At 71.5% G+C, this 57,671-nt stretch carries 48 protein-coding genes (1 of these 48 only partly in view); 25 read left to right on the top strand and 23 right to left on the bottom strand.

Going from position 1 to position 57,671, the window contains the following annotated elements; all coding sequences use genetic code 11:
- The coding region (locus tag AB0E98_RS23580; RefSeq protein WP_361705796.1) for a M23 family metallopeptidase at positions 1-831 on the bottom strand (831 nt) is incomplete at its 3' end.
- A gap of 218 nt (positions 832-1,049) precedes the next feature.
- Between AB0E98_RS23580 and AB0E98_RS23585 the strand changes: the two genes are divergently transcribed.
- The 3 genes from AB0E98_RS23585 (at position 1,050) to AB0E98_RS23595 (ending at position 3,023) form a co-directional block, all read left to right on the top strand.
- Positions 1,050-1,250 (top strand): hypothetical protein, encoded by a 201-nt coding sequence (locus AB0E98_RS23585; RefSeq protein ID WP_361705798.1) that lies wholly within the window; start codon positions 1,050-1,052, stop codon positions 1,248-1,250.
- Positions 1,251-1,290: 40 nt separating this feature from the next.
- Positions 1,291-1,545: a hypothetical protein gene (locus AB0E98_RS23590; RefSeq protein ID WP_361705800.1), complete on the top strand. Its 255-nt coding sequence runs from the start codon at positions 1,291-1,293 to the stop codon at positions 1,543-1,545.
- A gap of 740 nt (positions 1,546-2,285) precedes the next feature.
- On the top strand, positions 2,286-3,023 hold the full coding sequence (locus AB0E98_RS23595; RefSeq protein WP_361705988.1) for an alpha/beta hydrolase: 738 nt from the start codon (positions 2,286-2,288) through the stop codon (positions 3,021-3,023).
- 478 nt (positions 3,024-3,501) lie between these two features.
- On the opposite strand, the gene AB0E98_RS23600 is transcribed toward AB0E98_RS23595, so the two are convergent.
- Together AB0E98_RS23600 and AB0E98_RS23605 are read right to left on the bottom strand one after the other, a co-directional pair.
- Positions 3,502-4,392, bottom strand: coding sequence for a TIGR03620 family F420-dependent LLM class oxidoreductase (locus AB0E98_RS23600; protein WP_361705803.1), 891 nt, complete (start codon positions 4,390-4,392; stop codon positions 3,502-3,504).
- A gap of 237 nt (positions 4,393-4,629) precedes the next feature.
- A complete protein-coding gene (locus tag AB0E98_RS23605; RefSeq protein WP_361705806.1) occupies positions 4,630-6,576 on the bottom strand; it encodes an amino acid transporter in 1,947 nt (648 codons plus the stop codon).
- 313 nt (positions 6,577-6,889) lie between these two features.
- Between AB0E98_RS23605 and AB0E98_RS23610 the strand changes: the two genes are divergently transcribed.
- The 7 genes from AB0E98_RS23610 to AB0E98_RS23640 all read left to right on the top strand — a co-directional run bounded on the left by AB0E98_RS23610 (position 6,890) and on the right by AB0E98_RS23640 (position 13,700).
- Positions 6,890-7,768, top strand: a complete 879-nt coding sequence (locus AB0E98_RS23610; RefSeq protein WP_361705808.1) for a methylenetetrahydrofolate reductase — start codon at positions 6,890-6,892, stop codon at positions 7,766-7,768.
- Between the two features lie 544 nt (positions 7,769-8,312).
- The gene (locus AB0E98_RS23615) at positions 8,313-8,774 is read left to right on the top strand and encodes a hypothetical protein (RefSeq protein ID WP_361706008.1); all 462 of its coding nucleotides are present in this window, start codon (positions 8,313-8,315) and stop codon (positions 8,772-8,774) included.
- Positions 8,698-9,078: a glycosyltransferase gene (locus AB0E98_RS23620; protein WP_361705991.1), complete on the top strand. Its 381-nt coding sequence runs from the start codon at positions 8,698-8,700 to the stop codon at positions 9,076-9,078. Before AB0E98_RS23615 ends, AB0E98_RS23620 begins: the two co-directional genes overlap by 77 nt.
- 888 nt (positions 9,079-9,966) lie before the next feature.
- On the top strand, positions 9,967-10,524 hold the full coding sequence (locus AB0E98_RS23625; protein ID WP_361705811.1) for a hypothetical protein: 558 nt from the start codon (positions 9,967-9,969) through the stop codon (positions 10,522-10,524).
- The gene (locus AB0E98_RS23630) at positions 10,521-11,318 is read left to right on the top strand and encodes a hypothetical protein (RefSeq protein ID WP_361705812.1); all 798 of its coding nucleotides are present in this window, start codon (positions 10,521-10,523) and stop codon (positions 11,316-11,318) included. The genes AB0E98_RS23625 and AB0E98_RS23630 overlap by 4 nt, the downstream gene beginning before the upstream one ends.
- Before the next feature lie 96 nt (positions 11,319-11,414).
- On the top strand, positions 11,415-12,641 hold the full coding sequence (locus AB0E98_RS23635) for a phosphatidylserine decarboxylase (RefSeq protein WP_361705814.1): 1,227 nt from the start codon (positions 11,415-11,417) through the stop codon (positions 12,639-12,641).
- Between the two features lie 501 nt (positions 12,642-13,142).
- Positions 13,143-13,700: a LysM peptidoglycan-binding domain-containing protein gene (locus tag AB0E98_RS23640; RefSeq protein WP_361705816.1), complete on the top strand. Its 558-nt coding sequence runs from the start codon at positions 13,143-13,145 to the stop codon at positions 13,698-13,700.
- An 87-nt stretch (positions 13,701-13,787) separates the two neighbouring features.
- Here AB0E98_RS23640 and AB0E98_RS23645 read toward each other — a convergent pair whose 3' ends face one another.
- Genes AB0E98_RS23645 through AB0E98_RS23660 form a run of 4 tightly spaced genes read right to left on the bottom strand, consistent with a single transcriptional unit; the run spans position 13,788 to position 20,846 of the window.
- Complete coding sequence (locus AB0E98_RS23645; protein ID WP_361705819.1) at positions 13,788-16,034, bottom strand: MMPL family transporter; 2,247 nt, start codon at positions 16,032-16,034, stop codon at positions 13,788-13,790.
- 16 nt (positions 16,035-16,050) lie between these two features.
- The gene (locus tag AB0E98_RS23650; RefSeq protein ID WP_361705820.1) at positions 16,051-17,337 is read right to left on the bottom strand and encodes an FAD-dependent oxidoreductase; all 1,287 of its coding nucleotides are present in this window, start codon (positions 17,335-17,337) and stop codon (positions 16,051-16,053) included.
- A gap of 6 nt (positions 17,338-17,343) precedes the next feature.
- Positions 17,344-18,711: a cytochrome P450 gene (locus AB0E98_RS23655; protein ID WP_361705823.1), complete on the bottom strand. Its 1,368-nt coding sequence runs from the start codon at positions 18,709-18,711 to the stop codon at positions 17,344-17,346.
- On the bottom strand, positions 18,708-20,846 hold the full coding sequence (locus AB0E98_RS23660; protein ID WP_361705824.1) for a prenyltransferase/squalene oxidase repeat-containing protein: 2,139 nt from the start codon (positions 20,844-20,846) through the stop codon (positions 18,708-18,710). The genes AB0E98_RS23655 and AB0E98_RS23660 overlap by 4 nt, the downstream gene beginning before the upstream one ends.
- Positions 20,847-21,163: 317 nt before the next feature.
- Here AB0E98_RS23660 and AB0E98_RS23665 point away from each other — a divergent pair, with 317 nt between their 5' ends.
- From AB0E98_RS23665 to AB0E98_RS23685, 5 genes are all read left to right on the top strand, one after another.
- Complete coding sequence (locus AB0E98_RS23665; RefSeq protein ID WP_361705827.1) at positions 21,164-22,210, top strand: NAD-dependent epimerase/dehydratase family protein; 1,047 nt, start codon at positions 21,164-21,166, stop codon at positions 22,208-22,210.
- On the top strand, positions 22,207-23,379 hold the full coding sequence (locus AB0E98_RS23670; RefSeq protein WP_361705830.1) for an aromatic ring-hydroxylating dioxygenase subunit alpha: 1,173 nt from the start codon (positions 22,207-22,209) through the stop codon (positions 23,377-23,379). Before AB0E98_RS23665 ends, AB0E98_RS23670 begins: the two co-directional genes overlap by 4 nt.
- 81 nt (positions 23,380-23,460) lie before the next feature.
- Positions 23,461-24,984, top strand: coding sequence for an FAD-binding oxidoreductase (locus AB0E98_RS23675; protein ID WP_361705832.1), 1,524 nt, complete (start codon positions 23,461-23,463; stop codon positions 24,982-24,984).
- A gap of 67 nt (positions 24,985-25,051) precedes the next feature.
- Positions 25,052-25,960: a methyltransferase domain-containing protein gene (locus AB0E98_RS23680; RefSeq protein WP_361705835.1), complete on the top strand. Its 909-nt coding sequence runs from the start codon at positions 25,052-25,054 to the stop codon at positions 25,958-25,960.
- Between the two features lie 309 nt (positions 25,961-26,269).
- Entirely contained in the window at positions 26,270-26,689 is a 420-nt protein-coding gene (locus tag AB0E98_RS23685) for a hypothetical protein (RefSeq protein ID WP_361705837.1), read from the top strand.
- A gap of 12 nt (positions 26,690-26,701) precedes the next feature.
- On the opposite strand, the gene AB0E98_RS23690 is transcribed toward AB0E98_RS23685, so the two are convergent.
- From AB0E98_RS23690 to AB0E98_RS23700, 3 genes are read right to left on the bottom strand one after another with little or no spacing between them, the layout of a single operon-like run.
- On the bottom strand, positions 26,702-29,491 hold the full coding sequence (locus tag AB0E98_RS23690) for a pyridoxal-dependent decarboxylase (RefSeq protein ID WP_361705840.1): 2,790 nt from the start codon (positions 29,489-29,491) through the stop codon (positions 26,702-26,704).
- 4 nt (positions 29,492-29,495) lie between these two features.
- The gene (locus AB0E98_RS23695) at positions 29,496-30,323 is read right to left on the bottom strand and encodes a hypothetical protein (RefSeq protein ID WP_361705842.1); all 828 of its coding nucleotides are present in this window, start codon (positions 30,321-30,323) and stop codon (positions 29,496-29,498) included.
- Positions 30,320-31,741 (bottom strand): aminotransferase class I/II-fold pyridoxal phosphate-dependent enzyme, encoded by a 1,422-nt coding sequence (locus AB0E98_RS23700; RefSeq protein ID WP_361705844.1) that lies wholly within the window; start codon positions 31,739-31,741, stop codon positions 30,320-30,322. The genes AB0E98_RS23695 and AB0E98_RS23700 overlap by 4 nt, the downstream gene beginning before the upstream one ends.
- Before the next feature lie 210 nt (positions 31,742-31,951).
- Here AB0E98_RS23700 and AB0E98_RS23705 point away from each other — a divergent pair, with 210 nt between their 5' ends.
- The 5 genes from AB0E98_RS23705 (at position 31,952) to AB0E98_RS23725 (ending at position 36,954) form a co-directional block, all read left to right on the top strand.
- Positions 31,952-33,004: a hypothetical protein gene (locus AB0E98_RS23705; protein WP_361705847.1), complete on the top strand. Its 1,053-nt coding sequence runs from the start codon at positions 31,952-31,954 to the stop codon at positions 33,002-33,004.
- 297 nt (positions 33,005-33,301) lie between these two features.
- Positions 33,302-35,608, top strand: a complete 2,307-nt coding sequence (locus tag AB0E98_RS23710; RefSeq protein ID WP_361705850.1) for a nitrate- and nitrite sensing domain-containing protein — start codon at positions 33,302-33,304, stop codon at positions 35,606-35,608.
- Positions 35,605-36,009, top strand: a complete 405-nt coding sequence (locus AB0E98_RS23715; RefSeq protein WP_361705853.1) for a roadblock/LC7 domain-containing protein — start codon at positions 35,605-35,607, stop codon at positions 36,007-36,009. The genes AB0E98_RS23710 and AB0E98_RS23715 overlap by 4 nt, the downstream gene beginning before the upstream one ends.
- Positions 36,009-36,377, top strand: coding sequence for a DUF742 domain-containing protein (locus AB0E98_RS23720; protein ID WP_361705856.1), 369 nt, complete (start codon positions 36,009-36,011; stop codon positions 36,375-36,377). Before AB0E98_RS23715 ends, AB0E98_RS23720 begins: the two co-directional genes overlap by 1 nt.
- The gene (locus AB0E98_RS23725; RefSeq protein ID WP_361705858.1) at positions 36,364-36,954 is read left to right on the top strand and encodes an ATP/GTP-binding protein; all 591 of its coding nucleotides are present in this window, start codon (positions 36,364-36,366) and stop codon (positions 36,952-36,954) included. The genes AB0E98_RS23720 and AB0E98_RS23725 overlap by 14 nt, the downstream gene beginning before the upstream one ends.
- 34 nt (positions 36,955-36,988) lie before the next feature.
- Here AB0E98_RS23725 and AB0E98_RS23730 read toward each other — a convergent pair whose 3' ends face one another.
- Both AB0E98_RS23730 and AB0E98_RS23735 read right to left on the bottom strand, forming a co-directional pair.
- Complete coding sequence (locus tag AB0E98_RS23730; RefSeq protein WP_361705994.1) at positions 36,989-38,200, bottom strand: cytochrome P450; 1,212 nt, start codon at positions 38,198-38,200, stop codon at positions 36,989-36,991.
- Between the two features lie 137 nt (positions 38,201-38,337).
- Entirely contained in the window at positions 38,338-39,507 is a 1,170-nt protein-coding gene (locus AB0E98_RS23735; protein ID WP_361705861.1) for an aldehyde dehydrogenase family protein, read from the bottom strand.
- Here AB0E98_RS23735 and AB0E98_RS23740 point away from each other — a divergent pair.
- On the top strand, positions 39,498-40,418 hold the full coding sequence (locus AB0E98_RS23740; protein WP_361705864.1) for a hypothetical protein: 921 nt from the start codon (positions 39,498-39,500) through the stop codon (positions 40,416-40,418). The genes AB0E98_RS23735 and AB0E98_RS23740 overlap by 10 nt on opposite strands.
- Before the next feature lie 304 nt (positions 40,419-40,722).
- Here the strand turns inward: AB0E98_RS23740 and AB0E98_RS23745 are convergent, their stop codons facing one another.
- Positions 40,723-41,610 carry a universal stress protein gene (locus AB0E98_RS23745; RefSeq protein ID WP_361705996.1) on the bottom strand — a complete coding sequence of 296 codons (888 nt, stop codon included), beginning with the start codon at positions 41,608-41,610 and terminating at the stop codon, positions 40,723-40,725.
- Between the two features lie 277 nt (positions 41,611-41,887).
- On the opposite strand from AB0E98_RS23745, the gene ftsH reads away from it, so the two are divergent.
- Positions 41,888-43,693, top strand: a complete 1,806-nt coding sequence (ftsH, locus tag AB0E98_RS23750) for an ATP-dependent zinc metalloprotease FtsH (RefSeq protein ID WP_361705867.1) — start codon at positions 41,888-41,890, stop codon at positions 43,691-43,693.
- 74 nt (positions 43,694-43,767) lie between these two features.
- Here ftsH and AB0E98_RS23755 read toward each other — a convergent pair whose 3' ends face one another.
- Together AB0E98_RS23755 and AB0E98_RS23760 are read right to left on the bottom strand one after the other, a co-directional pair.
- The gene (locus AB0E98_RS23755) at positions 43,768-43,893 is read right to left on the bottom strand and encodes a hypothetical protein (RefSeq protein WP_361705870.1); all 126 of its coding nucleotides are present in this window, start codon (positions 43,891-43,893) and stop codon (positions 43,768-43,770) included.
- A gap of 4 nt (positions 43,894-43,897) precedes the next feature.
- Positions 43,898-44,767, bottom strand: coding sequence for a universal stress protein (locus AB0E98_RS23760; protein ID WP_361705998.1), 870 nt, complete (start codon positions 44,765-44,767; stop codon positions 43,898-43,900).
- 199 nt (positions 44,768-44,966) lie between these two features.
- Between AB0E98_RS23760 and AB0E98_RS23765 the strand changes: the two genes are divergently transcribed.
- A complete protein-coding gene (locus AB0E98_RS23765) occupies positions 44,967-47,915 on the top strand; it encodes a BTAD domain-containing putative transcriptional regulator (RefSeq protein WP_361705873.1) in 2,949 nt (982 codons plus the stop codon).
- 23 nt (positions 47,916-47,938) lie between these two features.
- Here AB0E98_RS23765 and AB0E98_RS23770 read toward each other — a convergent pair whose 3' ends face one another.
- The 6 genes from AB0E98_RS23770 to AB0E98_RS23795 all read right to left on the bottom strand — a co-directional run bounded on the left by AB0E98_RS23770 (position 47,939) and on the right by AB0E98_RS23795 (position 54,310).
- Positions 47,939-48,166: a hypothetical protein gene (locus AB0E98_RS23770; protein ID WP_361705875.1), complete on the bottom strand. Its 228-nt coding sequence runs from the start codon at positions 48,164-48,166 to the stop codon at positions 47,939-47,941.
- 119 nt (positions 48,167-48,285) lie between these two features.
- The gene (locus AB0E98_RS23775; protein WP_361705878.1) at positions 48,286-48,513 is read right to left on the bottom strand and encodes a hypothetical protein; all 228 of its coding nucleotides are present in this window, start codon (positions 48,511-48,513) and stop codon (positions 48,286-48,288) included.
- A complete protein-coding gene (locus AB0E98_RS23780) occupies positions 48,510-49,487 on the bottom strand; it encodes a cupin domain-containing protein (RefSeq protein ID WP_361705881.1) in 978 nt (325 codons plus the stop codon). Before AB0E98_RS23780 ends, AB0E98_RS23775 begins: the two co-directional genes overlap by 4 nt.
- Positions 49,488-49,549: 62 nt before the next feature.
- A complete protein-coding gene (locus AB0E98_RS23785; RefSeq protein WP_361705883.1) occupies positions 49,550-50,851 on the bottom strand; it encodes a lanthionine synthetase C family protein in 1,302 nt (433 codons plus the stop codon).
- A gap of 20 nt (positions 50,852-50,871) precedes the next feature.
- On the bottom strand, positions 50,872-54,084 hold the full coding sequence (locus AB0E98_RS23790) for a lantibiotic dehydratase (RefSeq protein ID WP_361705884.1): 3,213 nt from the start codon (positions 54,082-54,084) through the stop codon (positions 50,872-50,874).
- A gap of 97 nt (positions 54,085-54,181) precedes the next feature.
- Positions 54,182-54,310: a hypothetical protein gene (locus tag AB0E98_RS23795; protein ID WP_361705887.1), complete on the bottom strand. Its 129-nt coding sequence runs from the start codon at positions 54,308-54,310 to the stop codon at positions 54,182-54,184.
- Positions 54,311-54,576: 266 nt separating this feature from the next.
- Between AB0E98_RS23795 and AB0E98_RS23800 the strand changes: the two genes are divergently transcribed.
- Together AB0E98_RS23800 and AB0E98_RS23805 are read left to right on the top strand one after the other, a co-directional pair.
- Positions 54,577-55,488: a nuclease gene (locus tag AB0E98_RS23800; protein WP_361705889.1), complete on the top strand. Its 912-nt coding sequence runs from the start codon at positions 54,577-54,579 to the stop codon at positions 55,486-55,488.
- Positions 55,489-55,620: 132 nt separating this feature from the next.
- On the top strand, positions 55,621-56,172 hold the full coding sequence (locus AB0E98_RS23805; RefSeq protein ID WP_361705891.1) for a hypothetical protein: 552 nt from the start codon (positions 55,621-55,623) through the stop codon (positions 56,170-56,172).
- Between the two features lie 17 nt (positions 56,173-56,189).
- Here the strand turns inward: AB0E98_RS23805 and AB0E98_RS23810 are convergent, their stop codons facing one another.
- On the bottom strand, positions 56,190-57,413 hold the full coding sequence (locus AB0E98_RS23810) for a hypothetical protein (protein ID WP_361705893.1): 1,224 nt from the start codon (positions 57,411-57,413) through the stop codon (positions 56,190-56,192).
- Positions 57,401-57,671, bottom strand: partial view of an alpha/beta fold hydrolase gene (locus AB0E98_RS23815; protein WP_361705896.1) — the end only. The gene runs 602 nt beyond the window's last position; the window shows 271 of its 873 coding nt (coding positions 603-873); the start codon falls outside the window, past its right edge; the stop codon is at positions 57,401-57,403. The genes AB0E98_RS23810 and AB0E98_RS23815 overlap by 13 nt, the downstream gene beginning before the upstream one ends.

Here is a 57,671-nt window from a genome sequence, read left to right on the forward strand (position 1 = left end):
GTTGCCGTCGGGTGAGAGTCCGAAGAGGCTGTTGCCGGTGACGGCGAAGGTCTTGGCGGGTCCGCCGACTTTGCTCCAGTTGTTGGGCCCGTTCATCTTGAACAGGTCCCCGTTGTCGGGGTTGGTGGCGAACAGGCCCGCTCCGCCCGCGTACAGTGTCCCGGCCGCCCCGCCGACTTTGTTCCACGCGGTGCCGTTGCCGGACCACTGGAACACACCGGAACGGTCCGGAGACTGGGCGAACAGGCTGCTGCCAGTGGACACACCGCAGTTCGTGCTGGTCATAGTGATCGGGTTGTCAGGGTCCATGACCAACGGCCCCCGCCCCTGAAGGACGGGGTTGACGATGTGCTGGTTGTCGGCGTCCTGGTCGCTGTCGGGGTTGTACAGCTGCTCGTAGTGCAGGTGCGGCTTGCCTTCCGATCCGACATCCCCCATGTAGCCGACCACGTCGCCGCGCTTGACCCATGTGCCGGCCTTCGCGACGCCGGTCATGTGCATGTACGTGGTGAACCATCCGCCGCCGTGCCGGATCTCCAGCCCGCCCGGCGAGAAGTTCTCGTGCACGTAGCCGTCGGCTGAGGCCAGGACGGGGCTTCCTTCCCGCATGCCCTGCCGGTACATGTCGATCTTTTTGTCGTCCGGGTTGTGACCCCGGTAGGTCTTCAGCTCGATGACGCTGTCGCAGGGGAAGGGAAGCTGGAAGTCCGGCCGTTCGGCCGCCGCATTAGCTTGTGGAGCCGGGGCGGAGGCCGAGGCGGGCGTGGGCGCGATCGGCGCGAGCAGCAGCGCCGCCGCCGCTGCCAGGAGGCCGACCCGTGTGATTCTCATGCATCTCCTTGGAATGAGATGGATCCTAAAAGGCCGTGACGAACCGACCGAAAAGGGATGGAGGTTTGACTTGGATCGCAGAATGGCGTCAGTCGTGTGGTGATTCCTGGCCTCTGCGTTCTGGGTGAACTCGTCGGCCGGCGTGGCCGCTTTCGTATGGGTGCGCGTTGCGGGTTGTCTCTGACGCGTGCGGTTCGGAGCGGTTCACGATGGTGGTCATGAGCGTCGTTCCCGACGCCACCGGCGCCCCGGGGCCCGGTGCTTCGGCCGATTTCCCGGAGGAGTCGGTGGCCTTGCGCCGGTACCGGGTACCGGCTCCGTTGCACTGGATGGTGACCGGGCCGGTGCAGGCGTCGACGGACAGCGTGGGCGGCGAGGTGGAGAAGCTGAAGTTCCTGCCGGGAACGGCGCCTGCGTGAACTCGCCCGTCCCGACATCCTCATCCTGGACGACTCCGCCATGCGCGGGCTCATCCCACCCCAGGCCTACGACCTCTACGAGCTGATCACCGAACGCGCCGGGCGCTCGCTGATCCTGCCCCCCGACCGGGCCCCGCAAGACCGGTGTCCGCTCTTCCCCACCTCCGTGGTCGCCGAGTCCCTCCTCGACCGCCTCATCAGCAACAGCCACCAGCTCTTCATGAACGGAGCCGGCTATCGGCCGAACCAGCGCCCCAGAGCAGCCGCCGGGAACACCGGGAAGAAGGCCGGGTAGTCATCAGCACCATCAACACATGCCCACGCCCGGAGAATTACTTGCTCACAGGACTGGGGAACCGACTGACGATCGACAGTCTCGATGTTCAGCGTCTCGATGATCCTGGTGACCTCCAGATCACGCAGACGGACAGAGCATCTTCAACAGGCACGGGACGCTCACCCTTGTAGGTCACTGAAAACGTTCCCAAGGGCCGACCAACGCAGCACGGGGCCATCCCATATTGCCGTCCTGGTGCCGACCGTCACTCTGGCAGCGCGGACTGAAATTCCAGTGAAGTCGGGGCCCGGCCAGTACGGCCCGCGCTGCCGCACGACGAGTGCGCCTGGACCCGAGAATCGACAGCACCGGTACACGAGATCGAGAGGCGTCGACGGCGCGTCGTGTTCGACGTTCATGAGGAACGACATCGCCCCGGCGTGCCCCGCCGTCGCAGGGCCTCGCCACGAGAAGCCGTGATGAGGCCCCACAGTGATGAGGCCCCACCGTGATGAGGCCCCAAGGAGTTCTGCGTGGTGTTCCGACTCCTTGGCATCCAGCCACGGACCTTGCGCAAAAACCTGTTTGGCGGTGCATCGCGACCACTGCTACGTTCTTCGGAGGCCGTGCGAGAGAACGAGGAGGTGGTACCCGTGAACGCAGTATCGACATGGGTGCTCCCCTCCGGGGTCACGGTCGGGCGATAGGTCGTCCGGGAGCGCCGTTCCGGTGCACTCCCGAAAGGCACGACCATGACCATGCACTTCACTTCCGAACGGCGTCTCGACGACGGTGTCCTCGAGCGCGGGTTCACACTCGGCGAGATCCCCGGCATCCTGTGGACGCCCGCACCCGCACCCGCATCCGCACCGGCGCCGCTGATCCTGCTCGGCCACCCCGGCGGACTGCACAAGATGTACCCCCGGCTGGCGGGGCGAGCCCGTCACTCTGCGGCGGAGGGCTTCGCCGCAGCCACCATCGAGCTCCCCGGGAGCGGTGAACGGCCTCGTTGGGCCGCCGCCGAGCGGGCCCGCGCCGACCTGCGCCGGGCGCTGGAGGCCGGCGAGCCGGTCGGCGACGAGATCATCGACGCGCTCATTCTCCCGCTCGCCGAGAAGGCGGTCCCGGAATGGCAGGCCGCCCTGGACGCCCTCCTTTCGCTGCCCGGGATCGACGGCCCGGTCGGGTACTCGGGGGGAGTGATCTCCATCGGGACCCGGCTGGCGGTGGTCGAGCCGCGCATCTCGGCGGCCGTTCTGTTCGCCGGGAGTTTCGTACCTCGCGCCATGTTCGAGGAGGCCCGTCAGGTCACCATTCCGCTGCACGTCCTGTTGCAGTGGGACGACGAAGGGAACGACCGGCAGGCGGCCCTGGACTTGTTCGACGCCTTCGGCTCCAGGGAGAAAACCCTGCACGCCAATCTCGGCGGGCACACCGGCGTCCCGCAGTTCGCGGGGGACGCCGCGGCCCAGTTCCTCACCCGGCACCTGAAGTGAAGCCGGGCCGTCAGGCCACCAGCGGACAGTAAGCCGCGCTGACCAGGATGCCGCTCGTCGAGGGAAGGTCCCGGCACTCCTCTGCTGCTCGTGCCGTGGGCCCCTGCCAACTCTGCGGGGGCCCACGCTGTCGTCGTCCAGGACGAGCCGGCCGCAGTCGCAGCGGCCCAGGCGCTTGGCCAGGGCGAGGGCCTCCTCCTGCGGCAGGGCGTCGGCGATCGCGGCCACAGCCACGAAGCCGAAGTCGACAGCGACCTGGAACGCCTGACGGCACGTAGCCGGGTGGGCGGCGAACGCGCCGGTCAGCGGTGCGTGAGGACGGGTGACAACTGGCGGCCGCGGTGCCCGACCGGCGATGGCGCGAGGACGCCATACAGCGTTCCACAGGCCGCCGCACGACCGGTCACCGCTGTGTCCCCCCCCACTTGGCGCAGCCCGGGCGCGAGCCGAACGAGCCGGTCTTGCCGGGCCGACGGCGTCAGGAAGAGTTCGTCTGCTTGAGGGGCTGGGCCAGGGTTCGCCACTCGGTGAGCGGAAATCCGTATGTCGCGTCGGTGACGACCTGGACTGCTACGTGGTCGGCGCCCGTGTTCAGGTGTTCGGCGATCCGGGCGGTGATCCTGTCGAGGGTGCCCCAGGCGAAGAGGGCGTCGATGAGGCGGTCGCTGCCATGCTCCACGAGGTCGTCGGCGGTGAAGCCGGAGCGCAGCCAGTTGCCGGCGTAGTTGGGCTGGGCAAGGTAAGGGGCGAGCGCCGCACGGGCCGTCGCCCGGGCCGTGCTGGGGCTCGTCTCCAGCACCACCGACACCGAGGGGGCCAGCAGTGGGCCGTCGCCGAGCAGTTCACGGGTGCGCGCGGTGTGGTCGGTGGTGGTGAGGTGCGGCTGGACACCTGCGGCGCGGGTGGCGGCCAGCCGCGCCATCCTCGGGCCGTGGGCGCCCAGAATCCGCGCCGGCCGGGGAATCGGCGCGGGAGAGCCGTCAAGGCTGTCCAGCTCGTCGAGGTAGGCGCAAAGAGATGTGTACGGGCGGTGATAGTCCTGATCGGTCTTCGGGTGGCCCACGCCGAGGCCGAGGAGCAGGCGGTTGCGTATCCGCGCCGGTAGCGCCTGGTACGTGGTGGCGAGGGCGGGAGCGGACTGATGCCAGATGGACACGCAGGCGGGGGCGACCACGGTGCGGCTCGTCGCCGAGAGCAGCTCAGCCGTCGTGATGAGATCACCGCGGGGGTTGCCGCCCGGGTTGCCGCCGAGCCAGAGCGTGCCGTAGCCCAGCTCCTCCAGCTCGGCGGCCGCCTCGTACGCCGCGCCGCGGTCCCCGTGGGTGAAGGCCAGGCTCCAGATGCCGATGCGTCCCGGGTCCAGGTTCATGACGCCTGTCTACCCGCCAGGCACTGCGGCCAAGGAGGCGGGCGAGTTCCGGTGGCCGGAACAGCGGGACAATCGCCCGAGAGGCCGCTCTTGACCAGGTGCTTCCGTGGCCATTCGATCAGCACCGAGGATGAGGAACACGTACTGACGATCACCTGGGTGCGGGCCCCGACCTCATGCGTGATAGACGCGAACCAGCGCAGGGCGGCGATTCCGGCTCGCGCGGTGGACGGTTGATCAGCCGACGTGGACGCGGGGGCGGCGGTCGCGGTCCGGTTCGGCCTCGCGCAGGATCTCGCGGGTGACCGGAGCGACCTCGCCCTGGCCGAAGAGGAAGAAGCGGACGAAGTTGGTGAAGGGGTTGCCCTCGGTCCACTCGAAGAAGACGTGGGGGCGGGTGCCGGTGAGGTCGCGGGCGTGGAGGAGGAAGGCCGCGAGGGCGTTGGGGACGGAGGAGCTCTCCATCGTGAGGACGCGGTAGCGGCCGTGCATGATCTCGCCGCGTACCGTCAGGCCGGCCTCGAACTCGGAGGGGTCGGTGACCGTGACCTCGACGAAGACGAAGTCCTCGGTGGTGGGGATGTCGTTGTCGGCCCGGATCTGTTCGATCTTCTCGCGGTATTCGGTGGTGTCGCGCTCGTCGGGTTCGTTGGCTATGAAGCGCGGCGTGCGCTGGGAGATGTCGCGAATGAACCGTTCTGCCGTCTTGTCGAGTTCCACATGCGTGACACGGAGTTCGAAGGCGCGGCCGAGGCGGGAGAGGAGGGAGACGAGGAGGATGCCGGCGGTGAAGCAGGCACCGATCTTCACACCGTCCGGGCGCTCGATCACGTTGAGGACGGTGGTGTAGAGGAAGACGGCGGATATGACGCCGAAGGCGATGGTCCAGCCGCGCTGGCCGGCCTTGCGGGCGGCGATCGTGACGGCGATGGCGGCGGAGCAGATGAGGACCAGGACACCGGTGGCGTAGGCGCCGCCCTGGGCATCGACGTCGGCGTCGAAGATCCAGGTGACGACGAAGGCGACGAGCGTGAAGACGATCACCATGGGGCGCACGGCGCGGGCCCAGTGCGGGGCCATGCCGTACTTGGGCAGGTAGCGCGGCATCAGGTTGAGCAGACCGGCCATGGCGGAGGCACCCGCGAACCACAGGATGAGGATGGTCGAGACGTCGTAGACCGTGCCGAAGGCGTTGCCCAGGTACTCGTGCGCCAGGTAGGCGAGCGCGCGGCCGCTGGCAGCGCCGCCGGACTCGAACTCCTTGTGCGGGATGAGCACGGTGGTGATGAAGCTGGTCATGATCAGGAAGACGCTCATGATGACCGCGGCGGTCGTGAGCAGCTTCTTGGTGCCGCGAATCCGCCCGGCGGGCCTGTCCTCGGTGTCGTCCGGGGCGCCCTTGACGTGCGGCATCACGGCCACGCCGGTCTCGAAGCCGGACAGGCCGAGCGCCAGCTTCGGGAAGACGATCAGCGCGACGCCGATCATGACGAAGACGTTGCCGTGCTCGGTGGTGAGGGCGGCGGTCCAGTCCGTGACGACGTGGCCTTCTGTGAGGACGTGCCACAGGCCGGTGACCACGACCACCGCGTTGAGCGCGAGGTAGACCGTGACCAGGACGACGGCGACGCCGATCGCCTCCATGAAGCCCTTGAGGAACACCGCGCCGAGCAACGCGATGAGGATCATGGTGATCAGCACCTGCTTGTTGTGCAGGGCCCCTGCCAGATTGGGGTTCTCCACCAGGTGGGTGGAGGCGTCCGCGGCCGACAGCGTGATCGTGATCAGGAAGTCGGTCGCGGCGAAGCCCAGCAGCGTGAGGACGAACAGCTTGCCCTTCCAGAAGGACAGCAACCGCGACAGCATCGCGATCGAACCCTCGCCGTGCGGGCTCTCCTCGGCCACGCGCCGGTAGACGGGCAGCGCGCCGGCCAGGGTCACGATCACGAGCACGATCGTCGCGACGGGGGAGAGGAGACCGGCGGCCAGGGCGGCGATGCCCGGCTGGTAGCCGAGGGTCGAGAAATAGTCGACACCGGTCAGGCACATCACCCGGTACCAGGGCTGGCCCTTGTGCTCGGGCGCCGGCACGGCCTGCGAAGGACGGCCCTTGCCCATGTCGGAGAGCCCCTCCAGCATCCACCCCCGCAGACGACTCGGGTGCGTGTCGGTCGGGGTGGCCATGTGTGGTGCTCCTGGTGCTCTGCTGGGGTCTGAATTCGGCCATCGTGTGGACAGCCGAGCCAGCGTAAGCAATGGATTCCTGGCCCTGCCCGGGAGTGGCGTCAGGAAAACGTCAAGATCTGGCGTGCCGGGCGTGGCCGGGTTGGGCGCGGGCACAGGGCGCTCGGCGGCTGGACCCACTGGGGGGCGCCGGAGTGTCCGGCGATGTGTCCGGTGGGGCCCCGGAGCGCCGGGGAACCGGTCGGAGGCGGGCACGGCCGGGGGCTCCTTTACCCTCTTGCAGTCGGGGTCGTCCCACGCCTTACGGAGCACGATGCATTCTCGTACCACCTCGCCCGGTGGGGCTGCCGGCCTGCTGCTCGAGGACTTCTCCCTCGAAATGACCGGCAAGGACGTACCGGCCCTCGAAGAGGCCGGGCGGCTCCTCCCCGGGGGCACGCGTGTCAACGTGACCTACCTGGGCAGCGAAGGGCTGGCGATGCGGCTCACCGCTGCCCGTGCCGTGAAGGCCCTCGGCTTCGAGCCCGTTCCGCATGTGTCGGCCCGCCGGATGCCCTCTCGCGCGGCGTTCGAGGAGTTCCTCTCCCGGCTCCGGGCGGACGGGACGTCCGGGCAGGTCTTCGCGGTGGGCGGGGACCCGGCCGTGCCGGAGGGGCCGTACGAGGACGCCCTGGCGCTGATCCGGTCGGGGCTGCTGGAGCAGTACGGTGTCCGGCGGGTCGGTGTCTGCGGCTACCCGGAGGGGCACCCGGTCATCACCGGCCCGCGGCTGTGGTCGGCGCTGGAGCAGAAGGCTGCCGCGCTCGCCGAGCGTGGCATACCCGGTCACATCATCACGCAGTTCGGTTTCGATCCCGACCCGGTCCTCGGATGGATCGAGGAAGCGCGTGAGCGCGGTATCCACCTGCCCGTCAGGGTCGGTGTGCCCGGGCCCGCAGGGGTGCGCAAGCTTCTGGGATACGCGGGCCGGTTCGGTGTCGGGACCAGCGCGGCCATCGCCCGGAAGTACGGCCTTTCCCTCACCCACCTCATGGGGACGGCCGGCCCCGACCGGTTCCTCCGCGCCCTCGCCGATGGCTACGACCCGCAGCGGCACGGCACCGTCAAGCTGCACTTCTACACCTTCGGTGGCCTGCGGGCCACCGCGGAGTGGGTGGCGGGCTTCCGCGAGGCGAGCACGCCGGCTTCGTAGCGCGCGCAGCCTCGTGGCGTGTCGGAAGGCGGCCGATGCCACCCGCACGCCGGATCGCACGCGTGGGTACCCGCCGTGTCCCCGCCGCCGAGCCGCATGGCCTGGCGGACGCGGGCCGTGGACACCTTCCTGAGCGGAGGGTGGCACGGCCGAACGGAGAATCACGAGGCTCTGCTGTCCGCGCGGCGTTTCATCCGCCTGCCGCGCAGGCAGTCTCAGGCTGATGAGCCGTTGCGTTTCTCTCTCATCGGCGGACGAGTTCGTGGCCCGGCACACCTGGGGTCATCTGATCCGGTGCGTAAGCCTCCTGCTCCGCGGCAGCCCACCCGCTGCGGATGACCTGCGCAATCGAGTGGCGGCGAGGTGGGTCTGTCTGCCGTCGCCGCAGCTCGTGGCGGCTTTCGCCCGCGAAGTCGCCCGTCTCGCCGAGAGCGTCGCGGCGTGATGGCGGCAGGAGGCGCCGGCCGGAGCGGGGCTCCGCGGGTGCTGGTGATCTCGGGCAGCATGGGAGCGGGGCACGACGGCGCCGCGCGGGAGCTCGTCCGTGGGTTCGGTCTTTCCTCCGGCCACGCAGACGCTGGGCATGCTGCGGGGGGACGGTGGGCTGGGCATCCCTGTGGTGTGCTGCCTGACCGATCCGGCTCCGAACCGACTGTGGGTGCATCCGGGCGTCGATCTGTACCTGACGGCCTTCGAAGCGACGGCGGTGGAGGCCGCGGAACGCTACGGAGTGACGATGTCGGTGGGCGGGCCGTTGGTCGCTTCCGTGTTCCGCCGGCCAGTGGACGAGACTCCGCGCCGAGCGGTGCGCGATAGGTCGGGAGTGCCACCGGGGCGGCTGATGGTGGCGGGGGCCTTGGGCTCGGGTGATGTGATGGCGAGCGTCGCCGCGGTGCGGGAGGTGCCCGGCATCGTGGCTGTGGTGCTTGGTGCTGTGCGGCCGCAACGCCCGGCTAAGGCGGAAGGCGGCGGGTCTGCCGGGCGTGGTGGCGCTGGGCTGGCGTGACGACATGCCGCAGTTGATGGCCGCGGCAGAGGTCCTGGTACACAATGCCGGAGGCCTGTCACCGACCGAGGCGCTGGTCGCCGGGTTGCCTGCGGTCAGTTACCAGGTGCTGGCGGGTCACGGCAGGCAGAACGCGGCCACTCTCGCCCGCGCGGGACTCGTGCCTTGGCCCCGCACGCCCGGGGAGCTGGCCGAGACACTGCGTCAACAGGCGTCCCGCGGCCGGACGCCCCCTCTGCCCGCGGCGTCGCCCGGGACGGCGGAGGTCATCGAAACGTTGGCTCTGCGCGGTCGCACGGGGTGACCGGGCCGCACCGCATCGGCGTCGGTCGGCGCGGGACGGTCTGATGTGGCGACCGACGTGGACCCGGCGTCCCCGCCGCCCGCCCCGACCACTTCGATCGTCAGGACCGTCGCACCCCTGGGGACGGCGTAGCCATACGTGCCGGCCCGGACGATCGTCGGCCCAGCGTGCGCGGAAGTGTCAAGGCCCGCATGCGACCAGGCACATATGGGCCGGGGAGATTCAGAAGGGATGCCCCCGGCGGCTACGGCAAAGGGGCCGGTGGCAGGCCGTACGGCCCCGGTACCGGGTGGATCGCCCTCTTCCCGTCACCCTGATGTCCGATTTGATGGCCAAGGGTTGGACCAGCCGCATCCTGCCACACAGGGGCCATGGGGACACGGAGATCATTGGCCTGATGACTTCCGTCGGCAGTATCAGGTGTCACACTCGCGCGCCCCAGAGCCACTGAAGCACTCGTTGGCATCGGCACACATTTACATTCTTCAACTGCATGCCGAAATTCGCAGGCACCGCGTCACATGTGCCACCGGCCTGCATGCTCGGAGAGGAGAAGATCAACCAGCCCTGATCGTTCAGGGCCATTTCGAATGACAGTCCACAAGGTCAAGTTCCTGTGGTGGCCTTCCCGGAGGTCACAGAATGTTGCCGGACAAACCCTCTGGCCGATTCTGTGCCGCCTTCTGAGACGGCAGGTTCCCCGCTGACGCGTCGAAACATCCACGGGTAGCTTGGCGGGATCCGGAAATCGCGCAACGACCAACGGGAAAACTTCACCCTCAGGGCGACCACAGCCTCGCTCGTGGCAAGAAGCCCGGCGTCGGTTCGGCGGCGCCGCCAGAGGACCGAGCGGTAGGGGACTACCCGGATCGAGCCGAGGAGAAGCCGATGGGAAATCCGTCCAGGTGGCGCTACGTCGTGATGGAAGGTGAGGCGAAAGCGCGCGGCGTGGCACACGGCGAGGCGCTGGCCGACCGGACCGTGGAGTCGTTGGAGCGCGCCGATTTCATGTCCAGGCAGGACACCGGCCTGCCGTTCGAGTTCTTCGTCTCGAAGGTGCATGAGGCGTTCGACCTCAAGGATGTCCACGAAGAGGTCCGGCGTGAGCTGGAGGGCATCGTCGAGGGCTGTCACAACAAGGGGCGGACCGACGTCACGTTCGACCAACTGGTGGCGCTCAACGGCGCGGAGGAGTTGATCGACTCCTGGTGGCCGTGGTACCTGGAGAAGCACCACGGTCGTGGGGCGCGGAAGCGTCGGGAGGCCCGGCCGCGGTGCTCGGCGTTCATGGCGATCGGTTCGGCGACAACCGACGGCCGGATCGTGGCCGCGCACAACTCGTGGGACCGGTTCGCCAGCGGCGACGCCTACAACGTGGTCCTGGGCATCAGGCCACCCGTGGGCAAGGGGCACCGGGTGCTGAGCAGGCCGCGCCGGGCTGGGTGACCTCGAACACGGACTGGCTGCTCACCGACGCCGGCCTGATCGTGACGGAGAGCACGATCGGGTCGTTCGACGGCGACTACAACCCCCACGGCAAGCCCGAGTTCGTGCGGTCCCGCGTCGCCACCCAGTTCGCCGACTCCATCATGGACTGGACATCCCGGTTCGCCGAGAACAACAACGCGGGCTACGTGAACACCTGGTTGTTGGGCGGCCCGTCCGGGCGATCCGACGGCGAGATCGCGATCGCCTGCTACGAGCTGGGCAGCGACCCGAAGCTGGCGCACCTGGAGTTCAAGACCGACGGGTACTTCGCCGGCTGCAACGTCGCGCAGTCCCAGGAGATCCGGCTGCGTGAGTGCAAGGACCCGATGCAGCACTACGACATCCGGGGCAACGGAGCGCGGCGTATCACCCTCGACCGGCTCATCAAGCAGGAGAAGGTGGACCTGGACCGCGCCAAACAAATCATCTCCGACCACACCGATGTCTACACCGGTGACAAGGACACCGGCAGCTCCCGATCGGTGTGCGGGCACCTCGACCGCGACGACGGCAAGTACGGCAACCACGGCCAGCCGCCGTTCTTCCCGTGGGGCGCCAACGACGGCAAGGTCCACCATGCCGGTGCCGACCCCATGAACCTGACGTTCCAGGGGATCTGGGGCAACTCCTGCAGCCAGGAGTTCAACCCGGACGCCTTCTGTGACCAATACCCGCAGTACGAGGAATTCCGCAGCCGCATGAATCCCCGCCCGCCCGGCGCGACCTGGGAGACCTTCCCGCCCGGAACGTAGTCGGCACCATCGGACGAGGTACTGCGACGGACTCCGCGGGCGCGGCCACTGCGGCCGACGGAGGGCGGGAACCCCATCGACGACAGGAGCTTGACCATGACCATCACGTACGCCTCGATCAAGGTGATCGACGAACTCAGGAAAAAACTGGACGAGGACAAGGTCTTGCGCGACCTGCTGACGGATTCGCTCACGCAGGGGTACGAGAATGCAAAGGTGAACCTCAAAGGCGCGTTGTTCGACGCGCTGGAATGGCCGCGGAATGTCCCCGACTATCTCGGCTACCTGGGCAAATTCTCCAGGTGGGCGCCGAGGCAGGACCCCGGTGAGGCCTGGTCCTCCGGTGGGAACGGGCAGCAGGAAGTCTACGACCGGCTGTGTCACTTCTACTACCTCGTCGACCAGGAGGTCGGCGGCAAGATCGTGCAGAACGATACGTGGTTCAAGGACTGGCTGGTTCGATACGCCGACGCGTGGGGGAGCTTCCTCGACACGACGGCGTCGTTCAGCGAAGAGCAACTCGTGTCGTTCAAACTCGCGCCGCGCTACCGCGTTGAGGACTCGATGGTCGGCGACAAGCCCAACGAGCCGAGCGGCTGGCTCACCTTCAACCAGTTCTTCGCCCGCGAGCTCAACCCCGGCCTGCGGCCGATCACCGACCCGACGGACAACCGCACGGTGGCCATGCCCGCCGACTGCGTCTACAAGATGCGGTACCCCATCAAGGAAGACTCCAGCATCGACCCGACCGCCGGTCCGTTACGACTCAAGCTCACTCACGAAGTCACCTCGATCCCGCAACTCCTCAGTGATCGAAGCGCGTACGGCGAAAGCTTCGCGGGCGGCACGTTCGTGCACTACTTCCTCACTCCGTACTCGTACCACCGCTTCCACACCCCCGTGGCCGGGGAAGTGAAGGAGTGCTTCCCCATCCAGGGAAAGGTGTACCTGGACGTCACCATCGACGGCAACGGGCAGTTCGACGCCCCGGACAGCAGCGCCGACGGCTACGAATTCACCCAGGCACGTGGAGTCATCGTGATCGACACCGCCGACTCCCCGTACGGTGACGTCGGGCTGGTCGCGGTCGTCCCGGTGGGCATGGCACAGGTCTCTTCGGTCCACATGACGATGACCAAGCCTTCCCAGGCACCGAAGGATGCCCAGGTGCCGAAGGGCGAAGAGTTCGGCTACTTCCTCTTCGGCGGCTCCGACATCATCCTCCTGTTCCAGAAGGACAAGGCGCCGAACATCAACACGGACGACGGGTACCGCCACTACGGCACTTCGGTCGACGGACCCCCGTCCCTGACGGAGCTCTGACCCCGATCATCCATGAGGGTCCGTCAGCTTGTTGGCGGACCCTTCGTGGTGGGTGCTGACGGGGATTTCCCGATTCCGGGCAGATGGGCGCCCGGCTGACGCGTCGGGTATGTGCCGGGTTCCACGGTTCCGGTGGGCTGGTGCTGCTCGCCCCGGTCTCCGCTCCCGGCCAGAACATGACACCGCATGTCCAAGTCGGACTCGCAGGTCGGAGGCTTCCCCCGCGCGGAGCCCTCTCTGGGCAGCCCAGGGCCGTGCCCTTCGGCCAGTGCGTCGCAGACGCGGACCATCCGTAGGCCGTCACTCATTTGGAGCACATGCGCATCCCTGCCGCATGTCCGCTGCCCGCCATGTGAAGAGTTAGGGCATCCGCAGAAGGAGGCCTGCGGGGCACCTCGGACGAGCAGTAGCGTTCGCGGTCGGTAGCGAATGCGGTCGGCCGTCGATGCGTGAACCGAAGATGTACGACGAAGCGAATCCCCTTTTCCGGAAGGAGCATCCATGGGTGACACGCTGCACGTGGGCGATGAACTCGGTCTCGGTCAATCCCTGCAAGGCGGTGCCTACACCCTGACGCTGCAGAACGACGGCAATCTGGTGCTCTCCGAGCCGGGCGGCGTGGTGTGGGCGACCGACACCCACGAGAAGGGGGTCCAGCGGGCCGTACTCCAGGAGGACGGCAACTTCGTGCTCTACACCGGCGACGGCGCGGTGTGGGCCACCGACACCAACGGCATGGACGCCGACCGGCTGGTCGTGCAGGCCGACCGCAACGTGGTGCTGTACGGCAAGGACGACAGCCCGCTGTGGGCGTCGGACACCAACACCGACGACCCGCTCGCCGTCGAGGAACCGTTCGCGGCGGCCGCGGTTGACGACGAGGTCCCCTCGCCGCCACCACCCACCGTCCAGACCTACACTGTCGAAGCCGGCGACACCCTGTGGGCCATTGCCGAACGCTTCTACGGCGACGGCAACCGCTACGCCGAGATCGCCGCCGCCAGCGGCATCGACAACCCGGACGTGGTGGACGTCGGCCAGGTGCTGACGATTCCGTGATCTCGGCCGCAACGGCGAGAAGGGCTCCGATGCCGAGCGTCGGCGGATGGGCGGCGACGCGGTTTTCGGTCACCTCCTCCGCCGCCGTCAGGCCGTGGCATCGCCTCGGGCCCCGCCGCGCGCCTGACGTCGCCGTCCCCAGGCCCCCGGCAACCACCAGTTCGCCTTGCCCGCCAGCGTCATCAGGCCGGGAACCAGAGCCCCTCGCACCACCACGGCGTCCACCAGGACAGCCAGAGCCAGTCCCGACCCGGTCAGTTTGAGCGAGGTGACCTGAGAGGTCGCCGGTCCGGCCATGGCGGTCGCGAAGACGAGCGACGCCGCCGTGACGAGCCGGCCTGTCTTCCGCATCCCCGCGACGACGGCCGAGGTGTTGTCACCTGACGCGAGGTACTCCTCCTTGACGCGGGCGACGATGAAGACCTCGTAGTCCACCGACAGCGCGTAAGCGGTCGCCAGCAGGAAGACCGTCGTCGTGTCGGAGAGGTGCCCGGCGACGTGGAAGTCACCTACGACACCCCGCAGATGACCGTCCTGGAATACGTACACCAGAAAGCCGAGCGTTGCCGCCAGGCTCGCCACCGCCACGGCCACGGCCTTGAACGGCACCAGCAGGCTGCGTGTGAAGAGCGCCATGAGCACGAACGTCGCGGCCGCGACGAGCCCGCAGCACCACGGCAGAGCCCGCCGGATGGCGGACCGGGCGTCCACCGCCTCCGCCGCCTCCCCGGCGACAAGGACACGACCGTGGGCGGGAAGAGTACGCAGCCGCCGTACCAAGGCCGCCGATTCCGCCGTACCGGAAGGAGAACGTGACGTGACGATCAGCACCGGGCCGCCCGGTGAATCCGGGGGTGCGTCCGACGGTCCCGGCGCCTCGGTCTTCGTGCCGTCGCGGTACTGACCGGTGAAGGTGCGGACGGCGGCCGTCTGCGGCAGCGCCGACACGGCGCGGGCGTATCCCTCGACGTCCTCGCGCGGTGTGCCCTTCCGAAGTCCGACGATCAGTTCCCGTTCCGGTGCCGAGGCGAAACCCTGACGGATCATCACCGCTGTCGTACGGCCCCTGGCATGCGGCGGGAGATTGTCCACGTCGGTCGGCCCCAGGGCGACGTGCCATGCGGGCAGGGACATCGCGGCCAGTACGCAGGTGGCGGCGAGTACCGCCACGGCGGGCCGCCGGGTGACGGCCAGGGTCACCCGGCGCAGGGCCGGGCTTCCCTCGGGGCCGGAAGCGCTGGGCCCGCGGAGGCGGGCGAACAGGTCCAGCCGGTCGACGTTCCCTCCGAGCAGCGCCAGCAGAGCCGGTACCACGATCACGGAAGCCGCCGCCGAGAACACCACCACGGCGATGGCGGCCCAGGCGGCCGAGCGCAGGAACACGAAAGGAAAGAGCAGCAAGGCGGAGAGCGAGGACAGCACGATGCTCGCCGAGACGACGACCGCACGGCCCGCGGTGCGGACGCTGCGCCCGATGGCCTCCTGCGGGGTCGCGCCGGTCGCGGCTTCCTCACGGAAGCGAGCGACCACCAGGATGCCGTAGTCCACCGCCAGGCCGAGCCCCAGGGCGGTGGCGATGTTCGAGGAGTACACCGAGACCGCCATGGCGGAGCTCAGCAGCCGCATGAAGGCCAGGGTTCCCGCCGTGGCGACCAGGGCGCTGACGACCGGCAGCAGCGCCGCGACGAGGGAACGGAAGACGAACAGGAGAATGAGGGCGCAGGCCGGCGCGGAGATCAGCTCCGCCCTCAGCAGGTCGGCACGGTTGTCCTCAAGGGACTCGGCACGGATCCATGCCGGTCCGGTCGGCCTGATCGTCACCGGCCCGCGGTGTTCGCCGAGGGTGGCGACCAGTCGTTGGGCGGTCTTCGAGCCGAGCACTTCGTCACCGGTCAGGTCGGCGGTGACCAGCGCCGATCGCCCGTCGCGGGAGATCAGACCGGGACCGTGCGTGCTCCAGTACGAGGACACGGCCCCGACACCCGGTGTCCGCCGGACGTCCTCCTCCACCGCGCGGCCCGCCGCCGCGACCTCCGGGGAGCGTACGTCCGAGGTGGCGCTCAGCAGCAGTACCAGGTCGGGGGCGGAGACGCCGTAGCGCTTGCCGAGCACGGCGGCGTCCCGGACGGCGGGCGATCCGGACGGGACCGCCCCGGAGAGGCTGAGCCGGTCCAGACCGCCCGCGCCGAACACACCCATCGCCACGGTGGCGATGGCGCACGCGGCCAGGGTCGGACGAGCGCTGTGCCAGGGCCGCCACCGGACGACGGCTCGGAGGAGACGGAGGCCGCCCCGGGCCGCCGTGTTGCCGTGAACGCTGTACCGACGACGCACGGGCGCATCCTCCTCGTCACCTGCCCCAGCCGTGACCCGGTGGGCGACTCATCCATCGCAGCCAGCTGAGGTAGTCCCCGCACGCACGCACGGATGTGGGCCATGACGTACGGCACCGGCCCGTCACCAGCTGTTCGTGCAGCGCGTGACGGGCGACGTGCAGGACGGCGCCTGTCAGACAGAGGGGACCGAGTTCTTCCGCGCACAGCAGCCGCATCATGCGTTCGCGTTCGTCGCCGCTGGCGCGCAGGACCGCGTACATGCTGCGGCGCAGGTCCCCGGTGGGCCGGCCCGGGTCGCAGAAGAGGCGGTGCATGGCGGCGGCGAGGTGTTCGTGTGCCCGCACGGCCGCCCGGCGGCGCCGGCCGTGAGCGGCGACGTCCTCGGTACGGGCGAGACATTCGGCGTCGCGCAGGCCGATGGTCAGCCCGGAGGCGGTGAGCGGGTGACACGTGCCGACCGCGTCACCGACCAGGGCGTAGGGCCCACGACCGTGGAAGGCGCGCAGCCGGACCCGGTTGGCGGCCCACTGCACCGTCTTCCGCTCCACCGCCCTGCACAGGGGCCCGGCCAGGGCGGTGGGGAGGAACCGGGAGTAGCCGCGCCGTATGTAGGACGGCAGGTCCGCGGAGCGCGGGGAGGACAAGGGGACGTCGATGGTCACCCGGACGGTGTCGTCGTCCAGTCGGTAGGCCAGTACGGGGCCCGGGCCGCCCGCGAAGAGGTGACCGTATCCCTCCGTGGGGAGGGCGAGACCGCGCAGCAGTACGCCGGCCGTGCGCGAGACGGTCGTCGCCGGGGCGGCGTAGTGGATCGCGCGCCGCACCATGGAGGACTGCCCGTCGCCGCCGATGACGCGCCATACGCGGATGTGCCGTTCGGGGCCGCCGTCCCGGGTGTAGACGACCGTGGTGCGCCGGATGGAGGTGACGCGCGCTCCGAGTGCGAGGGTGATCGCGGGGTGGTCCGCCGCGACCGCCCGGAGGGCGGCGACCAGCTCGCGGTGGCGCACGGTGGCGGCCCGGCCGCCGCGCGGGCAGGCCAGCGTGATCGGTGGGCTGTCGTCCTCCGGGTGGAGGACGAAACCCAGGGCGGGGAGGGAGAGGGGTGCGGGCATGCCGACCCCGAGCCTGCGCAGCACCGCGACTCCACCGGGGTGGATCCACTCCCCGGCCAGCCGGACGGGCGGCCGGTGCGAGGACTCCAGGAGCAGGACGCGGTGGCCGGCACGGGCGTGGGCGAGCGCGGCGGCGCAGCCGGCCGGGCCCGCACCGATGACGGCGACGTCACACGGCGTGTTCATCGGTGGTCATCGATTCCGGCGGCGGTAGCGCACCGTGCACGGCTGCCGGGGCCGGTGCCGCATGGCGGTGCGGGCCTCGCGAACGTCGGGGTCGGCGAGTTCGAGGTCGAAGGCGCGCAGGAGGACACTCCAGATGACCTTCATCATTTGCTGGGCGAAGGTCATGCCCAGGCAGGGGTGCCGGCCTCCGCTGAAACCGATCAAGGCATAGGGCGTGTTGCCGTGTTCCATGCGACCCGGAAGGTACCGGTCGGGATCGAACGTCCCGGGGTCGCGGAACACGCCGGGCAGGCGGTGCGACGCTCCCGCCGAGACACACAGCATATGGCCGCGTGGTACCCGGTAGCCGTGGACGCACAAATCTCGTGCGGCCGTGCGTGCGAGCAGCCAGACCGCCGGGTGGAGGCGTTCGGCCTCCAGGAGACAGTGGTCCAGGCGCTCCAGTTCGTGCAGTGGTGAAAGAGTGGTCGGTGGGTAGTCCGTGAAGGCCGCTTCCTGTTCCGCGCGCAGGACGGGGAGCCACTGGGGGTGCTGGAGCAGGAGGACTCCCGCCCAGGCGGCGTGGACCGGGGTGGAGGCCGCGGCGAACAGCCAGCCGAGCATGAGGGCGGCCGCGGTGTCCTCGTCCAGGGAACGGCCGTCCGGCCCCACCGCACTCATGAGCTCCTCGAAATGGCTGCGTTCGGCGCCCTCGGGGCGGTCGCGGGGAGCGATCTCCTTGATGGCCCGGGTGAGGGTCTCTCGTGCGCGGTCGGCCCGGCGGTGGTGGGGCAGGAGGGCACGGGAGCCGATCACGAAGGACATGAAGAAGGCGGACTCCAGCTGGTTCATCAGTGCGGGGAGGGCCGGTCCGAGCGTACGGCCGAACCGTGGTCCGATCAGGCAGTGGGCGGTGATGTGTGTGGTCAGATCGTGCATCACCGCCATGAGTTCGAACGTGCCGCTCGCCCGCCACGGGGCGATGTACCGCTCGACCTGATCGAACATGACCGGGGCGTGCCGGGCCAGGGCGTCCCGTCGGAGATGGGGCAGCAGCAGGGAGTCGTGCCATGTCCTGACGTCCTCGGGGACGTTGAAGACCACCCCCGGGCCCAACAGGGGAGTCACGAGCGGTTCGTAGACGGGGCGACGGTCCGCTTCGGAGTCGTCCAGGCCCAGGACCGCGGCGTTGGCCCGTGGACCGCAGAACGACGCCACCCGCCGGCCCGGTAGCGAGAAGGTCACGGCTTCACCCTGCCTGCTGTGGGCGCGCAACAGAAAACCCACAGGGTCCCGGACGAAGGGGGCCGCGTGCCCGATCACCGGCAACCCGCCCTCGACAGCGGGGAGTTCCCGCCCTCCGGGCGAGGAGGTGGTCTGCGCTCGGGTGGTCATGTCGTCCCTCCGGGGCCTTCGGTCGCGATCCGGGCGGCGGGGGTGGCAGGAGCGGGCGGGGCGACGGCCCGCAGGTAGCGGCCCACGGCCATGGCCGGGAAGTACACCGGATAGAGGCGGTAGACGAGCATCATCGTGGTGAAGAAGACGCCGTTGACGTGGCCGCCGGCCCAGGAGCCGTCCGCCTGCTGGTGGGCGCACAGCCAGCGGACGCCGTCCTCGACGACGGGGTGCCGGGGCCCGAGCGTGTCGAGCCCGGCCAGGACCGCCCAGGCGGTCATCTCGGGCAGACCGCTGTCCAGTGGGAGGTAACGGCGGCCGAGGCAGCTCCGCCAGTCCTCGCCCCAACCGCCGTCCTTGAGCTGGGACTCCCGCAGCCAGCGGGCCAGCGAGACGAGCGCCGGGTCGTCGGACGGAACCCCCACGGCACGCAGCCCGCGGGCGGCGTGGAAGGCGGCGTAGGTGTAGTTGATGCCCCACGTTCCGCTGAAGGACCCGTCGTCGTTCTGGGACGCGCGGATGTAGGCGACGCCTCGCGCGATCGCCTTTCGGGCACGGCGGCGCGCGGCCGGTTCCAGCAGGGGCGCCATGTGGCCCAGGGCCGTGAGGACGGAGCCGGTGCATTCGACCGAGGAGGCGTCGACCATGCACCCGGCGAACATCTCCGTCGGGTTGAGCGCTTCCATCCAGCCGCCGGCACGTCGGCGGTCGAGGGTGCCGAACCCGCCGTCGCGGTTCTGCCGGTCCAGCATGACGTCCATCGCGCCGTGCAGAGCCCGCCGGTCGAGACGGGCGGTCGCGGGCATCCGGTGACCGCCGGGGCCGGTCGCGTCCTGCGCTCGCAACAGGGCGCTCACGGCTTCGGCCGTGCAGTCGCTGACGGGCCAGCGGCTGTGGCCGTCGGAGAACGCCCAGCCGTATCGGACGGTGCGCAGGGGCGGCACGCGTCCGGTGTACGTGGTGATCTGCGCCTCGCGCAGGAAGGCGTGCGCCCGGCCGATCGCCGGGCCCAGCCGGCGGTCCGCTCCGAGGCCTGTGCGGGCGTCCGCTCCGAGGTCCGTACGGGCGGCGCCTCCCGGCAGGAGCGCTTCCACGGCGTAGGAGGTGTCCCACACGACGGAACGGTCCCCGCAGACGCGCAGGCCGCGCTCGTCGTCCTGCCAGCACCAGTAGCGCAGGCGGGCGACGGCGCCGTCCAGCAAGGGGTGGCGCCGGTTCCGGGCGAACAGCACCAGGCACTCCACCAGGGCGTTCACCGAGGACAGGCCGTGGTGCGGCGAGGCGTGCTGCTCGTCGACGACGGCCCGGTGACAGCGCTCCAGCGCGGCGCGGCGCAGGCGGCGGCTGTGCACCCGCTCCCAGCCGCGCAAGCACCCCTGTAGCACCCGCAGGGCGCGGCCTCCGGTGACGTACACGTCCGTGCCGTGACCAGGGCGGACGCCGGCTCCCGGACCCGGACCCGGACCCGGGCTCGGGCTCGGGCTCGGGCCGAGGCCGGGGAACAGCTCGCCGCGGAGGTCGTCGGCCACGGGACCCAGGTCCGCGCGGAACTTCGCGCCGTACAGGTAGGCCATGGCCTGGTAGAGCATCCGGGTCCAGCCCAGCAGTCGTTCGGGGTGCAAGGGCGCCCACCTGGGGAGGAGCATCACCTCAGGGGGAACCGGCGCCACCTGCCGGTAGGGCACCAGGCCCAGCACCGCGAGCCAGAAGAACCCCCACTGCGGAACGGCGTGGACACCGCCCGGCTGTGCGTGGATCCACTTCCTGGCATCTGCGGCGAGGGGGTCACGGGGGTCGGTTCCGAGCAGGCGCAGGGCCACGTAGGCCAGCGTCGTGGCGTACGCCGACGGCGGCGCCTGCGGGTGCATGCCCCAACTTCCCTCAGGCGTACGGGTCGTGCGGAAGCACTGGAGGATCGCCTGCCGTGTGGGCTCGTCCGGACCGCGTTCCAGGATGTGCAGGACGATGACGTACTGGGAGAGGATCATGGTGCTCCACTCCATCTCGCCCTCCCACGCACCGCTTTCGTGCTGGAGGCCGAGCAGGCGCGCGCAAGCGGCGTGGTACGCGCGGTGCGCACCGGACACCGGTGTGAAGGCCGGGGATCCGCCGGTGGTGGTGTCGGGCGTCGCCATGTGTCGTCATCCTCCTTCGGGATTTCGGACTTTCGGGACTTCAGGCTTTCGGTCGGATCCTTCCTTCGGCCTCTGATCGATATGCTGCGCAAGCGAAGCAGAAGCGGAACACCTTATAAAACCGACGATTACATCTTCGGATGATCCGACTCGGGGCATGGACGGATTTCGTACGCCGCCTCCGAGTATCCCGTGCGACCCCTGGCGCGAGAATTTCGGCCGCCGGACGGGGAAGCCTTCCCGGGCTGACAACAGGCGACGGGACGCTCATTCCCCGTACGTACTGAAAACGGTGGGGGAGGAGGGCCGTGATTCTGGTGACTGGAGCAAGCGGGCATCTCGGCGCCAACCTTGTGCGACGCCTACTCGCCAATGGCCATGAAGTCCGGGCCTTGGTGGCACCCCCTGGACCGGACGTCGAGGCGCTGGCCGGACTCCCCGTCCGCCGGACGGTCGGCGATCTACGGGATCCGGCGGCGGTCGCGGCCGCCGTAAAAGGCTGCGAGAGCGTCTACCACTGCGCGGCGCGCATCTCGACAACGGCACGCGGGCATCGCGCGATTCACGCGGTCAATGTGCTGGGCACGCGCAACGTACTGGAAGCGGCGCGGCGGCACGGCGTGCGCCGGGTCGTGGTGACCGGGTCGTTCAGCGCCACGGGCTCGTCCCCGGGGCGGGCCAGCACGGAGCGCGACCTGCACTACCCGTTCGGCGCCCACACCCCGTACACACGCAGCAAGGTGCTGGTGGAGCACGAATGCTGTAAAGCCGCGGCCCAGGGCCTCCATGTGGTGGTCGCGGTATCGACGGCGATCATCGGCCCGCACGACTACGGCCCGTCCCGGATGGGGCGCGTGCTCCTCGACTTCGCGCACGGACGGCTGCACGCCTACATCCCCGGCGGCTTCGAGTTCGTCTCCGTCCAGGACCTCGTACAGGGCCACTTGCTGGCCATGGAACGCGGCCTGTCGGGACACAAGTACCTGCTGTCCACCGAGTTCCGCACGGTCGACCAGATGATGGACCTCTACGCACGGGCCACCGGACGTCCCAAGCCGCGCCTGCGGATGCCCGCGCCGGCCATGGGGGCGCTGGCCCGGCTCGCCGAGGGACCGCGGTCGGTACTCACACCGCACCGGGAGGCGCGCTTCACTCCGGCGGCCGTCCGCTTCCTGCGCTCCGAGCGGCGGGCGGACTGTTCCCTCAGCCGCGACGTCCTGGGCTACCGCCCCACGGACATCGCCACCGCCGTCGACCAGGCCTACCGCTGCTTCGCGGACCGCGGGCTGGTGGAACGGCGCGGGGCGGCGATGCCCGCGCCCCGTCCCAACGGGCGGCGCGGGCGTGTCGTGGAGCCGTCGTGACCGGCGACCCCAGGCGGGCCCGGACGGGGCGCCCTCTCCCTCCCGGCCCCGCGACGTTCGCCGAGGCGCGCGGCAAGCGGGCCAGGGTGCGGGCCGCCGGCATGGATCCCGACTACTGGTACGCCGTCGCCCACGAGAGCGAACTGCCCCGCGGAAAGACCCTGGCCACCCGTTTCTGGGGCCACCCCATCGTGGTCTACCGCGGTGCGGACGGCAGCCTCCACGCCCTGGAGGACCGCTGCGCGCACCGGCAGCTGAGGCTCTCCGGCGGAGAGGTCAACGGCTGCCATCTGACCTGCACCTACCACGGCTGGACCTACGACGGCGAGGGCAACGTCGTGCACTACGCCCATGACCTCTTCGGCCGCGCCCGGCCCGAGGTCAGGGTGCCCGCCTACCCGGTGACCACCCGGCACGGCCTGATCTGGATCTTCCCCGGCGACCCGGCCCTGGCCGGCGCGCGGACGATCCCGGCCATCCCGGAACTGTCGGGAAGCAGGCCGTGGGCCCGGCTGGACGCCGTGTACACCTGGCAGGCCCACCACTCGATGATCATCGACAACGTCAGCGACTTCACCCACAGCTATCTCCACCGCCGCTACCGTCCGTTCTGGGACGCCAAGCTCACCCGCCACGAGCTGATCGAGGACCGGGTGGAGCTGTCGTACGAGACCCGCGTGGGCGGCGGCCGCCTCACCTCAGGTTTCGTGGACCGGAGCCGGGTGGACACCACGTCCATCGAGCTCGCCTTCGACTATCCCTACCAGCGCTCCGACACAGGGGGGTCGATCAAGCACTGGTGCTTCGTGCTGCCGATGGACCGGCGCACCAGCCGGGTCTTCTTCGTCTTCTACTTCGACGCCGTGACGATCCCCGGCACCCGGTGGACGCTGCCCCGCCGACTGCTGCCGCATTTCATGCGCGTGGCCGGCGCGCTCGTGGTCAAACCGCTGCTGTGCGAGGACGGCGCGGCCGTCGAGGCGGAACAGCTCGGCTACGAGACCCATTACGCCGCCCCGATCGTCGAACTCAACCCCGCGGTCGGCCTCTTCCAGGACCTGACCATCCGCAAATGGGAGGAGTTCCTCGACCGTGACCGAGCACGCCCCCACCCCTCCGGCATCGCCACCGCCGACGGGCGCGTCATCCCTCCACCCCGCGGTGGCTGACGCCCGCGCCCGCAACGGCCCGCCGCGGATCCTCCACCGCACCGCCGAACCGTGCGCCTCCCCACCACAGGAAGCCCGCCCATGAACCAGACGCCCGTCCCCCGCTCCGTCCAGTGGCTGGCCGACCACCGCTGGCTGTACGTGGTCCCGGTCCTGCTGCCCCTGTCCAAGGCTTACGCGCTGGCCGAGGCGCTGTCCTCCCGGCTGCTCGGCCGCCGGGCGGGCGCGCTGCGGCGCCACCGGCGGCGCGTGGCCCGGATGCAGGCCCGTGTGCGTGAGCGCGAACGGCAGGGCGGGGACGGACCTCTTTGCACCGCCCGCCCGCAGTGGCGGTCGGTGTCGCACTCCCGGACCACGTCCTACAAGGACGGGGCGTTCCTGGTGCCGGTGAAGCTGGACGGCATCCTCCACGTGGACACCGAGCGCCGAACCGTGACGGTCGGGCCGGCGGTCACCATGGGACGACTGACCGCCGCACTGCCGCGCGGCTGGACCCTGCCGGTCGTGCCGGAGCTGGAGGACCTCACCGTCGGCGGTCTCGTCATGGGCTACGGCATCGAGACGTCCTCCCACCGCCACGGCCTGTTCGCGGACAACGTCGAATCCTGTGGAGTGCTCCTGGCCGACGGCGAGGTGGTCGTGGCGGACCGTACCCACCACACGGACCTCTTCCACGCCCTGCCCTGGAGCCGCGGCACCCTGGGACTGCTGACCTCCGTGCAACTGCGGATCGTCCCGGCCGCCCCATGGGTGCGCCTCACCTACCACCGGCTCGGCAGCGCGTCCGCACTCGCCGAGTGCGTCGAGTCGTACTCCACCGGCCCCGACGCGCCCGACTTCGTGGAGGGTTTCCACTTCTCACCGACGGAAGGCGTCGTGGTCACCGGAACACTCGTCGACCACCCGCGCGCCCGCGACGGCACGGTCAACCGGATGGGACGGTGGTACAAGCCCTGGTTCCACGAGCACGCCCGGGCACGGTGCCGGCAGCGGCGCAACGTCGAGTACGTTCCGCTGCGGGACTTCTACTTCCGGCACAGCCGCAGCATCTACTGGGCGGCCGAGATGCTGGTGCCGAGCGGCAACCATCCACTGTTCCGGTACACCCTGGGCTGGCTCATGCCACCCAAGATCGCCTTCCTCAAGCGCACCGAGACGCCGGGGATCCGCCGCATGTACCTGCGGAACACGGCGACGCAGGAGGCCCTCGTACCCGTGCGCGCGCTGCCGGAGGCGATCGAGAAGTGCCGCGAGGTGTTCCACGTGGACCGCATGTGGCTGTGTCCGGTCACACTGCGCCGCACGGAGCCGGAAGGCATGGTGAGCCCCGGCACCGCGGACGGCCTCTACGTCGACATCGCCGTCGTCTTCGAGACGCCGGAACCCGTCCGGCTCGGCCGGCCCTGGGACGCCCGTCGGGCCACCAGGGAATTCGAGGCCTGGCTGCTGGACAACGGCGGGTTCCAAGTCCCCTACGTCGCTTCACATATGACGCGCGAGGAGTTCTGGTCCATGTTCGACAGCCGGCTCCACCTCGACGCGCGCAGGAAGTACGGGGCGGAAGGCGCCTTCCTCGACATCTACGACAAGGTCTCCTGCGACTGAGGTCGCCCGCAACTGACGGGGGACGTCCCCGGCAGCCGAACAGCCCAAGAGAACAGGAGAGTCCAGGATGGCGGAAACCACCGAGGTGTCGCTCGAGCGCTACCGGCAACTGGCCGCGGGAGACGACTCCGCCCGCAGCGGACACTACCGCGACCTCGTGACGTCCTACTACGACCTGGTCACGGATCTGTACCTGGAAGGCTGGGGCGCGTCCCACCACTTCGCCCCCCTCAAGCCCGGCGACTCCCACGTCGACGCCCTCGCCGCGCGCCAGAGGTTCCTCGCCGAACGTGCGGGACTGTGCCCCGGCATGACCGCTCTCGACGTGGGCAGCGGGGTGGGCGGTCCCGCACTCAACATCGCGGGCATCTCCGGCGCCCATGTGACGGGACTGGACCTCACCCCGGGGCGTGTCGAGCGCGCCCGCGGCCGAGCCCGCGAGCTCGGGTTGGAGGAGCGGACCACGTTCGTCCACGGCGACGCGATGTACATGCCTTTCGAGGACGCATCGTTCGACGTCGTCTACGCCTTCGAGGCCATCTGCCACACGGCCGACAAGGACCGTACCCATGCCGAGATCGCCCGGGTCCTCAAACCCGGCGGACTCTCGATCGGCTACGAGTGGCTCGCCGGCGACGGACTGACCGACGGAGAACGCCGGCGCCTCGTCGAGCCGGTCTGCCGCTACTACGCCCTGCCGCACCTCACCACGCCGGGTGGGCTCGCCGAACAACTGCGGCGCGCCGGCTTCACCGGCGTCGTCGTGGGCGACGCCGAAGCGACGGGCGACCTCACGGCCACCTGGGACTACCTGGACCAGCTGGCCGATCTCGGCGAGCAGTTCGACGACTCCCCGGTCAGGAAGTTCATGGTCCAAGGCGCCCGCGCACTGACACGGGCCGCCCGCGAGGGAGCCTTCCTCATCGAGTTCTGGGAGGCCCGCAAGCCGGGAACCCTCCCGGGGCGCGACAGCTGACCCGCCTTTCGGCCCTCAGGAGGGACGCGGCGGTGCCGGGCGCGTCGGTGCGCTCCCGCGCCGCCCGGGGACACCGTGCTGCTGCTCGTCGCCAGCTTCCGCGCCGTGTGCCGGACGTGCTTCGGGCCGGGACGAAAGGATGCTGCCGTCGGTACGCGGTGGCGTTGCGGGAGGGGTTGGGCAGACATGGGCGGACGGTTTTCATGGGGCAGGCGGCTCGGGTGCGTGGTGGCGGCGTCGCTGGCGGCGCTGGCGCATATGGCGCCTGACGCGTCGGCACACCCTTCGGCACACGCATCGCGTGCTGCCGTGAACTGCGCGGGGAGCAATACCATCTCGTTCTCGCCCGGCCTGTCGCTGGCGGCGCGACGGACCCGGATCGGCGGCAGTGGTGCGTACAGCTGTCTTTCCACGGATCCGGCACTGCGGTCGGGGGAGTCCTCGATCAGCGGTGGCGGGTGGAACGGCTGCTTCTTCTCCGATGCGACCACTGCCGAGCGGATCACCTGGAACACAGGGGAGCGGACGACGGTCGTCTACCACCTGGGGAACGTACAGCAGGTGGCCGGGCACGCGGTCGTCCTGGTCGTGGGCCGAGTGGTGAAGGGGAAGTTCAAGGGCCGGACGGTGGCCTCCCCGGGGCTTCAGGTCACGGTCGATCCGCTGAAGTGCGCGTCGAAGGGAGGGGTGGAGCTGATCACCGGGCCGTCGACGCTGGTGATCGTCTGACCGGGCGGCAACTCAGGGGCTGATGTCGTCGCGGCCGTAGCGGGTGACCAGGTCCAGTACGTACGCGACATCGGCACGGGTGCTGGCGGGGTTGATGGTGCACATCCGCAGCACGGTGGCTCCTCGCACCGTGGTGGTGAGGAGGACCGCCCCGCCGTCGGCGCACACCCTGCGGCTGATGTGTGCCTGTGCCGCGTCGGCGTCCCATGTCGCGGACGCGTCCCGGGGCCGGTAGCGGAAGGTGAGGATGGCGAGCCCGGGTGGCGTGACCAGCTCCAGCTCGGGGTGGGCCTCGACGAGTCCGGCGGCGTACTCGGCGAGGTCCGCGCCCTGCTCGATGGCCTGACGGAAGGCCGCGGCGCCGAAGGTCTTCAGGGAGAGCCAGAGCTTCAGGGCGCGCAGACCGCGGCTCTGCTGCGGGCCGTAGTCGGAGAGGTTGACCTCCTCGCATTCCGGTTCCGGGGTGGCGGGGTGGGCCGGCCGGAGATACCCCTGGTCCAGGGCGTGGCGCGCCACGCCGAAGGTCTCCGGGAGCAGTTCGGGACGCCGTAGCAGGACACAGCCGATCTCATAGGGCTGGAACAGCCATTTGTGTGGATCGACGGTGAGGGAGTCGGCCCGGCCGAGGGCGTTCCGCAGATGGTGACCGCGTGGGGTGCCGGCGACGGCCGCGCCGTGGGCGCCGTCGACATGCAGCCACAGGCCTTCCTCCTGGCACAGACCGGCCAGGCGGTCGAGTGGGTCGACGGCCCCGGTGCCGGTCGTGCCGAGCGTGGCGACGACGGCGAAGGGGCGCAGTCCCGCGCGTCGGTCGCGGCCGACGCGCTCGGCCAGGACGTCGGCGTCCAGGCGCAGGCCGTCGTCCGGAGGCAGGATGGTGAGCTGTTCGCGGGCGAGGCCCAGGAGGTGCGTCGCCTGTGCGACGGAAGGGTGGGCCTGGGAGGAACAGTACAGCCGGGCGTGCGGCTGCGGCCCGCCGTCGAGCCGGTGGTCGCGGGCGACGGCCAGGCAGGTCAGGTTGGCCACGGACCCGCCGCTGACGAACAGGCCACCGTGGCCGTCCGGGAGGCCCAGGAACGTCTTCAGCCAGCGCAGGGTGGTCAGTTCGATCCGGGTGGGGCCCGCCCCGACGAGCCAGGCGCCGGGGACGGAGAGGTACGCGGAGGCCAGCGCGTCGGCGAGCACGGCCGGGAAGTTGCCGGTGGAGGGCACGAAGGCGAAGCAGCGCGGGTGGTCCAGCCGGGTCGCCTCGGCGAGTGCCCGCTCGGTGACGTGGTCGAGGAGGCCGGGCAGGTCGTGGGTGCCGTGCTCGGGGAGGGGCTCGTCGAGGGCGGCCCGGAGCGCGCCGGGTGAGGGGACGTGGCAGGGCGGCCGGGAGCCGGGGGCGGTCATCCGGTCGATGACGAGTTCGACGGCGTGGCGTCCGGCCTCGCGCATCCGCCGCTTGTCCAGCCGCAGTGGGGGAGGCTCGGCCTCGGTGTGCGAGCCCTCCTGCCCCGTGTCAGGGGCGAGGGCCGCGAGCCAGGCCGAGGCGCCGGGCCGCAGCCGCGGACGGGGCCGCAGCCCGGCGACCGGCCCCGGGAGCTGGACGAGCGCCAGCTCCTGGCCCGCGGTGACCGGCCCGGAGTCGGCGACGGCCCACCACAGGGCCTCGTCGTCGGTCAGCCCGGACACCACGGGCGGCCCGTGAAGCGGTCCCGTCACCACGTGTCCGTCCCTGCGGTAGCGGCCCGTCGGGGGCGGGCGGCGCACCACGGCGTCCGTACGGGCGTGCACCACGAGCTGACTGTGGCGCGGGCCGGGCGGCAGTCGTCCGGCCGCCGGAGGGGGCAGGGCGGGAAGGAGGAAGGACAGGACGTGCAGGCCCAGGGACGGCAGAAGGCCCGCCGCGCCCTCGGCGGCCTGGACCAGGGACACCACCGTCTGGAAGCGCGGATTGACCTCGACGGCCAGCAGCCGGCCGCCCTCCTCCACCAGGTCCAGGCCGAAGACACCGCGGAAACCACGTCCCCGCAGGACCTCGCCCACCTGGTACGCGGCAGCTCGGGCCTGCCCGTACAGCCCCTCGGGCAGGTCGTCCGGGCCGACGAGCTGGTTGCCGCAGTGCGCGCCCCAGGAAGCGGCCAGCTCGGGCAGCCCGACGAGCTGGTGGGAGACCGCCGAGACGACGGTCCGGTCCGGCCCGGCGCACGCGGTGACGGTCAGGGAGATCCCGGGAGCGAAGCGGCTGAGCTTGACGGGCTCGTCCGGCCAGGCGTCCAGGCGGGCCCGCAAGCCCGACGGCCCGTCGACGAGGACGGTCCCGCGGCCGATGAGATTGTTCTCCGCCCGCTGGGCGACGGCCCGCCGCCACCGGCCGCTCCAGTACGCCTCCGCCGGCTCGCGGCCTGTCGCGGGGATCACCAGGAAGGGCGGGACGGGGACCCCGGCCTCGGCGAACAGCCGGGTGGCACTGATCTTGTCGGCGGCCCACGCCGTGACACCGGCGTCCGGGGCCAGCAGCCGGTAGCCGTGGGTACGGGCCCAGCTACGGGCGTTGTCCCCGTGCTCGGGGGCGAAGGACACGCAGACACGGCGTGGACCGGGCGGGCATGGCCGTCGGTCGGCCGGGGGTTCCGGCAAGGGCTGCCAGGCGGAGACCGGTTCGTGCCGGAGCCAGGCGGGCGCCGGCTGGAACGAGGCGCTCACGGCGGGGCAGTGGTCGAGCCACACGACCTCGTCGACCAGGCCGGCCAGCAGCCGCAGACCGGTCCTCGCGGCCACGCCCTCGATGTCCCCCACGGCCCGCGAAGCGGGACTCACGCGCTCACTCGCATGTCGCACGGTCGCTCCTCGGCGGGGTGGTGTGCCGCAGCAGCAGCGAGGCGCCGTCCGGCACACTGCGTTCGCAGATCGCCGCGTGCGCCTTCCGGTTCCTTCGCTGTGCCGCCCGCAGCAGAGTCTCCTCGTGACGGATCACGGCGAGGGAAGGCGCCGGCGCCGACAGGTTTCCGAGCGCGGTCCTGAGGGCGTGCGTCCGCTCGGTCATGACGCGGTGCTCCTGATTGAGCATTCCGGAGAAGCCCGGTGCGGCGAACGGCGGCTCCATCGTGGGCCGTACGTCGTTCGCGTAGACGGATGCGGGGAAGTCCGAGGCGTAGGCCATGGCGGCGGTGGCCGCGTCGTACAGCGTCCGCAACCGCTCCAGGCCGTGACGGACGGATGCCCACCGGGCCGCGCCCACGGCGGCCAAGGTGCTGTCGAGGGTGCTGTTCATGGTGGTGAGGAGGAGGTGGAAGAGCTGATGGCCGAGTTTCCAGCGGCGCAATGCGTCGCACGGGCCGTCGGCGGGCCCGTCCGGTACGGATCCCGGCGCGGGCCGCAGCCACGCGGTCAACGTGGCGTGGGAGGCGTGCAACAGGCCGGTCAGGACGGCGGCACGCTGGGAGTCGTCCAGACCGGTGTGCGGAAGGTCGGCCAGGACGGCTCTCTGGAGCCGGAGCACGTCGCATGTCCAGGACGTCAGGTCCGGCGCTTGACGCGCGATGTGGAAGTAGCGGTCGTAATCGGCGGTCGTGGCAACGGCCGCCGCCCGCACGGGGATGCGCGAGTCGGTGGCCAAGGTCAGAGGCGTCAGCGGCGTCTCGCTGTTCATCGGCCGCACCTCCGAGGAGTGGGCCACGATGCCTTGGCCAGCTGCTCCACCCGCTGGTGCAGGCGCTCCAGATACAGCTCGCTCTCCGGTTTCATCAGCACGCTGCGCAATACGTGGGTGTTGTCGCTGTCCGCGACAGCATCGGCGTGGCGGGCGGTGAACGCGCCGGCGGTGACACGGGCGACGCTGAGGAAGACGGGGTCCTCCTTGGTGTTCATCCCCCGGTGCAGCACGTCCTCGCTCGCCGCGCCGACACGGGACATGCGAGGTGGCGAACTCCCCGGAGCGGCCGGGTAGTACGTGACGATGTCGAGTTCGGGAGGCTGGTACGGATCCAGGTGCGGAGAGGCGCTGATCAGCTCGGCCCAGCGGACGGCGGCCCGCCGCCCGGCGGCGAGCACCGCCCCGAGCCCGTCAGGGGTGAGCGGCAGCAGCTTCAGCGTCAGCCACAGAGCGGCGGCGGCCGCGCCGGAGCGGGAGCATTCGAGGCTGATCTCCCCCAGATGAGGCCGGCGGGACGTGAAGTAGGTGTAGGGCGAGTCGTGCCGGAAGAACCGGGCGACGTCCGGGTCCCCGAACAGCACCGCTCCACAACCGTACGGCTGCAGACCGTGCTTGTGCGGATCGATCGCCACCGAGTCGCACTGCGCGATCGCCCGCAGAGCGTCCCCGGTCTCCGGCGCGACGAGTGCCTGTTCCCCGTCGTTTTTCCCATCGGTCAGCAGCCGGAAGAAGCCGCCGTAAGCGGCGTCGGCATGGACGCGCACCCCGTACCGGCGTGCCAGCGGGACGATGCGGTGCAGCGGGTCGACGGCACCCAGCGCCGTCGTGCCCGTGGTGGCGACGACTGTGCCGGCGACCCCGGTGGACAGCAGCCTCTCCAGCTCGGCCATGTCCATGCGCCCGCGATCGTCCACCGGCACCGTGTATACGGGGACGCCCAGCAGATGGCACATCCGGGCGTGGGTGTAGTGCGCCTCGGCGCTGACGGCAACCCCCGTGCCGGGGCGGGCTTCTCGGGCGACGAACAGGGCTTCAAGGTTCGCCTGGGTGCCGCTGCTGGTGAGGTGCCCCAGGTGGGCCGCGAAACCTACCATCTCCGCGAGCTGCTCCACCACCTCTTCCTCCATGACGGAGGTGGCCGGACCGCCGTCCAGGGCGTGGTTGTTGGAGTTGACCAGCATGGCGGCCGCATAGCCGGCGACCGCCACCGGGTGCGGCGGCTTGAGCATCTGTCCCGCGTAGCAGGGGTGGAAGAAGGGGTAACTGCCGCGCAGCCGGGCGGTCAGCTCCTCGAACGCCACCTCACAGGCCGCTTCGTCGACCGCCATCGCGGTGTGCGTCGCGAACCCGCCGTACGTTCGCGCCCACTCCCGGAAGGCTTCGACTCCCCGCCCGAGCCAGTACTCCAGCTCCATACCCACCCCACCCCTGACCCCCGGCCCCCATCGACCCGATCACCGTAGCGGCAGAAAATCACCCCATCACGACAATCGGCGGCAATCACCTGAAAGAGGCGATGGGGCCTCCGCGGGCCGGTCGTTCACCGGTCCGTCAATCGCGTGTTGAACACATCCACCTACGGTCCGGGCACCACCACCCGCACTCGTAGATGGATGGAGCATCCGTTGCGCAGACATGCCGTCACCCTGGCGCTCGCCACAGCCGGTCTGGCCGCCGCTCTCCCCATGGCTCAGGTGTATGCCACCACCCCGCCCACAGGTCCCGCCGAGTCCGTCGCGTCCGCGCCGCGCGCGGTGGACGGGGGCGTCCAGAGCCGGGCCACGGCCACCGATGCCCAGCAGCGCGCCTTCTGGGCCGAGAACGAGAAGAGCGGCACCTTCCGGCAGTTCACGGGGAAGCTGCCGGACTGGAAGCCGGAGGCCGGGCCGACGCGGGCTACAGAGCCGGGCGCCGGGCGGATCGTGAAGGCGCCCGCCGTCGCGCCACAGCAGAAGGGCAAGAGCGCGTTCACGGCCGGCTCGGCGGGCGAGAGCAGGCTGCGCGCCACCACCGGCCGCATCCGGATCGCCTGGCCCGACGAGAAGAACCCCAGCACCTGGTGGGTCAGCGCGTGCACGGGCAATGTGATCACCAGCGACAGCAAGGACGTCATCGCCACGGCGCGGCACTGCATACCCCACGACGACCAGGGCCGGGTGAACCCCAAGGCGCAGTACGAGTTCACCCCGGGCTACTCCAAGGACGCAGGCGGCACCGAGCACGCTCCCTACGGCAAGTGGACCTTCCGCTCCGTCGGTGTGGTCAACGACAGCGCCGGCCGGCAGAGCAGCGACTCCGCGTTTCTCGCGCTCAACACCCAGAACGGCACCCACGTCCAGGACAAGGTCGGCTCCTCCGGCTACCGGTTCGGGACCGTCACGCTGCCGAACCGGGTGGTGATCGCGGGTATACCCGCCAAGTCCGACCAGTTCCACACCTGCGTGAAGGAGCCCTACTGGGGTCCGGACAACCCGCCGCAGATCCTGGGCCGCGGCGGGCCCTGCACCGGTGACAGCGATCTGTCCGGCGGCGCGAGCGGCGGTCCCCTCGTCGACGGCGACACCTTCGACAGCGGTGGCCCCGTCCAGATCGGCAACTTCTCCGGCAGCCTCGGGGAGGACGCGGCGGCCGCGGTCTGGCGCGACGAGGCCTTCGCCGTCTTCCGCTCCGTGCAGTAGCGGGGGAAGCCTCAATAGCGGAGCTCGACGCGCGTGGTTCACAGGAGCGGGTCCGGCGTCAGCCGGACCCGCTTTCGGGCACACCCGGCAATCACCGTAAACGGCGATGAAATTCTCGTGAGTGACTCCTGCTCAATCCTGTGAGCCAACCTCCACCGGCCTTTCTGAAATTGGCTGGTTATGATCGGCACTCACTCCGAAATGGTCGGCTGTGTTTGACGAGGACTGATGACTCCCACAGGATCCGAAGGCCAGGGCGAGCCGGCGCGAAGAAGTCGACGAAGCCGACGACGGACCGTGCGCCTGCGTACCCTGCTCGTCTGGCTCGCGGTGGTGCCCACCGTGGCGATGGGCGTCCAGGTCCTCATCAGCACCGACCGGTCGGTTCAGGAGTCCGGGCACCTGCGCAAGGACGTGTTGGCCGGCCGGCAGACCGGCGTACCCCTGTACCAGCTCATGACCAGGCTTCAGGCGGAGCGCGCGACCACCGCCGCCTGGTGGTCCGGTACCCCCGTGTCCGCGGCCGATCTGCGTGACCGCCGGGCCGGGACCGACCGGGCCGTGGCCGCGTTCCTGAAGTCGTCGGATCCAGGCCAGCTCCACTCCGACCGGGCCAAGGACCGCCTCCGCGACGTCACGGGGCGACTGGCCGACCTGGGCGCCCAGCGCGCACACGCCGACGCGCGCCACGGCGGCCCGGACGACACCGTCGACTACTACACCGACGTGATCAGCGGAACGATCCGTTGCTACGGAGACTTCAACCACGTCGACGACGGCGCGCTCACACAGGAGACGACATCGCTCGTGGCCCTGCTCTCGGCGGCGGAGGTGGTGGCCCGCGAGGACGCCATCCTCGCGCTGGCGGGCCCCTCCGGAAAGCTGACGTCCGCGAGGTTCGGCGAATTCGTCGAAGCCGTCGGCACGAGCGACTACCTGTACGACACGGTCGCCCTCGACCTGCCCCTCGACGACCAGGACGCCCTCCAGCGGATCCTCACCTCGAACGCCTGGCAGACCAAGGCCCGCATCGAGAAGGCGGTCGTCTCCGATCACAAGGACGTCCCGTCCGGCGTCGTGCTGCCGCCGGACGTCAGCGACTGGCGGGCGGCCTACGGCACCTTCTCCGGCCGGCTGAACACCCTCGACGAGAGCGAGCTGCGGGAGCTGCTCGCCCACGCCGACGACCGGGCGGCGCAGCTGGAGAATCAGGTCGTCCTGCTGGTGGCCGCCAGCGGTGCCGCCCTCCTGCTGGTCGTCGCCGTCGTGGTCTTCACCACGCGTTCGGTCCTGCGCCGCCTGCGCTCCCTCCACGACCGCACGGTCGCGGTCGCCGAGAAGACCCTGCCGGACGTCGTGGACCGCCTCCAGCGCGGAGAGGCCGTCGGCGCCGACGCACTGCCGCGGCCGCGGGGCGACCAGGACGAGGTCGGACGGATCAGCGACGCCTTCGCCCACGTCGTCGCCGTCTCCGTCGAGGGACACCGCAAGCTCGCCGACGAGCGCCACGGCTTCAGCGTGTTCGCCTCCGGCATCGCCGCACGGACCGGGAACCTGGTCAGCCGGCAGCTCGCCCTCACCGAGCACATCCAGGACGCCTTCGGCCAGGACGAGGCGCTCCTCGCCGAGCTCATGAGGTCCGATCAGCTCACGGTGGGCATGCGGCGGCAGATCGAGAACCTGCTCATCCTGGCGGGCGGCGAGATCCCCGACCCGCACATGGAGCCCATGCGCATCGCCGACCTGCTGCGGGAGGCGGCCGCCGAGGTCGAGGACTTCCGTCGCATCGACCGGCACGCCATGGACGAGACCAGTGTCGAGGCCGGTGTGATCAGCCAGCTCAGCCACCTCCTGGCGGAACTGCTGGACAACGCCACGCGCTTCTCCCCGCCGACGGCGAGGGTCGCCATCCGGGCCGAACTCGTCGGCGACGGCCTCTGCGTCGAGATCGAGGACCGCGGCCCACGGGTGACCACCGAGCGGTACGAGGAGATGAACGGCCGGCTGCACGAGGCTCCGCCGTACTCCGTGCTGGCCAGCAACGCCCACCGGCTCGGCCTGTTCGTGGTCGGCCACCTCGCCGACCAGCTCGGGGCGACGGTCACGCTGCGCCGGTCGGCGTTCGGCGGGACGTCCGCCGTGGTGATCGTCCCGGGTGAGCACCTCGTGCCGGCCCGGGAGGCCCGGGAGGCCCGGGAGGGCACCGCGGCGCCCGAGCCGGTCAAGGAGCCGGCGCCCGTGCCCCGGCCCGCCGAGGAGCGGCGGCCGAAGCTCGTCACGCGGCAGCGGGCCGGTGATCCGGCGGACGACCCCGCTCCCGGCGCTCCGGGACTGCCGCGCCGCCCGCGGAAGGAGCAGGTGCGGCAGGCCGGGAACACGGCGCCGGAAGCACCGCCCCGGTCCGGCTCCGGGGACGCCCCCGGCCGGCCGGCTCTCCCCGAGCGCGTCCCCCAGACCCATATGACCCAGCGGCTCCGCGAGCCGCGTGCGGCCGAACCGGTGGGCCGGGACGCCGCCACGCCCGAAGAGGTGGCCGACGCCTGGGCGGACTACGAAGACAGCACCAGGCAAGTGGAACTCGAGCTCCGACAGGACCAGCCATGACGACGACACAGAACGATGCGATCTACAGCATCCTGGACAACAACCTGAGCAGGATCGCGGGGATCCAGGGAGCCGTACTCCTCTCCAACGACGGGATCAAGCTCAGCGCCTACATGCTGGAGCGGGACCAGGCCGAACGGGTGGCCGCGGCGGCCTCCGGCATCGCGTCCACCATGAAGGCCATCTCGCGGGAGATCGACGGCGGCGGAGTGATCCGCCAACTCGTCGAGATGGACGAGCGGTACCTGTGCATCGTCGGGTGCGGAGCGGGCAGCACCCTGATCGTGGTGGCCTCCCGCAAGGCCCGGCTCGGGGAACTGGGTGGCGAGACGGTCCGCGCCGCGCAGGCGCTCGGCGAATGGCTGGGCACCCCCGAACGCTCACAGGCGCCCACCGCGTAATGCCCGCCGCCCCCCAGCCCGGACGGCGCCGCCGGACGCGGCTGTACGCCCTCACCGACGGGCGTACAGCCGCGTCCCGCCACGGCCTGACGATGGACACCGTGATCACGGCGACCGCCGACGCCGGCCACGGCCATGGCGGCCTGCCCACGGAGTGGCAGGAGATCCTCACCATGTGCCCGCCGCCGAGCGGACGGGCCGTCGCCGAGATCGCCGCCCGGATGCGGATGCGGCTGACTCCCATGGTGGTCCTGCTCGGCGAGCTGCTGGAACGCGGCCTGATCCGCCACCGGCCGCCGCTGGACGCCTCCGAGACCTCCAATGTCCACCTGCTCATGAAAATCAGGGACAACCTTGCCCGCCTATGACACCGCCGCACCGGAGGCGTCCCCCGTCAAGATCCTCGTCGCCGGGGGCTTCGGAGTCGGCAAGACGACTCTGGTCGAAGCGATCTCCGAGATCGATCCGCTGCGCACCGAGGAGCGGCTGACGTCCGCGGGCGTCGGGGTCGACGACCTCGACGGCATCGAGGGCAAGACGGCGACCACGGTCGCCATGGACTTCGGCCGCATCACCCTCAACGACGCCGGAGTGGTCCTGTACCTCTTCGGCACACCGGGCCAGGAACGCTTCTGGTTCATGTGGGACGACCTGCTGAACGGGGCGCTCGGGGCGATCGTCCTGGTCGACACCCGGAGGCTGGACCGCGGCTTCCCCGCCATCGACTTCTTCGAGAACCGCGGACTGCCGTTCGTCGTCGGTGCGAACTGCTTCGACGGCGAGCAGCCGTACACCACCGAGGAGATCGGGGCGGCCCTCCACCTGAGGGACCCGGACACCCCCGTCCTCCTGCTCGACGCCCGCTCCGGTGAGGACGTCCGCGGCTGCCTGCTCTCGCTGCTGGACCGGCTCATCACCCAGGCGCGCGTCTCCGAGCCCGTCTGACCGCTCACGCCTGACCATGGGCGGCGGACCCGGGCTACCAGGTGACCGGGAGCCGGCGCACCCCGTAGATGTTCGAGGTGGTGCGCAGCGGTACGTCCTCGGGCGCGACGGCCAGGCACAGCCCGGGAAAGCGGGCGAGGAGGGCGGGGAAGGCGACGCGCATCTCCACACGGGCGAGTTGCTGGCCCAGGCACTGGTGGGGGCCGTGGCCGAAGCCGAGGTGGCCGGTGGCCCTGCGACGGATGTCGAGGGTGTCGGGGTCGGGGAAGCGTACGGGGTCGCGGTTGGCGGCCTGGAGGGAGAGGGTGACGGTCTCGCCGGCGTTGATGAGGTGACCGTCGACTTCGGCGTCCTCCAGGGCGGCGCGGATGCCGGTGTCGGTGATGGTGAGGTAGCGCATCAGCTCCTCGACGGCCTGGTCGGCCAGGCCGGGGTCGGCACGGAGGGCGGCGAGCTGGCCGGGGTTGCTCAGCAGGGCGAAGGTGCCGTGGGCGAGCATGTTGGCAGTGGTGTCGAGGCCGGCGCCGAGGAGGAAGGTGCCGATGCCCGCGAGCTCGGTTTCGGTGAGGTCGCTGTGGCGTGCGAGGTCGCTGAGCAGGTCGTCGGCAGGCGTGGCGCGCTTGGCCAGGGCGAGCTCGTGGATGATGTCCTGGATGGCGGTGTAGGCGGCCGCCTGCTCCTCCAGGGAGCGGCTCTTGTCGGTGACCGTGGCCGTGTGGCGCTGGAACACGTCGCGGTCGGCGGCGGGCACGCCCAGCAGTTCGCAGATCACCAGGGCGGGGACGGGCTGGGCGAACGCCTCGACCAGATCGGTCGGCGGCCCTTGCCGTTCCATGGCGTCGAGGCAGTCGGTGGTGAACTGCTCGACGCGTTCGGTGAGCGCGCGCATCCGGCGGACGGTGAACTTGCCCATGAGCAGCCGCCGGTAGCGGGTGTGCCCGGGGGCGTCGATGCCGCTCATGTCACCCGGCGGGGCGGGCGGCAGCGGTTCGGCGGGGCTGCCGGGGTGGGGCAGGTGCATCAGTTCGTAACGGGAGCTGAAGCGGGGGTCGGCCAGGATCGCGCGGACGGTGGCGTGGCCGGTGGCCAGCCAGCCGACGTGGCCGTCGGGGTAGCGCATCCGGCGCAGCGGCTGCTCCTCGCGCAAGGGTGCCAGTTCGGCCGGCGGGTCGAAGGGACAGCCCGCGGGGCGGGTCACCGGCAGGGCCGCGAGGGGGTTGGAGTGCGTCGACGGGCGCTGGGGCATGGGCTCCATAACGCCATCATGGCGCCAATGTGGCGCCATGCGCAAGCAGTTGTGATGCACTTCTGGCGCCGCGCCCTGAGTGGGTGTCATGGGAATGGGAACACGGTGCCCGAGGGGCGCCCCCGCCCGGCGTCGCGTCAGCCCAGTCCGTCCGCTCCCACCCGGGCGGACGACTCCTCCAGTGGCCCGCCCGACACCGGGCGGACCGCTCCCCCCAGGTCGTGCACCGGGGATGCCTCCTTGTACCAGGACTCGATGACCGCGTTGCCCCAGAAGTCACGGCGGCGGTCGTCGTGGACGTTCCAGCGGTACGTCCCATGGCCGGGGTCGCCGGTGCAGCAGTCGGAGGTGTAGATCTCGACGCGGCCGCCGACGACAAGGCGGGCCTCCTCGCGGCCGGTCCGTGTGTACTCCAGGACGCGCCGGTAGTGGTCGGCGTGGACGAGCGGGCCGACCTCGGTCGCGGGGTCGGAAGAGGGGCCGACGCGTATGCGCGCGGCGCGATCGGCGAGGCGGCGAGTGAACTCCTCGTACAGCGGGCTCTCGACGAGCACCCGGGAACCTGCCGTGCAGCGCTCGCCGTTGAGAGAGAACGCGCCGAATACGACAGTGTCGAGCGCTGCCTCCACATCGGCGTCGGCGAAGACGACGACGGGGGACTTGCCGCCCAGCTCCATGGAGGCGGCCTTCAGTCGCTCGGCACAGGAACGCAGGATGCGGCGGCCGGTGGCGGTCGAGCCGGTGAAGGAGACCAGCGGGGCGCCGGGGTGGTCGACGAGCGACTGGCCCGCCTCCGGACCGGTGCCGTGCACGATGTTCACGACCCCGGCCGGTACACCGGACGAGGTGAGGATCTCCGGCCACAGCGAGGCCGACAGCGGGGTCCACTCGGAGGGTTTGAGGACGGCGGCGCAGCCCGCCGCGAGCGCCGGGGCGAGCTTCCAGCTCTGGAGCATGAAGGGGGTGTTCCACGGGGTGATGAGGCCCGCGACCCCGGCGGGGCGGCGGATGACGTAGCTGAGCTGCTCCTCGCCCGCTCCGCCCTGGCGGAAGGCGTCCTCGCCGAACGCGGTGATCACGCCGGCGAAGTGGCGGAAGTTCTCGGCGGCGCGCCGGGCCTGGCCGATGGGCAGCCCGGAGCCGTACGACTCGTAGGCGGCCAGCCGGTCGTGCCGGTCCTCGACGGCGTCGGCGACCTCGCGGACGGAGGCACCGGGCCGACTGACCCGGAAACGGCATCGGGCGGCCCACCCGCCAGAGGCAGGCGGGTGCCCGTCAGAGGCCGTACGCTGCGCTGATGCGTACAACAGACGACGTGCTCTCTTCGCTGACGTTCGAGCCGTGGCCGGATGAGGAGGGGGAGGCGAGTGCGGTGCTGGCCGCGCTGGGGCCCGCGGGGGACATGACGATGAGCCAGGGCCGCATACTCCTGCGCGGCGATCAGGGCGGCGACGATCCGTGCCGTGCACGAGTGATCCGCGACAGCGCGACGGGGGAACTGGCGGGAGTCGTGGGCTTCCGCCAGTTCCCCAGCCTCCTCGATGAACGCCTGGTGTGGACATACGTCGAGATCGTCCCACGGCTGCGGGGGCGCGGCCGGGGGTCGGCCGCTCTGGCCTACATGACGAGGATGATGAGCGGAATGGGGCTGCGTCCGTGGGGCAAGGCCGTCACAGGCTCCCCGGCGCACCGCTGGATGGCCGATCGCGGTTTCCGCCACCAGCACCGCACTCGAACGTTCCGGGTCCGCCCCCAGGCGATCGGCCCCGTGGAGCACGGCTACGCGATCGAGTGGCACGAGGGGCCCACCTGGTCACCGGACGACGTCATGCAGGCGTGGTGGGACTTCCTCGACGCCCGGGTCTGGCCGCACCCCACCCCGCCGACGCCGATGAGCCGGGAGCGGCGGGCCTACTACTGCGAGAGCTGGGCGCCTCTCGTCGCGGCCCGCCGCCTCGACGGCACCATCGCCGGCATCGGTTTCCTCGACGAATTCCCCGGTGACGACGGTGATCTCTCCGGTGGGCCCGTGGACCCCTCCGCCCCCGAAGGGCGCTCCATCGTCGCGGCCCTGCTGGCGGCGTGCGCGGAGCATCTGCCGGGGGTGCGGACCCTCCTGCTCGAACTCAGTGACAGCGACGGCGAGGACGTCGTCTCCTTCATCGCGGACCACGCCGTGGACGTCCTGGATGACACCGTCGCGTGCACGAGGGACTGACCGACCGGTCCACTCGCCCGTGTCCCGCCGCACCATTGGTGTTCGACGCGATCCGTGCGATCCGTTCCCCCACGCGGTCATGAGCGCAACGCTTCGGTGGGACTCCGGATCGTGGCGTGGTCAGGGCAGCCGCTTCGCGCGGCCGATCACGTCGCGCGCCGATGCCGTGGCCCATGCCGTAGCGGAGGGTGCGCACTGCTCCTTCCCAGGCCCTCACCCTCACGACGGCGAGGCCGCCTCCCGGAGGAGGGTCCCACGCGCAGGGGCACGGAGGCGGCCCGCGCCCGCCGAGGCGAGCGCCTCCTCACTCCGCGGCAGGCGGGTGCGGGACGGCGATGACAGGACACCGCGCGTGGTGCAGTACGCCCTGGCTGACGGAGCCGAGGAGCATGCCGGTGAAGCCGCCATGGCCCCGGGTGCCCACCACCAGGCCCAGGGCCTGGGCGGACGCCTTGGTCAGCGCCTCGACGGGGTGTGCGACCAGGAGTTCCTGCCGGAGCTCCACCCCGGGGTGCGCCGCGGTGCGGCCGGCCACCGTCTCCGAGAGCAGGCGCTCGCACTCCCGCCGCGAGGCCTCCTCGTCCAGCGACTCGAAGCGCCCCGGCCACCACGCGTACACCGCCCGCAGCGCGGCGCCGTGGAGGGCGGCCTCCTCGAAGGCGAAGTCGAGGGCCGCGGCGGAGTGGGCACTGCCGTCCACGCCGACGACGAAGTACGGCGGCTGCCGTGTGCTGTGTTCCGGCTCGGGGACGACCACCACCGGGCAGGACGCGTGAGCCATCAGGGGCAGGGCGACCGAAGCGGTGCCGAACACCTCCTCCACCCGGCTCAGGTGCTGCGAGCCCACCACCACGACGGCGGCATCCCGCGACTGCTCGCGCAGCACCCACACCGGGTCCCCCTCGGCCAGCAGCCCGGACACCTCCACCTGCGGCTGCCGGGTCTCGCCGAACGTCGCCGCCTCCTGGAGGACGTGCTCCCCGGCCGCATGGAGTGCCTCGTTCCACTCCTCCCAGGACGGCCGGACCTCGCGCTTGCGATAGCCGCGCGTAGGCGTTCCTTCGGCGTGGACCAGGCGGAGCGGTACCCGGCGCCGTGCCGCCTCGTCGGCCGCCCAGGCGAGTGCCATGCGCTTGGTGGGGTCGGGGTCGACGCCGACGACGACCGGTCGGCGGTCCGCGGACGAGACCATGGGCATCTCCCAGCCGATCGTGCTTTCCGGGTCTGTCACCCATACTGGTGCAGCGGCGCGACCCCTGCATGCCGGGTGGAAGAGGCCAGGTCGGAGGCCGACCGCCGTGGAAGTACCTCTCGCAGGGGAGGAGCAGGCGGTGATCACTCGAATACGGCTGCCGCACCGGCACCGGGCGCCTCCGGCACGGCCCCGGCCGCCGGGGGAGCCACCCGAGCCGCGACCCCGGCCGCGCCCCCAGCCCCCGACGCCCCCAGCGCCTCCATGGCGGCGCTGGATGGTGCCCCTGATCCTGCTGAACCTCTTCCTGGTGGTCCTGCTGGCCCGAGGGCTCTCCGGACCCGCCGCCGCACAGCTCTCGTACAGCGACTTCGTCGGCAAGGTGGACGCCGGCCAGGTGCGGACGGTGGACGTCGGGGACAAGGGAACCGTCGACGGCACGCTCAAGAACGGGAAGAAGTTCACCACGCAACTTCCCACGGCCCTGGGCAACGGCGGCCTCGAACAGCGACTCCAGGCCCAGCACGTGACGATCACGGCCACCCGCGGCGGCGGCAGCGTCTGGACATCTCTGCTGGTGGGGCTGCTGCCCTTCCTCGTCCTGATCGGCATCCTCCTGTGGAGCATCCGCAGGACGGCGGGCTCCCTCACCGGCGGCATCAGCGCCATCGGCCGCTCCCGGGCGAAGATCATCGAGGCCGAGCGGCCGACCACGGGCTTCGACGACGTCGCCGGGTACGACGGCGTGAAACAGGAGATCGGCGAGGTCGTGGACTTCCTGCGCAACCCCGGCCGCTACGCCGCCGCCGGGGCCAAAGGGCCGCGCGGCGTCATCATGGTCGGGCCCCCGGGCACCGGCAAGACACTGTTCGCCCGTGCCGTGGCGGGCGAGGCGGACGTGCCGTTCCTCTCGGTGACCGGCTCGGGCTTCGTCGAGATGTTCGTGGGAGTCGGCGCCTCACGCGTACGCGACCTCTTCGACGAAGCCCGCAAACGAGCGCCGTCGATCATCTTCATCGACGAGATCGACGCCGTGGGCGGACGCCGCGGCGGAGGCACCCGGCTCGGCGGCAACGACGAAAGGGAACAGACCCTCAACCAGCTCCTCGCCGAGATGGACGGCTTCGACCAGAGCAGCGGCATCGTCGTCCTGGCCGCCACCAACCGCCCCGACGCCCTCGACCCCGCCCTGCTGCGCCCCGGCCGCTTCGACCGGCAGGTCACCGTCCCCCTGCCCAACCAGAACGAACGGGCCGCGATCCTCGCGGTCCACGCCCGCGGCAAGACGCTCGCCCAGGACGTCGACCTCGACACCGTCGCCCGCGCCACACCGGGATTCTCCGGAGCGGACCTCGCCAACCTCGTCAACGAAGCGGCCATCAACGCCGTACGCGCGGACCGCGCCGTCATCACGGCCGACGACGTCGACACCGCCCGGGACCGGGTGCTGCTGGGCCGCCGCGAGACGTCCAACGCGCTCCTCCCCGAGGAGCGGCACTCGGTCGCGGTCCACGAATCCGGGCACGCCCTCGTCGCCGCCCTGTGCGAATACGCCGACCCCGTCGCCAAGGTGACCATCCTGCCCGCCGGCGTGACGCTCGGCGTCACCGAGCAACTCCCCGAGGCCGAGCGGCACCTCTACAGCGAGAGCTACCTCACCGACCTCCTGGCCGTCCGGCTCGGCGGCCGGGCCGCGGAACTGGTCGTCTTCGGCGAGGGCTCCACGGGCGCGGCGAACGATCTGGCGGGCGCCACCCAGATCGCCACCCGCATGGTCAGGGAGTTCGGCCTCTCCCCGGCCCTCGGCCCGGTCGGCTACGCCTCGGGCACGCCGCAGTTCCTCGGCGAGACCCCGCCGGAGGACCTGCTGCGCCGGCCCTACTCCGAGCAGACCCAGCGGATCGTCGACGAGGAGGTGGCCCGGTTGATCCGGCGCTCCGAGGACCGGGCCCTGACCCTGCTGCGCGACCACCGGACCGCCCTGGACCGGCTGGCCTCACTGCTCGTCAGCCATGAGACGGTCGACGGGTCCGTGGTGCTGGACGTCCTCCGGGAGGAGAACTCCCCACCGGACGACGGGTGAGCCGGGGCGGCCCGGCCCGCACCACGTTCAACTTGCGTGTCGCCCTCGCCGTGGCCGGTTTCCACTCGACGCCCTCACGCGTCGGAGGGCGTGCCCGACGTCCCCGCCGGGAGCAGGACGCGGAACCGTGGATGCCCCGGGGCGCTGTCGAGCGTGACCCGGCCGCCGTGCGCGCCGGTGACGGCGTCGACGATGGCCACGGTCTCACCGATGCGGTACCACCGCGACGGGGCAGGCCGCCCGGTGCAGGGCGGTGTGGTTGACCCGCCCGAGTTGCAGGCCGAACCGGCCCTGCCGCCTGGTGGCGCCGAGTACGAGCAGGTCGGCGTCGGCCGCCGGATCGAGCAGCATCCGGTGCGCGGGCCCTTCCAGCACGGTGCGGGTGACGGACACCGCCGGATGCTCGGCCATGGCCTCCTCCAGCGCCTCGTCCAGGACGGCGGCGGCCTGTTCCTCGTAGGCCACGGCGGCGGAATCGAGCACGATCAAGGGGTCCACCGACGGCTGGGGGGCGCGCCAGGTCCGTACGGCCTGAAGCTCGCACCCCCGGGCCTCGGCCTCGCGCAGGGCGAACCGCACCGCGGCGGCGGCCTCGTCCGCCTCGCCCACGCCGACGACGACCCGGTCGCCCATGCCCTTGATGTTGCGCTCCTCGCCGCGAACGACGACGACCGGGCAGTCGGCACGTCCCGCCACCGCGAGGCTCACGGAGCCCAGCAGGAATCCCTTGACAGCGCCCCGCCCGGACGAACCCGTCACCAGAACCGCCGCGCCGCGCGACTCCTTCACCAGCGTCGCCACCGCTTCGTCCGGCAAGGTCACGGCATCCACCCGCAACTCCGGGGAGAGCCGCCGGGCCCGCCGCTCGGACGAGGCGATGATGTGCTGTTCCGCCAGCTCCTCCTCCGGTCGTTGACCGGTGGACGAAGGCATCGACCCCTCGTAGCGCTCCCACAGCGACGCGTGGACCACGCGCAGGGAGAGCCGGAGGCGGGCCGCCTCCTCCACGGCCCAGTCCAGGGCGGCGAGGCCGCCGTCCGACCCGTCGACGCCCACGACCACAGGACGCTCCATCGTGCTCACCGCCTCATGCTCATGCCGTCGTCCCTCGCTACCACCATCTCCCGTCGGCGCCCGCGCGGCACGTCCGTGTGGGCCGGCCTCCTCACCCCACGGGCGTCCACACATATGAACCACTGGTTACCATGGCGCCCAGCTTTATCTGGCTTGTGCCGGTGGTGGGGGGACTGTGGAATTTTCTGTGCTCGGAGCCGTGGGCATCCGCGATGGTGAGTCCGTCGTGCCGTGTGGGCCGCCGCAGCAGCAGGCGACCTTCGTGATGCTGGCGCTCCGCCGCGGTCATGCCGTGCCGCTGCACGAAGTGGTGAGCGGGGTGTGGGGCGATACGGCGCCGGACTCGGCGGTGATGATCGTGCGCACCTATGTGTGGCGGCTGCGCAAACTGCTGACGTCGGCCGGCTGCGATCCGCAGGTGCTGGCCAGGGTGGGCGACGGCTACCGGCTCGCGGAGGAACCGCTGTCGGTGGACGCCTTCGAGGCCGAGCACCTGGCGGCGGACGCGGCGCGGGCGCGCGGGGCCGAGAAGTACGACGAGTGCGCCATGCTGCTGAAGGAGGCCGTGTCCCTGTGGCGGGGCGAGCCCCTGGCTGGGGTGCCCGGGCCCTTCGCCGACCGGCAGCGCTCCCGGCTGTCCGAGCTGCGGCTGACCCTGCTGGAGGAACGTTTCGACCTGGACCTGCTGCTGGGCCGGCACGCCCAGTCGGTCCCGGAGCTGACCGCGTTCATCCAGGAACAGCCGTTGCGGGAGCGGCCGTACGGATTCCTGATGCGGGCGCTCTACGCCGCCGGACGACAGGCCGACGCCCTGGCCGTGTTCGGCAAGGCCCGCGAGGTGCTGGCGCACGAGCTGGGCCTGGATCCCGGGCCCGAACTGCGCGCCCTCCACGAACGGATCCTGGCCTGCGCCCCGGACCTCGTCCCCGCGGCGGCCCCGGTGACGGCCGTCGCGCCGGCGGCGCACCCCCAGGAGGCCGGTACGGCCGCCGGACAGGCAGGGGCGGCGGACTACGCCCGTCCCGCCCAGCTCCCGGCCGACATCTCCGACTTCAGCGGCCGGAACGAGGCGGTCGCCGAGCTGTGCCGGGCCCTCACCGACCCGGACCGTACCGCCCTCGCGGTCGCCTCCGTCAGCGGGATGGGCGGCATCGGCAAGAGCACCCTGGCCCTGAAGGTGGCACACCAGGTCAAGGGGGAGTTCCCGGACGGGCAGCTCTACGCCGACCTGCGCGGCTCGGGGACGGACGCGGCCGACCCCGGCACCATTCTGGTGAGCTTCCTGACCGCGCTCGGGGTTTCCCGGCGGAAGGTCCCCGGCTCGCTGGAGGACCGGTCCCGGATGTTCCGCACCCTTCTCGACGACCGCAGGGTGCTGTTGCTGCTCGACAACGCCCGCGACGCCGCCCAGGTCAGACCGTTGCTGCCGGGAGCGGCCCACTGCGCGGTGGTGGTGACCAGCCGGGCGCGCCTGGTGGGTGTGCCGTCCGGCGCCCATGTCCGGCTGGCGGAGTTCAGCACCGGGGAGGCGCTCTCCCTGGTGCGGCGCATCGTGGGCGAGTCCCGTATCGCCCCGGAGGAGGAGGCCGCGCTGGCGCTGGTCGTCGCCTGCGCGTGCCTGCCCCTGGCGGTGCGGATCGTGGCCACCCGGCTGTCGTCCCGGCCGGGCTGGACGGTGGCGCACCTGGTGGCCCGGCTCGCCGACGAGCGGCGACGGCTGGCCGAACTGCGCGCCGACGACCTCGCGGTGGCCGCCGCCTTCGAGCTCGGATACCACCAGCTGACCGACCGGCAGGCGATGGTTTTCCGGTCGCTGGCGTCGGTCGCCTGGCCGCACATCGGGCTGGGCGCGGCCTCCGCCGCGCTGGGCCTGGACGAGACGGAGGCGGAGGACCTCCTGGAGCCGTTGGTGGACGCCGCGCTGCTGGAGTCACCGGCACCGGGCCGGTACCGCTACCACGATCTGGTACGGGACTTCGCCCGGCAGCTGCCCCCGGACGGCGAGGGCTCCGCCGCGGCTGTGGAGCGGCGACTGCTCGACCACCTGCTGGAGATGGCGGGGGAGGCGTTCAGGTGGATGGTGCCCGGTGATCCGGTGCACAGCACCATCGCCGCCGGTGCCGTGCGGCCGGACGGCCCGCGCTTCACGGACCTGGCCGAGGCCCGCGAATGGGTGATCACCGAATTCGACTGCGCCCTCCACACCGTCCAGTTGCTCGTCAGACGGTGGGAGGCCGCCGAGCCCGGGCTGCTCACGCAGGCCGCCGACGTCCTGGTGGCCTTGAGCTCGTTCGGCCAGGACGTCCCTTACGCGCAGATGGCCATTGCCGCCGAGGCGCTGGCGGAGACCGCCGCCCTGGCGGGCAACCACCGCGCGGCCGGCCGCGCCCACTTCATCTGCGGCAACGCGGCGATCCAGGAGACCCGGCTGACACGGGCCCGTACCCATGCCCAGCGGGCCGCCGAGTTCTGCCGCCGGGCCGGCGACCGGGCCATCCTCCAGCAGGCGTACAACGACCTCGGGGTGATAGCCCAGTTCGAGCAGCGCTACGACGACGCGGCCGGCTTCTTCGACGAGGCGCTCGTGCTGGCCCGGGAGTGGGGGCAGCGGTCGGGCGAGCTGATCACCACGCTCAACGCGGCGCTGGCCCGGATCCGCGGCCGCCGGGCCGAGGAGGCGCTGCCCGCCTGCGAGGAGGCGCTGGGCGCCTTGCGCGAAATGGCGGACCAGCACGGCGTGGCCCACGCGCTGTGTGTGCGCGGCCAGGCCCTGCACGAACTGGGCCGGTACCAGGAGGCGCTGGACGGCTACCGGGAGTGCCTGGACGTCTGCGCGACGGCGGGAATCCCCGGCCAGCAGGCGCAGGCGTGGTACCGGTGCGCCGAGACCCTGCGCGTCATGGGCGACGTCGACCAGGCGCTGGAGGCGGCGGACCGGGCCGTGGCCTACTACCGGACCGTACCCGGTCGCGATCGTGACCGGGGCTACGCGCTGTGGACCCAGGCCCGCGTCTCGCTCGGCGCCGGACACCACGAACGGGCCCTGGCCCAGGCCGGCGAGGCGCTGGAGGTCTTCACCCGCACCGCGCTGCCCGAGGCCGCGCAGGTGCGCGCGCTCATCGACGGCATACGGCCCGCGCCGGTGTAGCGCGGACCGCGGCCGTCGGGCCCTCACGCCTTGGTGTTGTACTCGGTCTGGCCCTGGTTGTCGCCGTGGCGCACGCCGTTGTCCCCGTCGTTGAAGGTGAAGTGGGTGACGGGGGTTTCGGCGGTGGCCCGTGCGGCGCCGGTGGAGCCGGTGGCGGACGACAGGGGCCCGGCGAGGGCCAGCAGGGCGACCAGGGCGGCCGGGGCGAGAAGGGCTGCACGGCGCTTGCGGGACACGGTGGTGCGCGACATGGGGGGTCCTGTCTCTCGGTGGAGGGCTTCGATGTGCTGATTCTGCGCGCTGCCCATCTACGTTCGATATACGGAGGCTTGTCACCGAGAGGGAGGAAGCCGGAGGAAGCCGGTGGAAGTCAGCCCTTCTCCTCGGAGCCTTCCCAGGGGGCCTCGGGATCCAGAGCACCGGCGAGCCGGATCCTCGTGGCTTCGACCATCCCCAGCGCCCCCCAGCTGGTGGTGCCGGAGTACATGTAGCGCAGGGCCAGACCGTTCTCGGTGAGGCACTCGACGACCACGACCGCGCGCAGCGCATAGTGGTCCGAGGGCAGTGGGGGCAGACCGAGCCCGTACACCTCGTTCACGGGTTTCCCCCCTCCCGCACCACCGCGGTCGCGGGGGAGTCCTGCGGGGTGCCGAGGCGCGCGGCCAGTGCGGCGATGCCCGGATCGGAGCCGAGTCCGGGGACCGTGCCCTCGGCGAGTTGCGCGCGGCGCGCGTGCTCCACCACGGCCGCGGCGGTCAGCTCCGGCAGCCGGGTACGGAACCGGTCGAGCAGCGATTCGGCGGCCGCGTGCAGCTCGTCGTCGCCCAGTGGACGGCCGGGCACCGGCAGCGAGCCGAGCAGCAGTCGTTGCAGGGAGGCGAACAGCTGCTGGGTGCCGACCTCACGGATCGTGAGCGAGAGGTGGGAGGAGAGCCCCTCGCCGCCCACCGCCTCGTGGGCGAAGCCGCGGGGGATGTAGAGGACCTCCCCGGGGCCGAGGGTGCCGGTCAGCAGGGCCGGGCCGCCGTCGGCGACCTCGCCCGGCGCCCAGTCGGGGCCGGTGGGGCCGCCGCGCACGGTCCAGTGCTTGCTTCCGGTGTGCTGGAGCAGCAGGACGTCGGCGTCGTCGCGGTGGAGGTCGAGCCCCTGTGCCCCGGGCGGGGTGACGAAGAAGAACGCCTCGACCCGGCGGCCGATCTCGGCCTCCAGTCCGCGGGTCAGCGCGCGCGTTCCGGGGTGCCAGTGCTCCACGTTGCGCAGCACGAGGGTGGCACCTTCGGCGAGCAACTCGCGTACGCGGTCCGGGTCGATGTAACCGGGGGTGGTGATCCCCGAGACGGTGCGGGCCCGGGTGTAGCGGGAGGAGTGCACCGGGTCGCCCGCCCGGGCGAGTTCGAGGTGGGGAACGCGCAGGAGTCCGCCCGCGATGGCGGTGTCGATCTCCTCCAGGGTGAGCGGGGCGGTCGGTCCGGTGCCGGGCGCGGGCCGGAAGACGGCCGGCGTGGTGCGCCAGTGCCGGTTCAGGAAGGCGTCCGTGTCGCCCACCCAGCGGGTGAGTTCCTCCCGGTGCATGGCTCTCTTCTCTCTGTCGGGCGGTCAGGTTCCTGTCGGGCTGTCAGGTTCCGTCTGGGGAATCAGGCCAGCAGGAGCGCGCGGTCCCAGCGGGTGGCGGGGGCGGTGTCCGTGGCGAAGGTGTGCAGGGCGAGCGCCGCACCGGCCGCACCGGTGAGGAAGCCGCCCGGGTGCTCCTCGGGCGGGCGTTCGCCCGGGGCGTCGGCGAAGCCGAACGGCCGGTCCTCGTCGACGAGGTCCAGCAGACGGGCGGCCAGCCCCGGGAGGTGCCCGGCGAGTTCCGGATCGCCGCTGTCGCGGGCGACGCGCCAGGTGACCTGGAGCAGCCCGGCCAGCCCGTGGCAGAGCCCGGCCTCGGCCGGCGGCTCCGCCCCCACCGGCGCGGCGCGGGCCAGCGCGGCACGCAACGCGCCCACGCCGGCCTCCTGCCAGCGGGGGACGCCCAGGGCGAGGCCCGCGAGCTGGAGGGCACGGGCGATGCCCGGGGTGCCGTAGCACCAGGACGGCCGTCCGGGCCGCGACTGCGCGGGACCCGCGGTCAGCTGGCCGGGCCACCAGGGGCCCGCGGCGTCCGTACGGCGCCGCGCGAGCAGCCAATCGGCGAAACCGGTGATCGCGGCCCGCTGCCCCGGCACCCGTACCCCCTGCCGCCACGCGAGGGCCAGCAGGGCGAGGGGGCCGGGGAGCCCATGGGCCATGCCCAGGTTGGCGTGTCCTCGCGCCGGGTCCACCGGCCGGTACGAGTCCCCGTCGAGCGCCACCCACCAGCCGGGCAGCAGCAGGCCGTCCGCGCGCACCGGCCGGGCGAGCGACGTCAGCGCCCGTACCGGGCGCGCGACGGCGGCTTCGGCCGGGCCGCCGAGCTCCAGCAGGTGCGCGCCGAGCCCGGCCTGCCCGCTGATCACGTCGTACGCGGTGAAGGCGGTGCAGCCGAGGCGCTCACGCAGGCGTCGTTCCTCGCGCTCGGCCCGGGTACGCGCGATCTCGGCGACCCGCTCCCCGAGCCGGGTCCGGGCCGTGCTCCGCGCGCCCGGCCCCTCCGCCGCCCGGTGCAGCGCGAACGACAGCGCGGCCACGGGCCCGTACAGCCCCTGCGGCCCGGGGGACGCCGCCCGTCCGGCGAGCGCGGCGCCATGACGCAGCCACCGGTGGGCGGCGGCCCGGTGCGCCGGATCGGTGTGCGCCAGCTCGGCGTGGAGCAGGGCGACACCCGGCGCGCCGTCGCTGAGGCTCGCCGCGCGGAAGGCGGACACGTCCCGGGCCGCGAGGGCACCGGGATCGGCCAGCCGCAGCGCGACGGTCGCCACGACGTCGGCGGCCCGCCGGCGCAGCGCGTTCACCGACGCGTTCGCGGGCTCGCTCACAGGCACGTCCCTCCGCTCGTTCACCGGACCGCCCGTACGCGATCGCGATCCAGGCGACTGCGCAGAGCCGCGGCGGCCAGCGCGAAGGAGCGCTCCTCGGCGGAGCGGTCGATGCCGGTGAGCCGGTTGTGGTGCATGTGCAGGAGGGATCCCAACGGTCCCGTACCGGCGTCGAGTTCCCGTAGGAGCGTTCCGTACGCGGTGAGGGCGGGGGCGCGGCGCTCCCAGCACGCGAGCAGCGCCGGGCCACCCGGCAGGGCGCGCAGCCGCTGCCAGCCGCTGAACGGGTCGGTCAGCTCCCGCGCCAGGTCCTTGGCGGCGCGCGAGGGCTCGGCCGCCCTCGCGGGCACCGGGCGGTCGAGCAGGTACCGGACGCCCTCCGTGGTGCCCGCGACGCGGCAGGCCAGGTCGACGTGGCCGAGCGCGCTCAGCACCGTCCTGTCCAGGGCCAGCTCACGGCTGTCGAGCAGCTCGACCTGTTCCCGGCAGGCGAGGCTGTCGGCGTGGAAGGCGCGTTCGGCGGCGGCCGCGGCGGCGGGTCCTCCATAACGTTCGAGTTCGGGCTCATAGGTGTCCAGGACCAGCCTGTCCCCGAGCCCCTCGGCGGCGAGCCCGTCGCACCAGGCCCGCAGCCGGGGCAGCAGAGAGCCCGTGAGGACGGCCGGGTCGCCGTGGAAACGCAGCCTCAGATGGGGGTCCGGGTCGCGGTAACGGAGGTAGAACCAGCGATCGACCTCACCGGGCAGCCCCTCCAGCAGCCGGGGCAGCCGCCGGGCGAGGATCTCGTCCTGGCGCTCGGCCGAGCAGTACACCTTGGCGTACAGCCACCGCGAGCCGGGGGCGTGGGCGACGCGGACGCGGCGGGGTTCGGGGACGGGCACGGGCCGGAGCGAGGACGCGGACGGGCCGTCGGGCGGCAGGGCCGCCCGGATCAGCGGGAACGCGATCTCGTTGACCCGGCCGGACCGTTCGGTGCCGTCGGCCAGCCAGCCGAAACCGTGGCCACAGTCCGTCGGCAGTTCCTGAAGGACGCAGCCCGGGCGGCGCAGCCATTCGTCGCGCAGCAGGGCGCGGTGGAAGGGACGGCGCAGGTCGAGGGCGATGCGGTTGTCCCCGCTGACGCTCTCCACCCGGTCGGGCACCCGCCAGCGGGACCGCCACGCGTCGAAGAGCCGCTCCCAGTCGCCGGGCGCGGTGGCCCGGTCGAACAGCGCGGGGTCCGTCGGCCGCCAGCGGGCCAGGGCGAGTACGGTGCGCCCGCGCCGGATCCTGGGCAGGTACGGCAGATCGTCGGCGGCCCCCCAGCGCCAGCGTGGCCAGGCCGGTAGGCCGTTCTGGGTCACCTCGTGGAGGAAACGGGCCGCGTTCGGCGCGTGCCACACCGTCGCGAGCATGCTGGGGACGACGGGCACGACCTCCTTGCCGAGCCGGGGCGCGACCACGGCGAGCCGGTGGACGTCGGCGACGACGGCCAGGTCGGACACGCCGAGGTCCGTCCCGTCGGTGCGGTCGGCGAACGCACCGAGCGTGATGGTGTGCGTCAGACGGCGGGGAACCAGCGCCACGTTGGCGGTCGCGCCGCGCGGCGGCGGGAACCTCAGCTGCGCTGCGACGGCGCCGGGCGCGGCCCCGGGCACCTGCCGCACCAGCTCGGTGACCCGGTCGTCGTCGGCGCCCAGCACGAACCCGAAGCGCCCCGCGTGCGCTCCGGCGGTACGCGCCCCACCGGTGACCACCAGCCGGAAGTCCCCGTCGGCCAGCGCCTCGGGCGTGTCGGCGAGCAGTTGCGCCAGGATCTCGAAGGACGGCGGAGGCGGTGGCGCGTCCCGGTCGCCGGCGGTCAGCCGCTCCAGAAGCGCGTCGTCCAGGACGATCTCCCGCTCGCCGTTGACGGACGCCTCCTGGGCGAGCCCGGTCAGCAGCCGGTCCTGTTCCCGCTCCCGCTCTGCCAGGGGGCCCGCCGGCCCCGTGTGCGGGGTCCGCGCGCTGGCGGGCAGCCGGTACCCGGCGGGGCCGCCGAGGCCGATGTCCGGATCGAGGACCTCCTTGAGCGGTACGGCGCGCCCGGCCCCGTACCGCTCAAGGAAGTCGAGGTGGTGCTGACGCAGATGGGCCGGGCCCGGCCGGGCCGCGGCCAGTCGCCACAGGGTCTCGGCCGCCCGTTCCGCCTCGGCGCGCACGGCGGACGGCAGCCGGATCTCCACGTCGAGTCCCAGGTCGACCTGGAGGAGGTGGTCCGAAGGGTGGAGGGCGGCCATCCGGCGGACGGCGGCGTCGCGGGCCTCACGGCCGCTGCCGAGCGGAGCCGCGGCGTAGGCGGCCAGCTCCTCGTGGACCGCCGACAGTTCGGTGGCGAACCGGGCCACGGGGCCGGGGAGCGGCTCGGCCGTGCGATCCGGCGCGACCAGCAGGCCCAGTACGTGGCCGAGCGGATCCGGGCCGTCCAGCGGCGGGCGGAGCTCCGTCAGCAGTACTTCCGACCCGATGAGGTCGACGAGGTGCCGCTCCACGGTGGCGGCCGGCGCTCCGGGGTAGGCGGCGAGGAGGTCGGCGACCAGATCCTCGAACGGCACGGGCAGAGCGGCACGCCGCAGGACGTGGCGCACCACCGCGCCGGCCCTTACCGACACCTCCTGGGCGGCCGGGCGGGTGCCCGCCCCGGGGGCAGGGACGTAGGGGACGACCAAACGGTCGCCCCGTACGAAGCACAGGTCGTTGACGGTGACGCGCAGCGGTCGCAGCACGGCCGGCTCACGCTCCAGCCGCGCCACCACCTCGGTCAGCCAGCCCATGTCGGGCCGCACCACCTTGCGGTGACGCCCGCCCCAGCCGGCCTCGACCGCCCCGGGCTCCTCGGCGAAGCCGATCGCGGCGACTCCCGCCATGGTGCCGAAGGGCGTGGCCCGGCCGGACATCCGCAGCCGGTAGCGCGCCGACGCCCGTACCGCGCGACGCAGTTGCTTGAGGCGGACCGGTTCCCCGGCGAGCACGGCGTCGAGGGTCCGGCCCAGGGAAGGACTCGCCAGCGAGACCGCCTCCCCGAACCGGGAATCGGCCGCGGCGGTGCGCAGCAGGTCCCGCAGCTCCGCCTCGCCGGCACCGTCGCCGGGCTCCTCGGGGCTGCCGGACGGCTCCGGCGGCCGGATCGCGGCGCGGAACAGCAGGGTGTCCGCGCAACGGAAGGTCGACGGACCGGGGATGTCACTGCCCGGTTGGGCCGTGGGTGCCGCCACGGGGAGCCTCCAGAAGTAGTGCGGGGGAACGAGCGAGGCGGCCCTTGGGGGTCGGGCCGCCTCACTTGTGAATTTGTTCAGGCTGCAGGACCGACCGTCAGATGGTGGTCTTGCAGGAGAACGGCCAGGAGCCGGTCGCGGCCTGGGCCGCCGCGGCCTGCTCGTCCTCGCCGGTGGCGGCGATCTCGATGACGTCCAGCTCGAAAAGCTCGTCGAAGTTGTTCATGACGACTCCTTCATTTCCATGTGCGATGCGCCCCCGTTTCCGGCGGCGGCCCCGGGCTTCTTCCCGGCGACTGACATCAACGTACGGAGCGCCTTTCTACGGCGGATATACGCCGGATCGACGCGCGAACCACTCCGGATCCGTCGTTCCCGCCCGGCCTCCGATGGCGGTCGCGCCGGGGCGGTCGCAGCATGGAGACGAACCGGTTTGCTACTCCGTAATCGCCTCGCGAGGCATGGTCTGTCCCGGCGTCGGTGGGAGTCGCCATGTCCATGCTGTTGATCAAGGGAAATTTCCATCTGTCGGGTCACACCCGGCCCGACGGGGACACCATCCCGTTCATTCCGGACTATGTGGGCGAATGGAAGCTCGTCCGGGGGTGTCACACGCCGGCGCCGGGGCCGGACGGGCACGTCGATGTGCGACTCGAGGGCATCGACGCGCTGGAGACCCACTACAGCGGGAACTACGGAACGGAAGAACGGCAGCCGAGGAAGTTCGCCGACGCCGCCACGGACGCCCTGCTGACGTGGCTCGGTTTCAGCGACATCCGGCGCACCCCCGACCCCGACACCGGTCGCGAGACCATTTCCGCGACTCCCAACAGCGTCCCCGGCTACATCCTCACCCGCGGCAGCGACGTCTTCGGCCGGTGCGTGGCACTGGTCGTCCCCGGCGTCCCGCCGGGAGCCAGCGGCTACGAGATCGAGGTCAAGCCGAAACTCCTGGAGAAGACCGCCAACCAGCACCTGCTCGCCGAAGGGCTGGCCTACCCCACCTTCTACTCGGGCTTCCCCGACGAACTGCGTCGTGCGCTGACCGCCGCCGCCCTGGCGGCGAAGGCCGACCCCGGCAAGGGCGTGTGGAACGTGACGGCCGGGGCGCTCGGCGACGTGACCCTCACCGGAGCGAAGGTCACCGGGATGTCCTCGATCACCGAGGACGTGGTCATCCTCCCGAAGCTGTTCCGCCGGCTGAAGGAGTACCTGTCGCTCGGCAATACGTCGCTGGCCTGCTTCCCCGCGTACCTGGGCGGCGCCGCGGACAAGTTCCGCACCCTGTCGGGCGACCATGTGTCCACCCTCGTCACCGGCCTCCACAACATCGTCGAGATCACCAACGGCGAGACCGTGAAGATGACCCACCCCTCCGAAGAGCTCCTCTTCGACGAGAAGTGACCGGTGGTGCGGGCGGAGGGCGTAGGGGCGGCGCCCGTGCCCCTACGGCGCGCCTGATCGTGACACGGCCCGCGCTCCAGTCACTCCCGCGCGCCTGTGTCGCGGGTGTCCGGGCGGGGGATGCCACGCACCATGACTGTTGAGAGATCACGCCTGCGTTCACGTACCCGTGCCCTGGCGGCGATCGCCACCCTCGGCCTGGCGGTGGCGACGCCCCTGACGTCCGCCTCGGCGCAGGGCCACGACCAGCGGTCGGCGCTCCTGCAGTGCCAGGGCACCGAGTCCGTCTCTTACAGCCCTGGAGTCACCTTCCAGCAGCGGCACTTGGAAGTCGCCACCGACGGACGGTTCATGTCGTGCGTCGACGTGGGAGGGAAGGTGAAGAGTGGGTCGTACCAGGAGAAGTTCCCCCTGTTCGCCGGCTGCGACGACCTTCTCGAGGGCTTCACGGCACGGCGGACCTTCCGCTGGAGCACCGGCGACACGAGCGTCGCCGAGATCAGCGGCAGCAGTACGGCGGTGGCGGGGCAGGTCGTCACCACGATCACCGGCGAGGTCGTCAAGGGCCGGTTCAAGGGCCGGACCGCGGTCGAGGTCATCACCCTCCCGCAACCGGGCGCGCTTCAGTGCCTCACCACCGGCTTCACGGGCGCGACGGGAGTGACGACGCTCACGATCGCCTGAATGGCGTTGGCCCCCCTTCATTGGGCGAAGATCCTGGCCACCACGGGGGCGACGGGCTCACCTCCGAGAACGTCCCGCAACTCCCGTACGCCGTGCCGCCGCCGCGCCGACGTGAGCGAGAGGTACTGCTCGACGCGTTCGTTGAAGGAGCGCCGGAACGCGGCATAGAGGTCCTCGTCCGTCCGTATCCGGCCCGCGATCCTCACCAGGGCCGCGGTGCCGGCGAAGTCCTCCTCCGGTACGTCGTCGTACGGCACGACGTCCGAGAACCGGTTGGCGGTCCGCCCGAAGAGCGTGCCGCCGAGGCGCCGTACGGTGAAGACGTGGGCGTAGTGCTGCTCGTGCAGTGCCAGCGGCAGCCGGTCCAGGGCCAGCGCCTCGTGGAGCGCGGTCAGCCCGGGTGCCATCAGGTACGCGGGGGTGTGCGCCACCTGCCGCAGCAGCTCGCGTCGGGGCGGGCAGCGGTAGGTGGCCTCCCGCCCGGCGGACGACACGGTCCGCTCCCGCCGCCCGGCGAAGGGGCCACCGCAGACCAGTACGCGCCGGAACCGCGGCCAGTCGCGTGGCAGGTCCTGGAGCCGGCGCTCCAGCAGCAACAGATAGTCGTTGTTCGACTCGAAATCCAGCAGGAAGTTCCTGAACCCGCCGACATTGACCAGCAGGTCGTACTCCGGGGGCGCCGCACCCGACGCGCCCGGCAGGCCGGTGTGATCGATGATCGCGCCGGTCAGGTGCACGGCGGGCCCGGATCCGAGCGCGGCGAACTCGGCGAGGCGCGTGCCGACACCCGGGAAGTTCTGTATCACGCTGTCGGTGGCGAGCAGATGCGCCGCCACGACGCGCTCGTGCGGGGAGAGTTCACGGAGGTGAGCGTCAGCGGCCGCGAAACCGGAGCGTGGCAGGCTCTCGCACAGGTCACGGATCCGGGCCGGTGGTCGTCCGAGCTGCCAGAAGCCGAACAGGCTGTCCACCATGACCAACGGCCGGCGCGCCACCACGGCCCGCAGGGCCAGGTCGGCGTCCATCGCCGACACCACGTGATCGCTGGACTCCAGGAGCGCGTCGACGGCCCCGGACACCGGCCGGATGTCGTCGAAGGCGTCCGGGTTGGCACGGGCGAAGGACGCCGCCACACCGTCACCCACGAACACCCGCTCGTGGCCGGCGAGCAGCCGGGAGACCGCGGCGAGTTCGGCGACCGGGCCGAAGCCGCAGTTCTGCGCCCCCATCACGATACGCATGCCCGCGCCCCCGGACCTCCGGTCCCGCCCCGGCCCGCGGCGCCGCCCGAGCCGTCGTCCACCGGCCGGGCGGCGAAGACCTCGACGAGGCGCTCCGCGAACGCCCCGGGCCGTCCGGCGTATCCGGCGTGGCCGCCCGGGAACAGCGCGAGCCGGTGCCCCAGCCGGTGCGCCAGGGCCACCGCCGGGCGGTGGATGACATACGTACGCGAATCGTGGCCGCCCGCCATCGTGACCCGGTCCGCCACCGCCGCGAGC

It is taken from the genome of Streptomyces sp. NPDC037389 (genome assembly GCF_040636475.1).
GTDB classification, from domain to species: domain Bacteria; phylum Actinomycetota; class Actinomycetes; order Streptomycetales; family Streptomycetaceae; genus Streptomyces; species Streptomyces hesseae.

Bases quoted from the DNA above. Each gene is read 5' to 3' on its own strand.
- AB0E98_RS23585 (WP_361705798.1), top strand. From the start codon at position 1,050: ATGAGCGTCGTTCCCGACGCCACCGGCGCCCCGGGGCCCGGTGCTTCG.
- AB0E98_RS23590 (WP_361705800.1), top strand. From the start codon at position 1,291: ATGCGCGGGCTCATCCCACCCCAGGCCTACGACCTCTACGAGCTGATC.
- AB0E98_RS23595 (WP_361705988.1), top strand. From the start codon at position 2,286: ATGCACTTCACTTCCGAACGGCGTCTCGACGACGGTGTCCTCGAGCGC.
- AB0E98_RS23600 (WP_361705803.1), bottom strand. From the start codon at position 4,392: ATGAACCTGGACCCGGGACGCATCGGCATCTGGAGCCTGGCCTTCACC.
- AB0E98_RS23605 (WP_361705806.1), bottom strand. From the start codon at position 6,576: ATGGCCACCCCGACCGACACGCACCCGAGTCGTCTGCGGGGGTGGATG.
- AB0E98_RS23610 (WP_361705808.1), top strand. From the start codon at position 6,890: ATGCATTCTCGTACCACCTCGCCCGGTGGGGCTGCCGGCCTGCTGCTC.
- AB0E98_RS23625 (WP_361705811.1), top strand. From the start codon at position 9,967: ATGGGAAATCCGTCCAGGTGGCGCTACGTCGTGATGGAAGGTGAGGCG.
- AB0E98_RS23635 (WP_361705814.1), top strand. From the start codon at position 11,415: ATGACCATCACGTACGCCTCGATCAAGGTGATCGACGAACTCAGGAAA.
- AB0E98_RS23640 (WP_361705816.1), top strand. From the start codon at position 13,143: ATGGGTGACACGCTGCACGTGGGCGATGAACTCGGTCTCGGTCAATCC.
- AB0E98_RS23650 (WP_361705820.1), bottom strand. From the start codon at position 17,337: ATGAACACGCCGTGTGACGTCGCCGTCATCGGTGCGGGCCCGGCCGGC.
- AB0E98_RS23655 (WP_361705823.1), bottom strand. From the start codon at position 18,711: ATGACCACCCGAGCGCAGACCACCTCCTCGCCCGGAGGGCGGGAACTC.
- AB0E98_RS23660 (WP_361705824.1), bottom strand. From the start codon at position 20,846: ATGGCGACGCCCGACACCACCACCGGCGGATCCCCGGCCTTCACACCG.
- AB0E98_RS23675 (WP_361705832.1), top strand. From the start codon at position 23,461: ATGAACCAGACGCCCGTCCCCCGCTCCGTCCAGTGGCTGGCCGACCAC.
- AB0E98_RS23680 (WP_361705835.1), top strand. From the start codon at position 25,052: ATGGCGGAAACCACCGAGGTGTCGCTCGAGCGCTACCGGCAACTGGCC.
- AB0E98_RS23695 (WP_361705842.1), bottom strand. From the start codon at position 30,323: ATGAACAGCGAGACGCCGCTGACGCCTCTGACCTTGGCCACCGACTCG.
- AB0E98_RS23700 (WP_361705844.1), bottom strand. From the start codon at position 31,741: ATGGAGCTGGAGTACTGGCTCGGGCGGGGAGTCGAAGCCTTCCGGGAG.
- AB0E98_RS23715 (WP_361705853.1), top strand. From the start codon at position 35,605: ATGACGACGACACAGAACGATGCGATCTACAGCATCCTGGACAACAAC.
- AB0E98_RS23720 (WP_361705856.1), top strand. From the start codon at position 36,009: ATGCCCGCCGCCCCCCAGCCCGGACGGCGCCGCCGGACGCGGCTGTAC.
- AB0E98_RS23730 (WP_361705994.1), bottom strand. From the start codon at position 38,200: ATGCCCCAGCGCCCGTCGACGCACTCCAACCCCCTCGCGGCCCTGCCG.
- AB0E98_RS23740 (WP_361705864.1), top strand. From the start codon at position 39,498: ATGCGTACAACAGACGACGTGCTCTCTTCGCTGACGTTCGAGCCGTGG.
- AB0E98_RS23745 (WP_361705996.1), bottom strand. From the start codon at position 41,610: ATGGTCTCGTCCGCGGACCGCCGACCGGTCGTCGTCGGCGTCGACCCC.
- ftsH (WP_361705867.1), top strand. From the start codon at position 41,888: ATGGTGCCCCTGATCCTGCTGAACCTCTTCCTGGTGGTCCTGCTGGCC.
- AB0E98_RS23760 (WP_361705998.1), bottom strand. From the start codon at position 44,767: ATGGAGCGTCCTGTGGTCGTGGGCGTCGACGGGTCGGACGGCGGCCTC.
- AB0E98_RS23770 (WP_361705875.1), bottom strand. From the start codon at position 48,166: ATGTCGCGCACCACCGTGTCCCGCAAGCGCCGTGCAGCCCTTCTCGCC.
- AB0E98_RS23780 (WP_361705881.1), bottom strand. From the start codon at position 49,487: ATGCACCGGGAGGAACTCACCCGCTGGGTGGGCGACACGGACGCCTTC.
- AB0E98_RS23795 (WP_361705887.1), bottom strand. From the start codon at position 54,310: ATGAACAACTTCGACGAGCTTTTCGAGCTGGACGTCATCGAGATCGCC.
- AB0E98_RS23800 (WP_361705889.1), top strand. From the start codon at position 54,577: ATGTCCATGCTGTTGATCAAGGGAAATTTCCATCTGTCGGGTCACACC.
- AB0E98_RS23805 (WP_361705891.1), top strand. From the start codon at position 55,621: ATGACTGTTGAGAGATCACGCCTGCGTTCACGTACCCGTGCCCTGGCG.
- AB0E98_RS23810 (WP_361705893.1), bottom strand. From the start codon at position 57,413: ATGCGTATCGTGATGGGGGCGCAGAACTGCGGCTTCGGCCCGGTCGCC.